The organism is Bacillus sp. P14.5 (assembly GCF_003316765.1).
In the GTDB taxonomy this organism is placed as follows: Bacteria; Bacillota; Bacilli; order Bacillales; family Bacillaceae_B; genus Rossellomorea.
The window spans coordinates 230,685-288,355 of sequence record NZ_NIJF01000095.1 but is presented as its reverse complement, the minus strand read 5'-3'; the positions used below and the strand labels follow the sequence as shown (position 1 = coordinate 288,355).

Sequence of the window (57,671 nt, the reverse complement as noted above, 5' to 3'; positions counted from 1 at the left end):
TTAAAATCGACAATACCCGCTTCCAGTAATAAACTACAACCGCCATGATGGCACCCAACTGGATAAAAATGCTGAATGTCTTTTCCTTTTCCCCGGTGAAATCCAGGAAATGTCCGGCCAGGATCAAGTGACCAGTAGATGAAACAGGCAAAAATTCCGTGAGTCCTTCTATGATCCCCAATATTACAGCAATAATGATTTCATTCAAATTTTCCATCTCCTACATCATTCTCCATGCACACCGATAAGCCGGCATAAATGATTCTGCTTACAAATCTATTAAAATAGGTTATTATATATTGCTGTTTTTCAGTAGGCTGTCACTTCTTCCCAGCTCAATAAATTTCTATGACTTCAACTAAACCTTAATGTCGCTTCAGTTTAAAGTATATCCACCTTCATATTAACACTTATCGGTTTCCAGATACCGTTTGAACAGTACTATCTAAGTTATATTACTTCGAAGTATTTATACTGTAAAGATAATTTTTCCTCCTGCCTTTATCAATCAGAAGAATTAATCACTCTTCAGAACTATTTAATATATTTAGGGTAATCAATGGCTTTGTAATATAGCTGATAATCCATTAAAAATATAAGAAAAAACCAGCAGGCTGTGAAAAAGCAGCTGCCGGTTTTTTCTTGGGGGGTTGTCATCCAAATTGAGTTTTTAAGCCAATTCCCACCTGACTCTTTAACGTTTCCCACTGACCAAATAAGGAAATTCTTTCTGTCTTACATGAATTTCAAATAAATCAGCCATTAAAATTCATATTTATGACTATCAGATACAAGAGAAGCACCCCTGTTTAAATCGTATTAGTCGTTAGTTCATCTTTATCATCCAAAAGTTTTTTGTACTGCATATACATGGCCACTCTCCAAGGTACAATCATACCAAAGGCAAGAATCCAAAACATGCCACTAAGCTGCCCGTAATCTATACTGCTGCTTAAAACAAGTTTCGCTGCAATCCTGACCAGCAGCAAACCAATTAAAATGAACGCAAAGGCTTTTGAACGTTTAAGATAAATATCATTATCACGAACTTCAAAACGTGATGTTTTGACGAGGAATATAGAAAAGATCATACCGACAACCAACGCTTCTACCATTTCGGCCAGGGTGACCCTGAACATCGGAATAATAAACATTAGTGCACCTGTACTCATAAAAATGGGAGGCAGAATAATCTTTCTGGCTGTCACCGGCTTTTTTTGTGCCTTCATTCTTATAAAGATCACAAAAAACCCCATACCAATCGCAATAATGGATGAAGCAATCGTCATGGACATATTCATCATCCTTCTTTAAAATTTACATGTGTCGACACTAATTATAGACTATTACAATAAAAGCGCAAGTAGGCATTTAACAGGCTCAAACAAAGCATATCACTGCTTGACTTTAGAGCAGCATTAGCCCCTCTATTCGAATACTTCCCCAAGACACACCGTTAGCCGGACATTGAAAGCCTATTAGCAAAGAATGGACTGGCCCTCTCAAGCAAATCAAACCAAATAACAACTTGCGAGCACTGCTGCACCCTTGTGCCCGTATATTAAACTTTGTCCTTCCTTGATTCAATAAACTCCAGGTTTTGAAAATTAAAATCCCCCCATCCATTCAAGATGCGGGGTACTTCCTTTAATTTATTGCTCTATTGATTGCCTCAACTACACGGCTCTCATCAAAAGGCTTTACAATGAAATCTTTGGCTCCGGCTTCTATTGCTTCAACAACCAGCTTCTGCTGGCCCATGGCCGAGCACATGATAATCTTGGCATCGGGATATTCTCCCACAATTTGTCTTACAGCTTCTATGCCGCTCATTTCTGGCATCGTGATATCCATTGTTACGATATCTGGTCGAAGCTCCCGAAACTTATCGACTGCCTGCATTCCGGTTTCAGCCTCGCCAATAATACGATGCTCACTGTTTCTCAGCATATTCCCGAGCGTCATGCGCATAAACTTTGCATCGTCCACTATTAGTACTGTTGCCACAGGTGTTCCTCCTTGTTCCAGCAATGGATGTGGAATTACTGTTAAGTAGTTAAGTTATCTGATTATTATCATCTTCAAATATAGCACTCTTTATCTGGTAATTTCAATCCCGTAATTCAATCTTTACAAATAAGGCCAGCTGTCCTTTAAACCGGCCTTGCCTTGATTAGAAGCCGGTGAAACCTCCAGTGATTTTACTAAAAAAGATGATAATTGCAGTAAGCAAGTCAAAGAACAGCATAATCCCCACAAGTATCATAATATATCCGCCGATTTTCATGATTTTAGCATTATTTTTCTAATCCATTGCATTCTCCCCACGAAGAAGGACAACACCAGAAATGGAATTGAGAAGCCCAGAGCATAGGCAATCATGTATATCATTCCTGATCCTGGATTAGTTCCGATAAGTGATAAGACGGCACCCAGTATAGGACCGGTACATGGAGTCCAGCCGGCTGCAAAAGCCATTCCAATCAAGACAGAACCTATATATCCTGCAGGACGATTCTTAAATTCGAATTTTCGGTCTTTCATTAGAAATTGCGGTTGGAAAACTCCGATGACCATCAACCCAAAAATCACAATGAAAATAGCACCTGCCTGGCGGATGATATCTTCATATTGAAATAGGAAACTTCCCAGATAGGTAGAACTGAATCCAAGCACAACAAAAATTGATGAAAATCCTATAAGAAACAGAACGGTGTGTATCAGACTTCTTTTTTGCAGTTTAACATTTTCATTCTTTAAATCACTCACAGACATCCCGGTTATATAGGAAAGGAATGCCGGGTAGAGCGGCAGACAGCACGGCGAAATGAAGCTAAGAAAACCAGCGCCGAAAGCTAAAAATATATTAATATCACCCATGTGACCCCAACTCCTAAAAGTTTCTTTATTTTTATTGTATCAGACATCAATGCTGCATAGGCATTTTCCTCCTGTGAACAATTTGTGTACATAGCAGGATGCCTGATATGAAGCGCTTTAAATTACCTCTTCCTTTACAATAACTTACTTTTTTCATAAATTATGTGAATAATTCTTTCAAAAAAAGTATCTTTTCGCTATACTATTATGTATTAGTAACATTTATTAGTATTAGCAGAACATTTACTAGACTCTACCAAGAAAGGACTTAAGGTCATGTCTAAACAAGAGCTACTAGATCGGATTGAAAAAAAACGCGCCCAGTTAATAGATATTGCAGCTGTTAATGGCCTTAATTCACCTCTCGCCATAAAGTACAGTCAAGAACTAGACTCACTGCTAAATCATTATAATCGAAAATTTATTAAAGCCTCTTCTATATCAAAATCGCTGGCTGCCAAACATGCAGCTCATTAAAAAATCAGTCCTTAAATCAACAATCTTTTGCAATATTTAAGCATGGTAATCGGGTACAAGCGTACCTAACTATACTAATCAACCCAAAAAGGCAAAAGCGAAATCATCGCTTTTGCCTTTTGTGTCCTCAAATTATTTAAAGTCCATATCGCCTTCAGTTCTAACTTCATTCCTGTCCTGGTTAAATTCTTCTTTTTCCCCGTTATCACTTTCCTCCTGTTCAATGTTGGCTGTTTTTGTCTTTGAAACTACCCAAGATCCATTCTCCTTCACTAAAACGTAAGTGACTTCTAAGTTACCTCTCAACTGGCTGCTGATATTCTGGACGACTCTATATTCTTCTTCAGAACTCTCATGTACGCTGTATTCTTGTTCATACTTGAGCCAAATCGGCGCTTCAGTTGCCACCACGGATAAGTCTCCATCAGAGTTCTTAATATAGATATCTGCCAAACTTTTTGCTTGTCCTTCTGTCATTATCATAGAAAATTGTTGAATGATTTCATCTTTTGATTCATATTCCTCAAGTTCGGGACCTTTTTCGATTACTTCCATAAAAGTTTCCTCATACTTCTTAAGAACTTCCTCAGCTTTTTCTTTGGTCATTTCCGGACCATCTTCTGTATTTCCATTTGTTGAATCATCTGATGAAGCGGTTTCATAAGTTTCCTGCTGAGTATCTTTCACTGCCTGAGCTTCTGAGGGGTCTGCCTCTGTACTTTCCTCCGCTGTTCCGCATCCTGCAAGCAATAACCCGGCTATTCCGATCCCATAAAATACTTTTTTCATCCTTCCGATTCTCCTTTCCAAATTTTATCTTATAGTAGCCTATACACTGCAGTGTCTTTTTCTAAACAAAAAAGAAAGATAACCGCATAATTTAAACGGTCATCTTTCTTAATCACGAATTCACAGCATCTTCAATTCCTTCAACGAGGCCATTTTGCAATAGATACATTTTATGATACAAACCTTTTTGTGTTAATAGCTCCTGATGATTTCCTCTCTCCACGATTTCTCCTTGGTGGAGGACAAGGATACAATCTGCATCTTGGATGGTAGACAGCCGATGGGCAATGGCGATGGTTGTACGTCCTTTTCTCATTTTTGCCAGTGCCTGCTGGATTGCATCTTCCGTTTCGGTATCAATATTGGCAGTCGCTTCATCCAGCACCAGGATTTTGGGGTTGGTGGCAATGGTCCTGGCAAAAGCGATCAACTGCCTCTGCCCGCTGGAGAGTGTTGACCCTCGCTCAACCACCTTGTGAGAATAGGAATCAGGCAGCTTTTCAATAAATGTATGAGCCTGAACAAACTCTGCTGCTGCTTCTACTTCGTCGTCAGACATATCACTTGCATGCAGTTTAATATTATCTTTCACTGTACCATAAAAAAGAAATGGATCCTGTAAAACGAGGCCGATTCGATTTCTAAGTTCATCCATTGGATATTCCTTTATGGACTGGCCATCAATCAGGATATCGCCTCTTTCATATTCATAAAATCTCATCAACAAATTGATGATTGAGCTTTTTCCGCTGCCAGTATGTCCGACCAGCGCGACCGTTTCACCAGGCTTGGCGGTGAAAGAAATATTTTTCAAGACATCTTTCTGCCCATCATATGAAAAGGTGATGTCCCTGAACTCTATCTCTGCATCTGCTATCTTCCATGTAGACCCTTTGGCTTGAGCAGGTGACTCTTCTGATTCATCGAGGAGGGTAAATACACGCGAAGAAGCTACGATAGCCTGCTGAAACATTGACAGCCTCATCATAATATTATTTACAGGTTCAAAGAAACGGTCCAGGTAGTTGATAAACGCATATAATACCCCTATCTCGATAGGATTGCTAAAGGAAGAGATCCCGAAGTAACTCAGCACCAGTATCAAAGCAGAGATATAGACTAAATCAATTGCCGGACGAAGCAGAAGACCATCAATCTTGATGTTTCGCATACCGGCTTTATAGTGTTTCTCATTTATATCACCGAATTCATCTCTCAGCCTTCTTTCCTGCCTGAATACCTGAATGATTGCCATGCCCTGCAAGGACTCGCTCAACTTCGCGTTTAGCTGGCTCAATCTCTCCCTTAAATCGTGGTAAAAGATAGAACTGTATTTTCTATAAGTCTTAATGATCATGAATAATACTGGCAAAATAATTAAACAGAACACGGCTAATTTTACATTTAAGATGAACATGGCCGTGAATATCCCGACAAACAGAAAACTTCCTTGAATGAAGCTTACCAGAACACTGACAAACATATCTTTAATTGCTTCGGTATCGTTCGTCACTCTGGACACGATGCCTCCTGCCGGGGTCTTATCAAAATATCTCATGCCTAGATCCTGCACCTTTGAGAATACATCGACCCTCAGCTGTTGAATGATCTTTAAAGCAATTTCCTGAAACTTTAATAATTGGAAATATGAAATAAGTACATTGGCGATCTGAATGCCAATATAACCCGCTGCCAGCCATACCAGTGGTTCATATGGAAAATTCCGCGGTGTCAGATAGTCATCGATAAACACTTTGACAAGGTATGGGCCGAGCACATCACCAATAGTGGTTAAAGCCAATAGAAAAAATGCAATGAATATTGATTTTTTATGCGGTGCAGTGTACCTTAGTAATCTTTTTAAAACCTGGCGCTGATCCTTTGCTGACATGGTTGTTGTTTTATCCATAAGATTATCCTCCATGCTCTACTAATTCTTCTAATTGCTGACGTAAATACATTTCCCTGTACCAGCCTTCATTCTTCATCAATTCTTCATGTGTACCCTTTTCTGTAATTCTTCCATTATCCAGGACAATTATTAAATTTGCGTGTTGAATGGCACTCAGCCGGTGTGCGGTGATAATAGTCGTCTTTCCTTCACGATTCTCCTTGAGCGCCTTAAGAATGGACTCTTCCGTCTTGGCATCAACCGCAGACAAAGAATCGTCGAGTATAAGGACTTCCGGCTCCATCAAAAGAGCACGCGCTATGGAGATCCTTTGTTTCTGCCCGCCAGACAAGGAAACGCCGCGCTCACCAACCACTGTTCCATACCCATCTGTAAATCCTTTGATATCCTCATGGATTTGGGCCAAAGAAGCTGCATCTTCAATGGTCTTTGCATCAGCCTTTGGATTAGTAAAAGCTATGTTTTCGGCTATTGTTGCAGAAAACAGAAAGTGATCCTGAGGAACATAACCAAGTGAGTTTCTAAGCATCTCTAATTTATAGTCCTTTATAGAACGTCCTCCAAAACGAACTTCTCCATCATAACCTTCGAATTCCCTGATGAGAATCTTAAGCAGAGTTGTCTTTCCAGCACCTGTTTTACCGACGATCCCCAAAGTTTCTCCTCGTCTTAAAGCGAAGTGAATATCTTCCAAGACAGCCTCTTCTTCTCCAGAATAAATAAATTGGCTGATATCAAATTCAATATCCCCTTCAGGTTTAACATCCAATGCATAAGGACTGTCATCGATTTCCACTTTTTCTGCCAGCAGGCCGGACACCCGGTCATAAGAAGCACGACCTCTTTCTACGATATTAAACAGCCATCCGAACGCAAGCATCGGCCATATCAACAGACCTAAATAGGTTGTGAATGAAACAAGTTCTCCTATCGTCATTTCGCCTGCCACAACATATCTTGAACCAAAAGCAACAGACAAGAAAAAGGAGATTCCGACTATAATAGATATCGTTGGGTCAAACAATGAATCAACCTTGGCTACGGAAATATTCTTTTGCACCACATCTTCCGATTGATCCCTGAACGACTCGATATCCTCTTTTTCCTGTCCGAAGGTCTTAATGACTTTTATACCAGAAACGCTTTCCTGTGTTTTATCATTAAGATTGGAAAATGCCTCTTGAGCCTTATGAAATCTCTTATGTAATAATGTGCCGTAATAGTTGGTCAATATCGCCATAAAGGGCATTGGAATCAAGGCAATCAGTGTCAATTTCCAGCTGATTGTGGCTGCCATGGCAATGATGACAAACCCGCCTGTTGCCAGCGAATCCACAAACGTCAGTACTCCCTGGCCTGCTGTCATTTGAATTGCCTGTAAATCGTTTGTGGCATGTGCCATCAAATCTCCCACACGCCTTTTTTGATAAAAGGACGGCGTCATCTTAGTAAAATGATGATAAAGCTTGTTTCGAAGCAATTTGGACAACTTAACCGCTGAGCCAAAAATCATCATTCTCCATACAAATCTCAACCCGTACATACTTATGGCGGCCAATGCCAATACGCCTGCCCACTGCAGCAAATCACCAGGAGTAAGGTCATTTTGTTTGATACTGTCGACCACTATGCCAATCACCTTTGGCGGTACCAGTTGAAGTGCTGCAACAAGCAAAAGGACGCTTATGCCTGTTAAATAAGATTTCTTTTCTTGTTTAAAAAACCACATCAAATCAAGAAAGACTTTCATGATGCAACCCCCGAATCCAGAATTATTTTGCGACTCTTAATTTTAGCAAATTTTTAAATAATATAAAATAAAATAAATTCTTATTTTGCCAGTTATTATCGTATTTTACTTTAGAGGACGTTCGCTGCATCCATTTATTAAAGCTTTAATAGTAAGGGATTTCCGCTCCAGGCGCACGACTCCGTGGGACGTGCGGTGAGCCTCCTCGGCTTTGCCTGTATAAAAAGTGAAAGCCCCCTGGTCAGCTCCGCCAGCAAATAACCCGAGGGGCTGGGTGCTGGAACTAGACGCCCGCTATTCCCGCAGGAGCTCGTACGCCTTCCACTCCAATCCTCTTACTTAAAAGGTGAGGAGATGGATTATTTAAAAGCAGCAATCTTTCAGAAAAGAGCCATTATGTAAGTAATGCGATATCGGTATTTAATAATAGGCATGTCAGCCTTCTAAGGGAAGAAATTCCGTTTATTTTAGAAATCGCAACCAAAAATGCGAAAATAAGCGGAAAAACTTCCCTTATTGGCTTAAAGGATGCAATAATGGTTAGTTTTGCTGAGCTTAAGCGAAAAATTTCCGCTAAAATACCCCCAATAATGTGCTGTTCCACAGCTTAACCGGAAATATTCCGCTTATTTCGGGTACAACTGGTTTTATACTTACGGGTTGTTCATGTCTATATCCTTAACAGGACATATCTCTCCTGGAATGAAGTAATAGGGAAACAAACGTCAACCTATCATGAAATGTGATTATTTAAATGCAGATTTATGTTCTTCGGAACATGCGGTATAGTCAGGGGTTTTCAAGAACATAAAAAAACGTGCCAATAAGCACGTTTTTTAACTGCCGCTATCATGGATATGGATTGATGGTTCTTGTTCAGGTTCCAATAAAATGGTAGCTGCTGTTCCCTCTGGTGTCTTCACATAAATATAAACAGGTTCATGAGGGAAGAAGTCTTGAATCTCAGGAGTGAAGGCTTGGACAAGACCCACAATCTCTCCGTATTTGGTCATGTCGGTATTCACATTGATGACCATCTTTTGCATATCGGTGTCTATATAAGTACCCTTTGACACTAATTGAATGGTCCGATCCTTGAAGAACGAATTCATATCTTCCTCCAAGCCTTTAAAGCGATTAGAGACCACCCGGTCATGTTCTTCTGCCTCATCAGATGGGAAGAGGTACTCCTGTTTTTCTGTGTCTCTCCATTTCTTGATCGACTTATCATTAGCATCCAGGTATGAATAACTGAAGTAAGAGCCAGGAAGAACACTGTTTTTCTTCTCAAGTTGATATAGAGAAATAACAACCGGAACATTGGCCAGGTTTTCATTTTGTCTTATGCGGCTAATGATTGTTTCCGCCATTTTCTTGCCTTCACTAACCATTTTTCCACTAGGTTTATCCAGGCCGCTGATTTCTTTGGTGTCAAAGTGTTTCAATCCCATATTATCATCAACGGTAATATAATCCACGGAGTTCATAGCAAGACCGATGGAGATCCCTTTCAAGTTTCCTTCTTTATCCACATAATTTTGTTCATGAACGTATCCCAGGTACATGGGACTTTCTTTTTTATCTCCATTACTTCTTCCCAATTCATGTCTTCAGTTACTTCTATAGGAGGATTCAATCCCAGTTCATCATTGGACTCCCGGCGTATCCAGCTTCTGATTTCCTCCAGATACTGACCTTCCTGATAAATATACTCATCAGCAGGAAAGTATTCTTCTGAAATACTCATAAGGCCGGTTTCAATTTCATTCATATCCACACGATTATTTATCTGATAAGTAATGAGTTCACGGTTTTTACTAAAAGCTGAAGACTTAACGTTATATCTTAAATATTCATTGGTTTCATTTTCAGAAGTGCTCTGCTGTGTGACCAGGTTTGTATTTTCATTTTCCGACTCTCCAGGCATCCCTGGAATAGTACAGCCTGTAAGAATCATCAGTATACTCGCACTTGTTGCTATTAAACGTTTTTTCATTTAGGTCTCCCTCCGACCACTATTTTAACATAAAAAGATTACAGGTGCAGACCATTCACTAATTATTTCACCTTTAAATAATAGTGAAATAATTAGTATAGTAAATCAAGTAAGAAGCTCAGAAATTTACTTACAAGCCAAGTATATTCGTACCATTTAACTTGTTCTGTAGTATGTTAACACTTCCTAAATCGAAGGGACCTTATCTTGCTTTACTCTCTATGTAACCTGCTTGCTATTCACTAGAGTTGCGGCTGCTGAAAAATAAGGATTTAAGACCCTGCCGCTCAACTCGGCTGTGAGGACATCTGTACTCCACGCCTTCGCATTTTAAAAAGTGGAATACCCCCAGGGAGAACCTCTCAGGTAGATGAAACTATATTCTTACCCACTGCATTAAGCAACAAAAAAGATCACTTTTCCTGCTACTGAAGGATAAGTGATCTTCTTTATTTTAACGATGAATGATTGAGCAGTTAGGCAGACATTCTTTTCCTTACGCTCTAATCAACGGTTTGATAAACTAAGAACACTTGTCAAGACCAGCAGTTACTTGCCTTGCTGCTTGTTCATTGCGTTCATCATTTGATTGATTTTCTTTTGGGAAGGTTTTTGTCCCATTTGCATCATCATCATTCTTAGCATTTGTTCATTAATTGGTGGATTTTTCTTTAGGTAGCTCATCATATATTTACGAGCGATGAAAAATCCTAGCGCTACCCCAGCTAAAGCAGCCAGAACACCGACTAGAATAAATTGCCAAAACATAGTTCTACTTCCTCCTTCATGTTGTCCTTATAAAAGTGTACTAAACCAAGAAAGATTATACAATATTTTAATTTAAATTTCTTTATCCAAAAGAGTGATTTCAATAAGATTGAGACTAAACGGTTCCTATTATTGAGTTAAAACCATAGTATGTACCTGGATTAGCCGGAAAACTGTAGATGTCATCCTGCTTTTTAAACGTACTTTCTCATTTTAATAGGCTTTAGCCAGCCGAACTGTCCCCTTTCGAGATCAATCGCCAGCAGCCGCCCATCAAGCTTTCTCAACAACTCAAATACATAGGCCTCCCAGTCACTATGACCTTGCAGTTCAACCTCGACGAATTGATCAAGCACTCTAATTCTTGCATTGTTTTTTCCGCAGGAAGATTCTATATAGTATTTATTATCATTCTGGATATTTTCTTTTTTCACGGATAGTGCCTGGGATAAAGACCGTGTAAAAGGCAAAAATGGAATGGGCCTTGTAATATAATGAATTTGTTTCATTAATATCTTTTCCAGTTTACCCGTAGCAACACTGCTTTCGAGAAACAAATTATAAAACGAGCGTTCTCTGCCATAAAAATAATCAGCAATCTCATCTTCTATCCAATAGAGCCGGTAGGATTTCATCTTTCTTCCTCCCCATAGCTTGTCCTTTAAAATAGTATAAAGAACTATCAGAATTAAGATTGTAGAAAGCTGTTGAGAATTTGCACTAGTTTTGTCGAAAGTGTTTCCAATTTACCGAACTACATTAAAAAATTAGGACTACTACATACCAAAAGCTGCTGTTAACCAGCAGCTTTTGGAGGTGAAGAAATTTAATTATCTTTCAAGCAATGCTTTCACACGGGAAACGACATTCTCCACTGTAAAGCCATACTCTTCCATGATTCTTTCTCCAGGTGCTGAAGCCCCGAAGCCATTGATTGCCAGGATATCACCTTCATCACCAGTGTAACGGTCCCATCCAAGAGGAGAGGCTACTTCCAGTGCAAGACGCTTCTTAACCGCCTTTGGAATGATGGAATCTTTATATTCTTTGGATTGCTCTTCGAAACGATCCCATGAAGGCATGCTGATAACCGAAACAGCAATACCATCTTTCGCCAGGTTACTTTGAGCCTCTACTGCAAGACTTACTTCTGAACCTGAAGCCAGTAAAAGTGCATCCGGCTGTTCTTTGCCTGCAGGTGAAACAACATAGGCACCTTTTTCAACACCAGATTGCGCTTTGGCGTCAGTCCCTTTTAAAGTAGGAAGGTTTTGTCTTGTCAGCACAAGGGCTGTCGGCTTATTTTTTGATGTCAACGCTGTGCGCCAAGCTGCAGCTGTCTCATTTCCGTCAGCTGGTCGAATGACGGAGAGGTTAGGCATAGCCCGCAGAGAAGCAAGTTGCTCAATTGGCTCATGCGTAGGTCCATCCTCACCTACAGCTATACTATCATGAGTGAACACATATGTTACCGGAAGCCCCATTAAGGCAGCAAGTCGAATTGCCGGTCTTAAGTAGTCAGAGAATACAAAGAATGTTCCCCCGAAGACTTTTACTCCCCCGTGCAGTGCCATACCGTTCATTGCAGCACCCATGCCGAATTCACGTACACCAAACCAGATATTTCGTCCATCATAGGATTCAGGAGTGAAATCCTTTTGGTTTTTGATCATCGTTTTATTAGATCCAGCAAGGTCTGCCGAACCGCCGATTAATGCAGGCACATTCTTCGCAATGCTATTCATTACTTCTCCTGAAGAAGCACGGCTGGCAAGGCTGCTTCCTTCTTCATAAACAGGAACCTCTTTGTCCCAGCCTTCAGGAAGCTCGCCATTCATTGCAGATAGTAATTGGGCGGCAAGTTCAGGATATTGGGCTTTATATTGAGAAAATAACTCATTCCATTCCTTCTCTTTATTCTCTCCGGCATTAACCATTTGTTCTTTGAAACGATCATGGACTTCAGAAGGCACATGGAAATCTTGATCGAAAGTCCATTTGTATGCGTCTTTAGTCAACTTCATTTCGTCTTCCCCAAGCGGGGCGCCGTGAACATCGGATTTACCAGATTTATTTGGTGCTCCGTAACCGATGACAGTCTTCACTTCTATAAGAGTAGGATGATTCTCATCACTCTTTGCCTCTTCCAGCGCTTTTGCTACTGCCTCTATATCATTGCCATCCTCTACACGCACATATTGCCAGCCATATGCTTTAAAACGGCCTTCGACATCTTCAGAGAACGACCTGTCCAATTCGCCATCAAGAGAAATATCGTTAGAATCATACATAACAATCAGACGTCCTAGTTTGAGGTGGGCTGCCAGTGATGCTGCTTCTGAAGATATTCCTTCCATAAGATCCCCGTCACCGCAAATGCTGTATGTATAATGGTCAACAATATTAAAATTGTCACGGTTATAAACAGATGCCAAATGGCGTTCTGCCATTGCCATACCTACTGACATTGCCAACCCTTGTCCAAGGGGACCGGTTGTTGCTTCAACACCAGGTGTGTGACCATATTCAGGATGTCCAGGAGTCTTGCTTCCCCACTGTCTGAACTGCTTCAGATCTTCCATCGAAACATCATAACCAGACAAGTGCAGCAAACTATATAACAACATAGAGCCATGACCTGCTGAAAGAACAAATCTGTCTCTATTATGCCAATCAGGATTTTTAGGGTTATGGTTCATGAATTTGGACCATAGCGCATAAGCCATAGGTGCAGCCCCCATCGGCATACCTGGGTGACCTGAATTTGCCTTTTCAATGGCATCAATTGAAAGAGTCCTTATAGTATTTACGGCTAATTGATCAGTTTTATCAAACATTAATCAACATCCTTCCTTTTTTCGTGTATTACTTGTTAATATTAATATTCTTATCCCGTTTATACAAACGATTTGTTTGTCAACAGAATTTGTACCACTTTAAAGAAAGCGCTTACTTCGTTGAGGTGAAAGCCTTTTCTTGCTGCGGAAATAATTTTCTCGATTTACTAATTAATCGGAATTTTTTCTTTGAAATCTTTTCTTCATAAGTTTTTATTTCAATCCCGGCCTGCACTTAAAACCATTAATGTCCACTTCTTTAGAATGCGCCATATTAGTATCCTCATACCCTGATTAAGACACATTTAGTACAAAATAAAAAACATGCAAAAATGCATGCTTTAATTAAGCTTCTTATTATTTTGAATATCTTTTACCTTTTGAGGGGTAACTTCATTTCCTTCCGGGTCGAACATTCTAGTATTCTCTATAGTCGAACGCATTGATAGTCTGAATGTCTCCAGATACTCTTTCCTTAACTTTGTTTGTTCTTTTGCTTCTGCTGCCGATAAACCATTACCCTTGGCTTTCTTGGCCAGAGTGTTGATTCTTGCCATTTTATCTTTTGAAAGCATAACCTGGTTCTCCTCCCTAGTGAATGTCGATTATTTTAAAAGCGCCTTAAGGCTTATAACTAATCAGAAAAGGCCGATTGAATATCGACATATTACTAGAAATAGAGAAAAAACACAAGTGTCAGGCCTCTTCAGGAGGATGGACATACTCCTGGTATCTCCGGTGAACCGTGGCTTTGGAAATATTATAACCAAAACCTCTCAGAGTGGCAGCTATCTCTGCAAAGGTCAACTTATTATTTCTAAGTCTTACAATCTCTTCGACAGGGACCTCTATCCGTTCACGCCCCTCTCCGTTTCCCCTGTTCTTTAAGTTCCGATGGGGTTCATACCCTTTCTCGACCGCTCTTTTCATTCCGCGCTTTATCTTCAGGTTATGAAGCTTCCTCTGGTGCTCTTCCACCATGCTGACGATTTGGAGGACCATAGAATCTGATTCAGAAAGATGAAGTTCCCCACTGTGTGAAATACTGTAGATTTTCACTCCTTCCTTCACTATGCAATGGATGAGGGCAATTTTCGCATTTCCTCTCCCTATCCTTGTTTCGTCCTGTATAAGTACAGCATCAATTTCTCCAGCCTTTAAGAGATCAAGCAATTCCAGTACGCCCTCTCTGTCCAATTCATAACCGCTGGCTTGATCCTTTATGATATGAGTGACTTCAAAATTGAATTTTGCAGCGAGCTTAAGAAGTTCCTCTTCCTGCCGCTGCAGCGATGATTCCTGTGTATCCTTCTTTGTACTGACTCTGCAATAAATTGCTGCTTTCATAAGTCAAACTCCTATTCTGTACCGCCTGCAAGTTCATAATCTCCATTCTCAAGTTGAATTGACTCTCCTCCTGGAATGATCAGTGACTCTCCTGGTTTAATTATGTCCGTTGCCAGATTGTTTTTATGGCTGACCCATTCTACCATCGCCTGAGTAGACATATCATGTTCTTCTGATAACTCCTGGGCAATCGTCCAAAGTGAATCTCCTTCTTTGACTGTTACTTCCTGATAGGTTTCTCCCACCCCAACTTTAATGAGGGCAATGGAACTCATCACAAAAGCCAATCCCATAAGAAGGATAACATAAGAATAATTTCTCCAAATAGATATAAGCATGACATTACCTCCGTACGAATGTGTGTTCGTTTTCCGTTAATATGATTATAATACGAACATTCGTTTGGTGTCAACAATTATTCGAACTTATGTTTGTATCACCTTCTTTAACATGCTATAATGGGAACAAAAGATCGGTTTTGAGGTGGAAAAATGACAAAATTATCAAAAAGGCAGCAGGATATCCTCCAATATATTAAAGAAGAAGTCAAATCTAAAGGATATCCGCCATCCGTAAGAGAGATTGGAGAAGCCGTAGGACTTGCCTCCAGCTCTACTGTTCATGGTCACCTGGCAAGGCTGGAAAGCAAGGGCCTGATCAGGAGAGATCCAACTAAGCCAAGGGCAATCGAGGTACTGAATCTTGAAGAAGACAGCATTCCCAGACAAACTGCTGTCAATGTTCCATTAATCGGTAAAGTAACTGCAGGACAACCTATTACAGCCATTGAAAATGTAGAAGAATTCTTCCCGCTCCCTCAGCATCTTGCACCAGCAGATGAACAGGTGTTCATGCTGGAAATCATGGGTGACAGTATGATAGAAGCAGGGATACTGGATGGAGATTACGTTATTGTCCGCCAGCAGCAGACCGCAAATAATGGGGATATTGTTGTTGCGATGACAGAAGAAGATGAAGCAACGGTTAAACGCTTCTTTAAAGAACAGGATTTTGTCCGCCTGCAGCCAGAAAACTCCTCGATGGACCCTATTATACTTCGCCATGTTTCAATTCTTGGTAAAGTTATCGGAGTTTACCGCCAGATTCATTAATACAGAGAAAACCAGGCCGGGCTCCGGCCTGGTTTTCTTATATTTCTTAAGATTAATAGTTTATAGCAGCTCTTCTGGGTGCTGCACTGTTGAGATAGGATCTCCTCCCCCACCAAACTGCATCTTTCATTCTTACTCTTTTAATTTCATTAGAGGTTTTGTTTTGTGAACCTCTTTATCAAGCGGACTCCCTATACTGTCCCAAAGCTGGAAAGGGAATGTTTTATTCACCTTCAAGTTCTATTATCTTGCTTATCAGGTCATCAAGACTTCCAAAGCATTTTTCTACTTCAGGCAAATGATAGAAAGTACTCGTGAGTGCCCTATCATTCACTTCTTCATTAGGCGAATAAAGCATTATCTTCTTCTCCAGACCAATGGCGATTCCCATTTCTATATGACTTCCTTTTCCTGCAGGCAGGATGACTATAATGAAGTCAGATGCGATGACGGCCCTTTTTTCTTCCCTTCCAATCCTCTCGAGATCTCCCTGTGAAGAAGCGCGGTCGTTTTGAGTCCAATCATAGGTATGTATATATCCAATCCGTTTTAACTCTTCGTTCACGTATCTTACTGATTCGATATTTTTAAAACTGGAAGCTGTATAAAATTTCATTACGTGACACCTCTCAAATTATGCCTCTCATTTTTAAAACCTTACCGTTCATCTCTGGTCCCGATTCCTGCATCCCGATTTCCCTGTAAAATTTGAGCGCAGCGACATTCGTTGGCGACACTCTTAATTGATATTCACTAACATTATACCGGGCGAAAAATCGGAGACTGTATTCATGAACATTTTTCCCGAGTCCTTTATGTCTGTAACCATGAGTTAAATAGTAAAGGTGAACATATCCGATGGACCGTAAATCCTGCTCCCTAATTGATAATTCAATCTGACCTATTGTTTCATTGCCTTTTTCCACCATTAAAAATCCACCCGGAAAAATCTTTATAAACCTTTGCAGCCACTCCATGTACTCATTTTCATTAAAGTGCCCCTCTTCCCCGAAGCTTACTGCAAAAGAATATTTCCGAGATTCCAGCACTCTTTTTCGATTTTCAAATCAATTGTTCTATAGGTCAGCACACTATTCCCCCTTTTATTATTATTTCAAATATTTAAAAATAGAGCAATTTAATAGAAGGGCGAATCTGGATTCTTTCTTTACCTTTGAAAAAGGCTTAGAGATAGTTGCATCTCTAAGCCTTTTCAACTTTAAAATATACTTTGAAGTTATTTGAGTTTGCTGTTTGATTCGGTCTGCGATTTACCACTCGTTACACTTTTATGTTCAACTATTACTTCTCGAGAATAAGTTCTGCCACACACTCAACATGAACGGTATGAGGAAACAAATCAACAGGCTGAACGACTTCTAAACTGTATCCAAATTGCTCCAGTTCTTTAATATCTAACGCAAAAGTGGAAGGGTTGCATGAAACATAGATAATCCTTTCCGGCTGAGAACGTCCAATTCTTCTCATGACTTTACCGCCTGCGCCTGATCTCGGAGGGTCAAGCAGCAGTAATTCAGGTCTGCCGAAGCTCTCCAGGATTTCGTCGATTCCCTTTCTTGCGTCCTTTGCCAGGAAAGTGGTGTTGGTAATTCCATTATCTTCAGCATTCCGTTTAGCTGATTGTATTGAGCTTTCCACAATCTCAATTCCTGCCAGTTCTCCGACTCTGCTTGCAAATGGCAGAGAGAACGTACCTACACCACAGAAAAGGTCGATCATTTTTTCCGTTTTCTTTGGTTTTCCCATCTCGACAGCCAAGTCTACGAGTTTCTGGGCCTGCACAGGATTCGTTTGGAAAAACGTGTCGAACCAAAGGCGGAACCGGTAGCCATCCATTTCGTCATAGATAAAGTCGCGTCCAGCCAAAGTATGACTTTTTTCTGATTGAGTACGATCTGCCCAATCTCTGTTTTCAAGCCATAACAAGCTTTTCACTTTGGGGAATTTTTCTCCTACCCGTTTAACCAGATCAGAAACGGCACCTTCCAGGCTGCCCTCAGGTGATTCTGTGGCAAAGAGGCCGAGCATGATTTCTCCAGTGGCAAATGACTGCCTTACCATCAGATGGCGAAGCAGGCCTTCATGGCTGTCTTTATCATATCCTTTCAAACCATGCTCACTTACCCAGTCCGCTACTTCCATTGCCGCTGAGACCATTTCTTCGCTTGCGATCAAGCATGTTTCGAGCGAAATGACCTTACGGAAGTTTCCTTGTTCATGCAATCCAAGAGAACCGTCCGGTGAAAATGTAAATTCCATTTTGTTTCGATACTGCCATGGATTATCCATTCCGATTGTATCCAGAACAAGAGCTGGATCATACCCTTGAGAAGCAACCTCTTCTTTAACGTGAGCGGTTTTATGTCTTAACTGGCCTTCATAACTCCAATGCTGCCAAACACAGCCCCCGCAGCGTTCAAAATGAGGACATGGGGGATTCGTCCTATCAGCGTTCGATTCAATGATTTCTTCAGGAATTGCCTTTCTTCTCCTTTTTAGGGGCTCATCGACTTTCACTTTAACCTTTTCGCCGGGAAGAGTACGGGGGATCGTAAGTTTCAGCTTCCCGATATGGCCCTTCTCATTCTCGCGCCAAACAACAGCCTGGCCCGCTCCCCTATCATCCAATCGATGAATTTGTGTTTCTATCATTTCACCTTTAGTTATTTTCACTTGGAATTCCTCCTTCATACCACAACATTATTATAATCTATAAAGAATCTCTTTAAGATAAATTTACATTTCTATTAGAAGACATACTTATCTAGTATAAAGGACGAGGAGTGAATATGGAATCCTTTCCTCCATAAATGAAGAAATTAACATGAGAAAACAGCGGTCTGTCCCGTTCTGACCTGCCTTCCGGCTGCAGTATTCATTTTAAAATATGCCGGTCCACAGACATTTCAAACTAAAAAGCTCTCCTGATAGGTATGTCTCAAAAAAAAGAGAGCCAGATTTCCTCTGACTCAATCCCTTTCTCTTCTTCCCTGAAAATGCGCTGTTGCAGCCAAGGAAGCTAATAATGCAAGTTCAAATAAATTTGTGATGGCCCCGCTCTCAATTGGAAGCTGTACCGCACTCCCCACTGCCATCACAAGCGATCCGGCGAAAAACCATATCCATTTCTGCTTTCGCCATATGATAATGGAGGCAGCCAGCAAAACAACCGATACGATGAGCACCATTATTGGCGGTCCTCCTGAGGAAGCTGTATTGCTATATGTAAGAACTCCATATTCCCAGGCAGCCTCTAGTTCCATCCCAAGGACTTCTGCGAAGAGTTCAATCAAAACCAGCGCTGCAGTCAGAAGATACGCAGCCCAGCGAAACCATTTGGTTTTTGCCCAACTGATATTCGCCTGTTCCAGTGTCTTCCACGAAAAAAGAACAAGTAAAGGTGTGAAGAAGGCATGGAACCAATATCGGAGGGCATTCAAAAATTGAAGTAATGCCCCCTCCCCAATGTATCTTCCTGCTGCTATAATGCTGTTATCATAGACAAGCCCTAAAATGACAGGCACCAGAAAAGCAGCACTGTACACATGATAATTCTTAAATATCTTAATTGTCCAGATTGCTAACACAATGTATGCTGCAGCAAATAAGCCAAACAGAATCGTATCCATATCATTCTCCTTTCTTATTTTTTCTACCCAATAAGAGAGGATAAAAACTGGTTAGAGAAAAAATGGCAAGTCCGGATTTTGGGATTTACCTGAAATCAGCAATTAATTAGAAAACAGCCTTAAGTAAAAACAGTATCAAACTTTCTGCTACCCTCTTTACTGTTGGAAATCATTAATCCAGTGGTAAATCACCTTTTAATATAGAATACATAAATAAGTCATCAAATTTTCCGCAAGTATATTCATAATGTCTAAGCAGTCCTTCTCTTTGAAACCCCTTTGCTTCTAACAGTTTCTGAGAAGACTTATTATCAGGTTCAACCAGAGCTTCTATTCTTTCCAATTTAAAATGCACAAAACTATAGATAATGACTGCGCTTAATGCTTCACTTGCGATTCCTGCTCCCCAGTAGTTCCTGCTTAATTCAAAACCCACTTCTGCTCTATGGTGTTTGCTCACCAAATTATGTATTCCGCAGCTGCCGACCATCTTGCCGCTTTCCTTTATTGTTATTCCCCACCGAATCCCGTAATCTTCCCTGAATATAGCACTGTACCAATTCAACTCTCCCAGGGCATCTTCGATTGATTGAAATGGTGAAAGGCCCATATGTTTTACTACCTCAGAATCAGATAAGTATTCCAGCATATCTGCAGCATCTGATGGTACTGCTTCTCTTAGAATTAGTCGATTCGTTTCAATTAATGGAAACGTTTTTTTCATAAATTAACCTGCTTCCTCTGCATTCAGATTTAACTTTTGTTTTCCTTTTGTTAATATGTAAAATTAAAACTCGACATAAAAAGGGTGTGCCTCTTCATCCAGGCATAATTGTATCCTTTGTTTGAAATTTAAAAAAGTTACCATCTCATATACATCTTCTATAGGAAAGAATCCTGCTTCAAGAGCCTCAGGGGTTGCGGTAAGCTCGCCCCCAACCGGTTTTCCAAGGAATAGTGTAATACAGATGGATCCTCCTGCGTTTTGGAACACGCCGCAAATTTTAGTGACTTCGATGAGCCGCATTCTTCTTTAGTTTCTCGTACCGCTGCATCCTTTATAGATTCTCCTTCTTCGACCTGGCCTCCGGGCATTTCCCATCCCCGTTTTGGACCCTTTATTAAAGGCTGTTACCGCAAGATTGTTGCTTTCGGAAAAATCCCAAGAGCCGGATTTTTCCCTGGATACGGAGGATCTCCTCTTTGACCGGGGGGGAGCTCTTTTCTTTCTTGCTTAACAGGTATGTCAGGGGAATTATGGTGTTATTTTCCGAAGACATAATAAATAGCAACAAAGTTTACGAAAAGAGCCTAATTAAAAGGACATTAACAATGACAGCTGCTGCAGAAACGATATGCTTCGGAGGTATCATTTTTCCACTCCTTTGTTTGAGTAGAAAGCTATTTTTTTTGTATGGTAATTATGATCATTGAACGAATGATTTCTGTTCCAGGCGTGCGACTCAATTTCCCCTGCGTAAAAGGGTGAGGAAGGGAAAACAGCATTTAAAAAGCTGAAGACGCTTTACCTATCTTCAGCTTTTGACTTTTCAATTAGGCAGTAGAAAACATCATGTCCCACAGTCGTACGTATTCGCCACCAATCCTCTATCTTAAAAGGAAAGTGATAGAATGCTATTTAACCATAATCTTTTAGACTTTTTCTTTTGACCTGTGGGCAGCAATGCCAAAAAAAGTTCTTTAATAAATTCCTTCTGCATCCTTTGGAAGTTTACGGACTCTTTCCATATAGTTTGTCATATTGCGATCATCCTGTTCTGGATAAATATATGAAAGGCTGTCAGCAACTTCCCTGGCTAATTCACGGAATAAGGAACAGGCGGTGAAAATTGCCTGCCAAAAGTTATCATAGTTCCCATCAGAATAGGTGTCCTGGTACATCTCCCAATAAGAAGCCGGAAGATGATTTTTAAAATACTTACCTAATTTTCCCGAGGACAGGCCAAAATCAGTTTTGGTTCCTATCCACCATGAGACTGCTTCATCAAGATGCGGCCGTATAATGCATTCGAACATGTATTTTGCATAGGGAAGCTCATCACGCCATATTCCTTTGACCACATTCTGCTGACACCACCAAAAGTTATTGCATGAGCTGAAGAATTGAGCTTCTGACGGTTTCTTTACATGATAGTCTTTATCCGTTGGTTCCTGAATGGGAGGTAAGATTTTGTCTTTATCCATCAAAGGTACAGTCAACTTATCACTAAGATACCTCGCCATCATCCCTTCTATTGCTTGGAGCTGCAAATCGATACGATTACCGTCCTCAAACAACATCAGATATCCATAAGAGTTGGCAGTATCCTTTTGAATACCCGCCACTCTGTCATTTCTATCCGGCTCCTGAATCATAAGAAGCTCACCGAATGACTTAAGCCAGTCTTTCCTTTCTATTAGAGGTGATGTTTCTTTAACGACATATACGATGTCATAATCTTGAAAGAGATCTTTTGGGACATTAGGATTCGTTCTCGAGCCATTCATATAGACAGCGCGGATGTTCTCATCTTTCCTGGCAGTCTCCAGTATGATATCCATCATTTCATTCTCAGTTCTCATATACCCACTCCGTTTCATTTACCCATTTATAAGGCAGCTTTTTGGAAGCTCTATAAGAGCACACCAAAGTGTTAACAATCACCCTATTCCTATGAATGGTCTAATTTAATGGAATGCTAATCTTATTTTCTATATATTTCGTAAAATTATACCCTTCAATCATCAACTTTGCCGGATAACCGGGATCATCTGACGCATCATCGTATATTTCCATTTCGTGGCTTGTCTCAAAGAAACGAGGCTGCTCTATTTCTTCATCAAAAGGGTAGTGATATTCTTCAGGGTCGAATTCCTTGCCATTTTTATCTATCAATATACCATCTACCCCAAAACCATAACCCCGATATGAACTATCAGACATCACCTGAATGCGAAGCCTTTCATGCTCTCTGCCTTCAAAATAAGGGTCAGTAATATAGACTTTGGTAGTGTTTCCTTCCGTTTCCACACCGTCGATGGTAAGCTCGTTTCCTCGATAATCAAAGGATTGCGGAAGTTCGCCAGCTTGATTAACCTCGATTTCTTTTTTGTCTTCAATAAAAAGATGCATCGAGCCAATAGAAAGGGTTACTTCCTCCGGATTTTTATTAAAAAGCGGCTCAAACCTTGATTGGAAGGTAGTCCATTCTCCTGAATGGGTGATAAACTCTCCCCCTCCAAAATAATCAGCCTTCGCTGAATGACCATTGGTGCTCAGCGAATCCATGGTTACATGTTCTATCCATTGTTTCTGGCCCCTTTCCTGATAGCTGTATTGCAAAAGGGTTGCCGTAGGGGCAAGCGTCAGTTTATTAACCTTGATTGGAATACCATCTATATCACTTTCCTGGTCGAGATCAAATACTGTGGACTCGTACTTTTCGACCGGGATATCAAAACTCCAATCACCCTCTAAGAATTCGGGATGGTAAGAGCTCACCTTAGAACTGCCTGGTTCCTCTTTAATCGTTTCCTGAAGCCTCATGAGCCTAAGCTGAATCGTTCCGCTATCGGAATTAATCGGAGCCAGACTGATCTTTCCTCTAAAAATATTTTCCTCTTCTTCATCAGCCCTCCCATATTCAAAGGGATGGTAAAATCTTTGGTCAGCCTGCCTATCCAGAATTTCATATTCATTTTCAACACGCATTCCTTCATCCTGATTGAGGAAGTATTGATTTTCTTTATTCATGTCCTCCACTTCATAGTAAATCATCGTCTGCACATCATCGGCTACCGCTGTCTTAACCGTCACTTTAACTCCATTGCTTTCCTGAACGAGTTCAAGCGGTTCGCCTATTCCGCTTTTATAGTATTGAATGATTTCCATTTCTTCTTTTTCAGTCCATCCCATCCAAGAATAGTAGAGACTGGTGAATCCCCCAGTAACAAAACCGGTACAGATGATAAAGGTCAGCATACCTGCGGCTGCAAGACCAAATCGGTTCCTCTTCTTCTTTTTTTGAGTTCGGATTCTCTCCGTTTCTACTGCCTTCTCTTTTACAGGCCTCATCAACTCAGGAGGAATATGTAACTGATCTGCGCTTCTTTGCAAAGAAAGAATAGTATCCTGAAAATCAGCCAGCTCTTCCTGACAGAAATGGCAAGTAGGGATGTGAACCTCTAATTCTATTTTTTCAGTCCTAACCAGATCTTTGCCTAGATAATCAACGAACTTATTTCTATAGGGTGTACAGCTTTCCGGGTGATTCATTTCATCCAATCTATTGCTTAATTGTTGAATCCCCCTGTAAAGCCGTGATTTCAATGACTCAACGGTTATCTGCAGTATACGGGCCGCCTCTTCAAACGAAAATTCTTTAAGGTATGTAATCGCAATCGCTTCTTTATCTTTCTCATCTAATTCTTTCAATTTATTGAAGGTGCCGCCAGACAGAAGTATGTCCGTTTCATCTGCTCTTGTCTTTTTTACTTCCTGGCACTCATTCATAAAAATGGAAGCAGCAAGAAATTTAAAGTTTCGGTTTTCTACATTATATTTTCTTTCATCATATATCTTCATAATCGTTTGATAAAAAATTTCTTGAATTTCGTTGTTGCTGCTCGAATAAGCACGGGCAAGCTTGTAAAACGATGCTTTTCGTGAATCGAACCAGCCCAGCACTGTCTTCATACCCTCTTCGCTGACATTTTTGACTTCTAACGTTTCTGTTTCAGCTTTCATATGATTGCCTTCCCTCCTCTGTCTCCTGATGCTATAGTACTATATATTTTCATGGTTTAATAGGTTGAATTTTCAGAAACATGAATTCAAAAAAATCAGCCGTTCCCCGCATCCTAATTTTACCATACTGTAGGCTTCTATTTAATAATTTCTCCAAAAGAAGAAGGACCTGTACCTCTTCCAATGTCACCAGCACCTTTCTCGGATATTGCTAATACCGATCAACTAATGGTATAAACATGAAGGTCACACAAAACAACATTTTGTTATAGATAAAAAAGAGGTACAGACGACCATTCGGTCTGTACCTCTTGATTTAAATTTTCGTTCCCCTTTAAAGAAGGAATTCAGAAAGGTCTGGTCCTTATTCCAGAGAGAGTTAATCTTGTTTCCCTGTGTAAATATAAATTGCATCTCTCAATAACTGTGCAATTCCATCTTGATCTTTATCATAGTATGCTTTGAAACGTTCATCTTCCACATACATATCCCCCAGTCCTGCATGGCCCTCTTTGCTATATTCCGTCCAGTAAAACATCAGCCATTGCTTATGCATTTCTGCAGCTTTTTGAGCCAGATCACCAGAAGGGTCTCCCGTTTTATAAGCTTGCGCAAGTGTTGTATGAATATCTTCAGCAAGCTTGTTCGCTTCCTCGAACTGTTCTTGGGACATATTTTGCAGCTTGGCATTTGACTGGTTTACAGTTTCTTCTCCATATTTTGTTCGTATCTCATTTCCATATTTCCTTTCATTATCCTCTACTAATTTATTCTTGAAGCCTTCAAATTTTTCTTTATCAGACATTTTTCTTCTCCCTTCCTTCATTGCTATTGTTTTGTCGACATTCTTGATGAGCTGATCAAGCTGATGGCGCTTGTCAACCAATTTCTCCCGATGGTCTGCCAGTGCACTGGTTATCTTAAATCCGGGATCATCAAGAATTTTCTTGATTTCTTCCAGCTCTACACCAAGTTCTTTGTAAAAAAGAATTTGCTGCAGACGGTCTACTTCATTTTCGCCATAAATACGATAACCTGAAGAATTGATTCTTGCCGGCTTAAGGATGCCGATTTCATCATAGTAACGCAACGTGCGAGTGCTTACGCCCGCTAATTGACCAAGCTTTTTTACCGTATATTCCATCACTTCACCTCCTGACAATTTCAACTTTACACCTTGACGCTGCGTTAAGGTAAATAGGTTTTTCCAATAAAATATTAATGATTCTATTGAAAGTGTATCCACATTAGAATGACTGTATAGTATTGGTACATAATTTAGCTATTGTTCAAAAATAAAAAAGCTAAAGATCATAAAAGATCTTCAGCCCATAGACAGAAATCTATCTGCTCAATTTACAGACTTATAATGAAATGAGAATTATTGTATTTCATTTGGAAAAGTAACAAATTGCAATGCCCCTGGTCTTTGGAAATACTCCGTCATCACAGCAGCTTCGACATATAGTATTCATCGAAATATGAGCCTTCTATGACAAGGGAATTTCTCTTCCTGCCTTCTATCTCAAATCCTCTCTTCCTATAAAGGGCTGTTCCTTCTTCATTTTCAGTAACTGCTGTGAGTTCCAGTCTGGTGATGCTGTGATTCATTGCCCACTCTTCAAGCCGCTTAAATAATAAAGTACCTGCTCCCTGTCCTCGACAGGGCTTAGAAATTCCGATGGCTATGTATGCAGAATGTTTGGTTCTGATTGTATTCCCGCCGATAGCAAATAGATACCCTGCCAATCTCCCTTCCTTCTCGGCAACGAGAACAGTTGCATTGTCTTGTTCCTGTATTCGCCCAAGTTGTTTTCTCTGCTCTTCAGCAGTTGTTTTTCTTTCTCCAGGCTCCATAAGCATAAATTTGGAACTTGCCTCTACCTCTTTAATAAGATTGATCAATTTCTCTGCATCCCCGGTTGCTGCTTCTCTGACGATCATAATGGTCTCACCTTTCAATATAAGTTCATTGTGCCGTTCCGATTTTTTTAAAGGGATGTTGTTTATCGGTTCCTGGTTATTCTCTGTTGCCCTGCCCCAGGTTGTTTGAAAAATTCATGCAGGAAGACCTTTTAGGTATCTGCGTTTCGCTACACCCTTATCCTTATTATTCCAGCGAATCAGTTATTTCACAATAAGTTTTATTCCGGAATTAATTCTCCATACAAAAAACCCGGGAATACAGTTCCCGGGCTGTCCTTGTCATTCGTCTTTATAATTATGCTGTTCTTCTATTTGCCCATGCTCACTGTGGACATAAGCCATGGTGCCTGATTTTTCCGCCCTTTGTTTCGCTTCCTTCACGGCATCGGACTTAGAATCTGTTGTGTAAACAGGATCATCATTTCCTTCTTCCTTTACCGCCCAGCCCTTTTCATCGTTAGGGACTACATGGTATCTTGCCTCATCTGTTCCTGCTCGATCTTCAAAATATTCATTTCGGTTGTTTTGATCATTGTTATTGTTGTTTGACATGATTAAAACCTCCATATTTGAATTTGTTTCTCAAATATAAATACCCTTTCCTAATGTTGAAAAACATTTAAGTGTTGGCTAAATTTTGTATGTTTACAGATGAACTCAGAGTCGGGGCCAAAGTTGTTGGATAGTGATAAAGAAAGGCTGTTTTCGCCAAGATTGTTGCGGTTTTAAAAATATGGATTTCCGCTCCAATCCTTCTCCCCCTCTTACTAATATCGCGTTTAGAAAAATTCCCTAGAGCCGGAATTTCCCCCGGACATTAGTTTTCTCTATTTAACATGGAGGGAGCAGCTTTTTTCTTTCTTGCTTACACAAATATTTTCAATGAATGATGACATCCTCTTACCAAATTAATATCAAATAGCAACAAAGTTTACGAAAGGAGCAAAAAAAAAAGCTGAAGTTTGGTAGTCTCCAGCTTTTATATATGAGCTCATTCTGTAATTTCAGCTTCTGGTTCACTGCTGTCTGTTTCAACTTCTGCTTCCAGCTCGATTTCTTCTACATGTTCCAGCACCCGTTTTGCAATGAGTTTATATCCATTTATGTTCGGGTGAAAGTAATCATCCGCTAATAATTCGAGAGTAGAATCCTGAAATAAATCAGCAGTAGGAATATAATTAACATTCTCAAATTCTTCTGTGACTGATTTGCCGGCCGCATTCCAGCTTTTCATCACCATTTCCAATTCACTGATATTTCCGAAGTATCCTTCGAAAGGATTGTAAAAACCTATTAAATAAATCTGGGCATCAGGGTTATATTCATTAACCTTATTAAAAATTTTCTTCAACCTCTCCCTGTACCCTCTTTTCTCTTCCTCAAAGGTTTCCATCTTGAGATCGATGAGATTGCTTTTTACTATCTTCATAATGTCGTTAGCACCGATGGTTATCAGGACAACATCCGCCTGTGCAATAGAATCGGCAATCTCCTTTTCTTCCAGCCTCTTTAATAATTGATCGGTACGGTTTCCTCTTTTCCCAAAGTTATCTATTTTGATATTAATTTCGTTCTCCTGAAATGTATTATTGAGGATTCCAACATACCCGCCGTTCCCCGTTTCATCTCCTACACCTTGCGTTAGTGAATCACCTATGGAAACAACCTTCATATCTTTGTTGAATAAACGGATGACTCCTTTGAGCACTCCCCTGACGTTTTCTTTGATTTCTTCAGTGATGGATGATGGCTTCTCGGCACTCTCTTCATCATCCTGGACTGCTTCAAGTTCTTCTTTAATATTATGTTTTTCTTCAGGGCTTAAATTCTCCAGTTGTTCATTTATGGAAGCAGTTTGTGTTGTTACACTGACATGTTCTCTGTTTGAATAAGGCGAGAAAAAGTAAATAAGGATTCCGGTTAAGAGCAAACCCGTAGTAATCATTAAAATTTTCAGCTTTTGCAAGTTGATTTAACACCTGCCAATAAGTTTTATTTTTCTATTCATTCCGACTAGACTTAGAGTTAATCAGAATAGTCAATATATTTTAGCGTGGGGGGCCGTTCAGTTAAAGGATCAAAATTCAGTAAATCTTTTCACAATCAGCGAGGAACCCTGTACCTTGGCTTCTTTATAACCTAAAGTCTCATCTATTAAACATTCCTCATTTACTCTTCATGCGCCTGGTCCTGCAGGTATTATTCGTCTTCTCATTCTTGTAAAAAAACCGCTCCATCGGAATTTTGCACAGCTATGAAGAGAATTTGAAGGTGAATGGAAAAGACAAAAAAAAGCGCCTGCCAGATATATAGAAGGTTGGCACGCGCTTCAAGGCTTTGTTAATTTTGGATATACCGATTAAAAATGTCTCCAAAATCTTTTTTGGTATTCGTTTGATAGTGTTCGTTTAACCATTCATAAGCAAAGGAAGTGGTTTCTTTAAACTCATTGGAAATATCGTTATCGTGGAAGCGATTGTTTTGAATAAGATCTCTTGCAACCGTCAGGCCCCTTTCCGCTGAATCGAGCTTCCGCTTTCCTTCCTCCTGGATGTGAGAGATGGCCAACAGTGATTTATACAAATCCGCAATAGCTTCTCCTTCCTTCTTATCGATATCAACTGAGACCGTTTTACTGCCTAAATTGAATTTTATCTCCAGATCAAGGTCAATCGTTCCGGCAGTTTCGATCGATACGTTGCTGATATGGTGCTGATAATATTCATAACGATACAAATTTCGTTTACTGCTGGCTGCTTTATCTCCATCCAGATGAATAAGTGCTCTGTTCGTGAAACAGTATTCATCCGTCTTGGACTTGATTAAGAAATGGATTTTTTCGCCGTCTTCATGAAGGACGTAATCATCAGAAAGGGTCTTGTCAAAGTCCTCTCTCTTGATAATTTTCCCGATATCGCTTAATCCCAATGCATCACTTGCTATTTTCTTGAACATAATATTGACCCCTTTTCCTATTATCTATTAAACTTCGATACTTTAATGCTATCAATTATTCGCTGTAATCAGCACTTTCATCTGTATTCAGTTTAACACCTTATTATGTCTGTAATAAAGCGCCGCCTCGCCTATTTACAGACGGCGCTTTTCCTCCTAACTGCTGCTCTTCTCAATTACTCAGTGGAATCGCTGGTTTTCTCTTCTTCTTTCTTATCTCGCTGCTTCTTTAATTCGAAATATTTATCCATGATTCTTCTGGAGATATCTTTATTAATATAAGGATCTGTTTTGCCGTTATGTGAGGCCGGCACAACTGTAGAGTAGGCAATTTCCGGCTGGTCGTAAGGAGCATATCCTATCAAAGTAGTGTTATAAGTCTGATACTTTTTTCCAGTTACAGGGTCACGAGGAGTAAAGGATTCCGCTGTTCCTGACTTTCCTGCAGCAACATATGGAGCATTTCCAAAATGCGACTCTGCTGTTCCATCAGATCCGTGGTATACCTGGTAGAAACCTCTTTGAACATTTTGCAGCTGATGAGATGTCACATTAACCTTATTCAAAATGATTGGTTCATTTTTCATTTCCATCGCACCCAAGGTATCAGGATCCTTCCCTGGCTTTCGTACTTCTTTCAGAACTTGCGGCTTGACTCTGTATCCGCCATTGGCAATCGTCGATACATACTGTGCCAGCTGCAATGGAGTGTAAGTGTCAAACTGACCGATGGCAAAGTCAAGGAGGTTACCTGGATCATTAAATTCACCCTTATAACCATCTACCTCCCCGGGCAAATCTATTCCAGTATTCACTCCCAGTCCAAATTGGTTGAAATGATTTCTCAGATTCACCAAATCCTTTGTTGAACCATTAATAGGAGCTTTTCGGATATAATTGGGGTTTCCTGCCATCTTCATCGCTACCTTAAACATATAAGAGTTAGAAGAGATTTCCAGCGCAAACCGGTCATTCATCGACTGGTTTTGTCCACCATTCGGATTAAACCAAGAAGTCTTAGCTTTAGTAGCTGCTATTTCAATAGGCTCATCTACTAAATATTGGCCAGGGCTGATAACACCTGCCATGTAGCCAGTAAGTACGGTGGCTCCTTTCACGGCAGAACCCACTTCGTAGAAGCTTGTATATGTTCCTAGAGCATAATCCATTACTCTATATTCACCGGTATTAGGATCTTTTCCATACCTTTTCCCTACCAGCGCCAGTACCTCCCCATTATTAGGATCCATCATTACCACGAACGCTCTGTCCAAATGCGAAGACCTTCCCTGGTGGACGTTTTTAAGGAGTTCCTCTGTAACGATTTTCTCCACTTCCTCCTGAAGCTCCATATCGATGGTGATGACAATATCTTTTCCTCGATGTCCCTCTTTCATCACCTTCGTCTCAAGCACTGCTCCGTCTTTGGTAATATTCTTCACCTTTTCTTTGCGGCCGCTCAATATATGTTCGTATTGCAGCTCGAGCTGACTCGTTCCGACCCGGTCATTCCGGCTGTAATCCTGTGATAAATAATAATCGATCATTTCGCTGGGAAGTCCTTGCCGCGATGAAGAGACACTGCCCAGGATTGAGCGGATTGTACTTTCAAAAGGGTAGACCCTTTCCCAATCTGTGGTTGTACTGATGCCTGGCAGTTCAGAAAGATTTTCACTGACTACTGCGAATTCCTTCTGACTCACTCCTTCGTTCTTGATGATTTTAGGCGTGAGAGCGTATCCTGTACTTAATTCACGGTAAATAGCAAGGTTCTCGATATCCTGATCAGTAAGAGAGGCTAAATCTTGTTTAGATATTCTATCCAGCGTCATCTTATAGATTTTGCTATTCTTTTCTTTTGTTGATAGGTCTTTGTTTCTGGCAATCTCCTTTTTTCCTCATCTGTTACCTTGTTATCCGCTGCTTCTTTATTCTTTAAAATCCAATAATCCTTTTGATCTCTGTCCCTTACAGAAGAGGTATCCATCTCAATGAGCCCTGCAAGCTTTGCTGCCACTTCCATCATATCTTCAGGATTAGGGGATTGCGGCGGGGTATAGGTAATAGCATTTCTAGCCACATTATCAACGATGACTTTTTCAGTACGGTCGTAAATCTTTCCTCTTGGCACACTATTGGTTACAACAACATCTTCGGTTCTATCGACCTCCTGTTTATAATCCTCTCCTGATACGATCTGAACTACCCCCAGTCTCAATATCAGTAAAGAGAATAAGAGAAATACAAAGAAAAACAGGAGATTCATCCGGATTGGTACATGCCTGTTTTTCTTTTTTTCTTCTGGTTCTTTTTTTCCATGCTCAACACCCTTTTGTTAGTCTTAGTAATATACAGATAATGACCATATATAGAAACTTTTATAATATTTTCTAAATATTTACACTTTGTGTATTATTATTTCAAACTTCATCCTCAACTTCAAGGCTATTAGACTATTTATATGGAAAAAAGAAGTAGTGCTCACCTCTTCTTTGGATGTTCTCTATGAACATAGTCTCTTTAAGAAGGAGAGCTCTAACTCAATAGGAAAATACCTTTTAAGGAAAACGTCGTGGTTAGCACTCAGAAAAAGAGTAGAAAATGAGGTGCAAATAATGCTTTAGCCAGCAGTGAATCTTGTTTTTGCCAAAAACTGTTTTCTCAAAGATTGTGGCTGTCTTAAAAGTAATGGATTTCCGCTCCAGACGCACGACTCCGCGCTGCAATTGGGTTCGGGGTTACGTTCCAGTGGATACGTAACCTTGGTCTCACCTGTAATCAAAAGTGGATGCACCTTGTTCAGCCCCGTCAGGCAAATGTTTTCAAGAGAAAAAAAGGCGCTCTTTACTTTTATTCTCTTGAGGTTATTTGACCCCGAGGGGCTAGTGCTGGAACTAGATGCCGCTAGTCCCGCAGGAGGTCGCACGCCTGCAGCGAAGATCCTTCTACATTAAAGGCGGAGGAGGATAAAATAGCATTCAAGAGGAACTGCCTTTCAGAAAAGAGCCTTGCCAAAAAAGGTACATCATAAAATTTGAAATTTTGATAGAATACGCATTCTGGTATATTTTATTTCGATGTATATTCGAATCTGAAATCCGGCAATTCTCCATGTGCTGAGTATTTACTTATATTTCTAAAATGTAGGTATACATTCCTGTTTGTTCTTGTATCCATTGCCAGGTATGCCTGTGGGATATTAAGCTGAAGCTATAGCCAAATTAATGTCTGGTTTGCCAAGGTCAATCTTAATTATTTACTGTTCCACCCGCAGCCATGGTTGGATGTTTCATCATTATTGAAATGAAACAAGACTTTCTGATAAAATATATCTTTCTCTGGTTGGACTTCTTAAGCTTCTACTGTTGATCAACTATTCCTTGGAGAGCATTAGTTTCACCTAAAAGTATGGAAAACTTGTAAGCCCTTACCTTAATTCCTTACATAATTTTGCTTTCTACTACCATTAATAAGAAAGGATATCAGTACATTTGCCTGTCGGGGCTGAGCAGGGCGCTTCCACTTTTGATTCGTCCAGTTCCAGCGCCCACCCCTCGGGGTCAAATAACCCTAAGAGAATAAAAGGAAAACCGCCTTTTTTCTCTTAGGAACATTTGCCTGTCGGGGCTGTGCAGGGCGCTTCCACTTTTAATGACAGGTTTGGCTTTGTTTAATAAAGGGAAAAAATCAGAAAATATTTTGCCTAAATAGAGAAGGTGAGGAAATTTTATGAAACTTGGTTTGACAAGCAAGATCATTATCGGCTTAATTGCTGGTGCCATTACAGGATTGTTATTAAATGTTTTTGCTCGAGATATATTTGAAGTAGCAGATCCCTATTTATTCACTCCATTAGGAAGAATATTCCTTAACCTGATTTCCATGTTGGTTGTCCCTATTGTGTTTGTTTCAATCGTGCTGGGAACTGCAGGATTGGGAGATCCTAAAAAGCTCGGAAGGATTGGCATAAAGACCATTTTATTTTTCCTACTGACAACCTGCATTGCAATTGTCATCGGACTGTCGCTTGCGAATATCATTGATCCAGGACTGGTTGAAGGTATAGATACTACGAATAATGAAGGTTTTGAATCAGAAGAAGCTCCACCAGTGGGAGAAACTCTCATGAACATCATTCCTAAAAATCCGCTCACTGCCATGACCGAAGGAAATATGCTGCAAATTATTGCCTTTGCCATTTTCATTGGTATCGGTTTAACGGCACTGGGAGATAAAACAAAAGGAATACTAAACTTGATTAGCCAGGCAAATGACCTGTTGATGTACTTGGTCACTATGGTTATGAAGTTTGCCCCATATGGAACATTCGGACTGATTGCCTCTGCCATTGGAAGCCAGGGATGGGGAGCCATCAAGGCGATGTGGCTCTATATGATGGTAGTTATCCTTGCCTTGGTGGTCCATGCGGCAGTCACTTATGGAGGAGCTGTATTACTTTTGGCTCGCAAAAGTCCGTTATGGTTCTTCAAAAATTTCAGCCCAGCCATGAGTGTAGCTTTCAGTACATCTAGCAGTAATGCAACCCTTCCAATTTCAATGGAGACTGCACAAAAAAGGCTGAAGGTTTCAGAACCGGTGAGTTCTTTCGTACAGCCATTGGGCGCTACCATTAACATGGACGGAACGGCAATCATGCAAGGGGTCGCTACTGTGTTCATCGCCCAGGTGTACAGTGTGGACCTTTCTATCGGAGAATTGGTTACTGTAGTCCTGACTGCCGTGCTGGCAAGCATCGGAACTGCAGGCGTGCCTGGTGTAGGCCTTATTCTGCTCGCAATGGTGCTCAGCAGCGTGAACCTTCCTGTCGAAGGCATAGGACTGATCCTGGGAATTGACAGGTTACTGGACATGGCAAGGACCTCCATCAACATATCGGGAGATGCAGCTTGTGCGCTGATTGTTTCTGAAAGTGAGAACAAGCGGGGAGCTGCGGGTGAACAAGTGAAAAGCGAGTAAAATGAAAGAAGGCTCCCGGTTTGAAGGGAGTCTTCTTTCATTTTACAAGCATTTTTTAGCATGATGTCACAGGATACATACACCATTAAGAATTTCCCTTTATTGTTTATCCTTGTTAACAAGCTCTGGTAATTCTGCTGATTCAGACTTGATGATATTATTGCGCCTCAAATACCCATCTATCAGCCATCTGTTCTTTTCCAAGATTCTATCTGCCGCTAAAATAATCAGTACAAATAAAATGGCTGGTTCTCCAGTTTCCAGCCAGCTTGTAATGACAAAAAATGATACGAATGATGCTATGAGTAAGATGGTCAGATAGGCAACTTCCTCTTTCACAAGTACTCCTCCTTATCTGAAGCTATACTACAATTCAGGGTCATTTCTCAACATGCTCCTTAAAATAATGCCCCCAATGAGGCTGGGTCCCATCTATATCCTTAAAGCCATATTCTTCAGATAACTCCCAAGTTCTGAAAACCCCGCCAGTTTTACGGTGGATGTCAGGATCCGAGGCCAAGCAGCTAATCGCCTCCCCAATATAATTAGGAGATTCCGAAGCGATGAAATGAGGATCCTTTTTTGCTCCCTCTTTCCAGTTTTCTTCTGTTACACCAAAAAGTTCGAGCATGGCTTCCGACCTTAGAAATCCCGGAGTGACAGCGATAACTGTAATACCATCATCTTTGAGATCCTCTGCCATTGCTTGAGCAATATGTATGTTTGAAATTTTAGCGAGACTATAATAGAAGTTTCCTCTTGGCTTATAATCTACACCATCTGTAATTTCAACAATTAGACCGCGGCCGTTCTCTTTAAGTAATGGAATACTATGATGAGCGGTAATTATATGTGACTCTACAGCCTGCTTCTGCATCTGAAGTCCATTTGCCAAACTGTGGTCCCCAAACCCTTTTCCCCATTCGGTCAGAGGATCTCCGCCCCATACATCGTTGATGAGGATATCCAGTCTGCCGCTTTCTTCTTTAACCCTTTCAAACAGCTCCATGACATCCGATTCAATCGTGTGGTCTGCCTTTACAGGGATTCCTAAACCGCCAGCATTTGTAACCAATTCTGCTGTCTCTTCTATTGTTTCCTTCCGTCCCATAGGCGATTGACTTTGACGAGTCGTCCTTCCTGTTACATAAACCGTGGCACCGGCCTCCCCCAACTTTACAGAAATTGCGCGTCCAGCTCCTCTTGTCCCGCCTGCGACTACCGCAACCTTTCCTGCTAAAGATTTCATAAAAAAAGCTCCCTCCTATCTAAAATCGTTAAAAGCCTTCTAAGAAATTATCCTAGGAAAGAAAGAAGGCGGTTACTCTATTAGCAAGCAGCCGCCTCTTTCCAATGCTATATCACTTTACTTATGACTTCCCTGCACCAAGCCTCGTTTTCTTGTATTCCTGTTTGACCGCAAAGCTGTTTGTTCAATCTGAAGAATTCAGGTAAAATACTGCTGACGGTTTTCATGATGTCCGCTGGATTCCGAGTGGATTCCCAGCTCTCCAATAATGCCAGCTGCCAATCCTTCAACAGGCTCCTTTCACCTTCCAGCTTAGACCAGATACCATAAGAACTATCAATTCTTTGCCCACTTTCCATATACCAGCCTTGGGCTATAAGCCATCTTAATCTATCTAGATTGGCTGATGCATAATACCTTTCTTTTCTCATGGATGCCCGGTACGTTTCATGGATAAAGGCAAAGATCTTCCCTCTCCAGGCTTCGACTTCTTCCGCAGAAGGGGAGTACTCTAATTGAGACGAATCCCGCAAAACCTTTTCCACAATCCCTTCAGGGTCATAAAGTGCTTTCAAACCTGCCAGCCAAAGTGATGGGATCAATTCACCCGGCTCTTTATAAAAGGTATCCACTTTCACGAAACAATCAAAATGAGTAACGATTACAGGATTATCCGGGTGTCCTTCAAAAAATAAAACATTACCCCACTTTCTCGGACGTTCGTATTTATCCCGAATAAAATCGCTTTTTGAATCTGGTGAAACTATGATATGTAAATCTATATCCGAATACCGGTCGTTATTTCCCTTAGCCAGCGAACCTCCTAAATAAATTCCTTTAACCTCAGGATCATTGGATAAATCCTTCAGGACAGTTTGAAGAAGCTCTTCTCGTTTTTTCGGTAAATCCTGGTCTCTCTGTTCGTGTTTACTTACAAATCCCACACATGCATAACACTCCTCAGAATAGTTTTAAGAGTATAGATTCGACAATTTGGCCTTCTATTCCTTTAAAAGAATAATGGTCCTAGTGGCCAATTTAGTTTTATTGTTTAGGTATACTTAGGATTTCCCAATCTTCGCCTATGATCATTTTACCAACATAGAGTATTTGGCCGACATGATAACTAATATGGGGTGCTTCTATATGAACAGCACATAATACACTTAATGGTTTGTTTCTCAATAAAACGGTTCGCAGCAAATCTTCTGGCTGCAGGTTTTCAATAGTATTAAAAGGCTATTTTCGCATACATTGTTGCTTTCGGAAAAATCCCAAAACCGGATTTTCCCCCATTTCTCTCTAAAAAATCCACCCATCTTGAACTCATATTCCCACTTATATGCCGCATAATGATTGCTATATCATTCGATTTAGTGCTGTGTTTTTTATGCAATTCAGCATCTGACAATTGTTCAATTGCCTTTTCAGCCCGGTTCTTCATTTGTTGAAATTGCAGCTTTACTATATTCAGATATTCCTTTTCTAAAGTGGTCAAAATTGTTCCTCCTTATCCTCAAACAAAACTTATGCAGAAAAGCTATTATTCTTTATACTATTAAATAGCTTTATTACCGAAGGCATTCTGATTCCCCCACCTAAGTAAACCAGTACCCCGACTAGGATGGATATAATTGAAATGATAACAGACTCATAAAAGAGACTGTATGAGCTCGGAATCCATAATTCAATCAAAGTATTCACTCCCCAAACAGCCAAACCCATACCTACAACTAATAAAGCCACACCCTTTAATGAGTTTACCAAGGGAGCAATTTTAAAGCCGATACTTCTCTTAATCATATAAAGATTAAGCAGGGTAGATGCCGTAAACCCCAGGTAAGTTGCTATAATTGGACCAGCTACGTCCAAATAATTTACTAACGTTAAGTTCAAAAAAATCTTTACCATCACACCCAGAATGATCCCAGTAATCAATTTCTTTTGTTGGTTTAACCCTTGCATGATAGCAGCTGTCAGGGTAAACAGAGCCAGTACGACTGCTGCCGGTGCGTACCACTGCAGGACATACCCGCCGAGCTCCGGGCTGTTTCCAGTTCCAAAAATCATCGTATAAACCGGCTTGCCAAGTATACTTAAGCCTATACCTGCGGGCAGAGTAAAAAACAGCATGACCTGAATGGATTGAGAAATTTGAGCGTTAACTTCTTTGATTTCCCCCCTGGTATAAGCTGAAGTAATCTCTGGAATAAGAGACATTCCAAACGCGGTTGCTAATGATAAAGGAACCATTACAAGAATTAACGCCATTCTTATCACTGAATTGACCGTTTCTGCCTCTTCCAGCGTGTAACCTGCTGACACAAATAGTTCGTTTATGGTAAAGGTATCGATATTCTGATAGATTGGTATGGCCAGACCGGTTATCACAAACGGAATAGCGTAACCTGCCAATTCTTTGAAGATCGGCACAAAGTGCAAGTCTTCGTTATTTGGACTCTCATCCCGCTGCCTCTTGATGATTCTTCTTCTTTTAATGAAACTGAAGAGCAAGACGCAAAATGCAGCTATGCCTCCTGCAAATGCTGCAAAAACAGCTGCACCCACAGCATGAGTTACTGTACCATTCAAAATGCGGATAATCGTGTATGATCCAACGATGATAAAGGCGATCCTGACTACCTGCTCAATCACTGTACTTATTGCGGATGGTCCCATTGACTGGCTTCCCTGAAAATATCCTCTGAAAATACTCATAGCCGGAATAATCAACAAAGCAAAGCTGACCAGCCGTATCACAGACTGAACATCCTCTGCAGTATTTCCCGCTGTATCATTCGAAGCGATAACCACTTCAGCTAAGAAAGGTGCGAGGGCATACAATATAACAAAAGATAGGCCTCCACTCAAAATCATTAAATACATACCATATTTTAATAATGTTAATCCCGCTCTGTAGTTGCCTAATTCATTGTATTTAGACACAAACTTAGAAACAGCCAAAGGAAGGCCAATCGTGGAAATACTTAAAAGTATGGTGTATGGACCGTAAGCATAACCGTAGAGAGCAAAGCCCTGTGTTCCAACAAGAGCAGTAAATGGAATGATATATATAAAACCCAGAACTTTGGATATCAGGGTCGCCGCTGTTAAAAAGAATGTCCCCCTGATGAATTTATTTTGCACTTTTACACCTCAATTGACTGCATATAATAGAAATGTTCATTCCTATAGGTGAGAGGATGATTGTACGCTTCTGCCAGCAGATTTCTCAGGAAGTTAAGCTCAAGCCTAGCTATAAGATTTTCCTCAAAACTTCCATCACAAATTCTGTTTTATCTTCAGCATATTGATGCTTATCCTGGTTGTTTTGTTGTGTTAATTGTATTTTCAGCCTCTCATAGTTTTTCCTGTCCTGTTCATTGCTTCTCAGGTGATCACAGAATTTGAGCTGCTCGATCAGGTATTGACTACCCTTCTGATACATATGTATTTGATGGGTTCTGGGTTCGCCCTTGTTAAAATAGTGCCTGCCAGGCAGAATATTTGTACCTTTATAAGAATAGCCAAGCACCTCAATAAGCTGAGCAAACTTCTCTCCATCACTAAAATTTTCTATTTCAACAGCAATATCAATGACCGGTTTTGCTTTCAAGCCTTTAACAGAAGTGCTTCCAATATGGTGGACTTTCAGGCCGCTACCCAGCACACCCTGTATTCGTCTCCTTTCCCGTTCAAATTCGCTCACCCACTTCTCACTCCATGGCACTAAAAATACTTCGCCTCTTGGAAGTCCAAGCATGTTTCCTTCACCTCCTCAACTTTTTATGTAGTCAGCCCCCTTGGCAGTACTTTATTAAAACCGATCAATCTCGGTTATGATTCTTTTTAAAACATCGATGGACTCTAATGTTTTCTCATTGTATTCCAGGATATGATTAGACTCAGGTATTAACTTTGCTGTGACATTAGGGTTCTGTTTTGCTTTTTCAAATCTCTCGGAAGTATAGTAAGGATCGTTATCACCGATGAATAGCAAGCCTTTATTTTTGCTTTCCATCAAGGATTTAAGAACATCTTCTCTATGAATTAAAGGCGTCAACCAAATTGCCTTGGCGTTGGTGAATTCATCTCTTTTTAAAACTCCGCCCATCGGGATGGTCCCTAATGACTTCCCCGCAATATAAATATTTTCATAGCTGTTTTCCCTAAAAACATGATCGATAATTAAATTCACATCAAAAGAGATGGCCTCACATATTTCATGCATGGAGAAATCGTCATAAGCCTTGTCATTATACCGGTAATTAATCTGTAAAACATCGAATGACTTATTAAGAAATACACTTGTTGAAAAATGCAGAAGAGGTGATTGAACAGTATAGCCGGCCCCCGGTAAAATGATGGCGATATTGTTACACTCTTCACTTTTGCTTACAATGGAATAAGGGACCTCCATCCCTTTATATCCTTCAACCGAATTTGTTACTGCATTAAACATACCCTCTCCGCCTTTACTATGTGTTAAATATCTCTTTTCCAAATTCATTTCTTAATTCTGATTAAACAGAAGCTACGGCTATTCTTCTTTAACCATGTGGATTAGGCGAGTACCAAATCAAGCTGCCCCGATAAAGGTAACCGGACTGAAGCGTACTACTTCAGTTAAAAGCCTTTATAGAGACTTCGAAAACGAATTGGTACCCTTTCCCTAACAAAGCTGCCCGTTGTTTTCTTAGATTGTCAGAACTCTGAAGCTGGTCTCAAGAGCAACCAAAGAAAGATTTAAATCAAAGGAAACATCAACCGCATTCCATATACCGAATCCTGTAAAAACAGCCATGACGATAACGCTCTCTCTCAGCAGGTTTTTGTTCTTCAGGTAAAGAAAGAGAGTTAAAAAAGCGACGATTGCCAAGTAGATCAATGAAACAAGGAGCTCCCAAAACTGAGCTTTTGCAGAATTCACCGCATCCATGAAGCTTAATAAATCATCTTCATTTACAGCTGTCTCTTTAAAAAACGATGTTTCCCCTTTATAACCGATTTCCCATGTGAATCCTTCTTTCTCTTTCAAGGTAAGATAGCTATAATCAAAAGCTTCTCCTCCACCAATCACCCCTAGGTATTCATCATTGTCTTCTTTGCTTTGAGAACAAGCGGCCAGTATTAATGGAAAAGAAAGTAATACAATCCATAACAATTTTTTCATCCCGCATACCTTCTTCTTAAACCTAAATTTTAAATTATCAGCTAAATCTGGCAGAGTAAGTTTCCTAATTTTAACATGTATGTAATCTTTATTGTATTAATTTTTCAAGCGATTTTTCAGAATTAAATTTTTTTCTTCCCATCCCAGGAATATCCTAAAAACCCCACCGTTTTGGAACTTCTATACTCTAAACTTCTATCATCTTTCTTTCAATATTTTTTAAATCTCATCAATAAAAAACAGCCCTAAACATAGTGTTTAGGACTGCCTTTTTCGAATTTTAGTATCTTACTGCATCGTTAGAGTTGATTCTGCCGTGCTCAAAGTAAGTTCCTGTTCCACTGATTGGATCTGCCGTTTGTTCTATGGCAGCACGGATTTGCGAGTTGCTGCGTCCCTGTCCGGCCAGTAATCCTGCAAGCCCCGCAACGTGAGGGGATGCCATGGAAGTTCCAGACATATAAGAGTATCCATTGTTAGGGACAGTTGAAGCGATATCCACACCAGGTGCCGTAACATCTACCCAAGAGCCATAGTTAGAGAATGAAGCCCTGCGGTCACGCGAATCAACAGCACCTACAGCAATGACGTTTGAATATGAAGCAGGTTCGAATGTCGTGGAAACTCCATCATTACCCGCTGCAGCGATAACAACAGATCCCTTATTCCAAGCATAATTTACAGCATTTTCTAGAGTCGTTGTATTACAGTCGCAGCCTAGTGACAGGTTGATGACTTCCGCTCCTTGATCGGCAGCATACCGGATACCATCGGCAATATCATTCAGAGATCCGCTTCCATTTGCATCAAGGACACGAACAGCAAGAATTTTAGTGTTCGGTGCCATCCCTGCTACCCCTCTGGAGTTATTAGTTATGGCTGCCGCAGTACCAGCAACGTGAGTTCCATGGCCATTTAAATCCATAGGGTAATAGTCATTGTCAACGAAATCGTATCCACGGATTGTTTTGCTGGCCAGATCGGGATGGTTGTAGTCAACCCCTGAATCGAGGATTGCGATTTCCTGAGAGCTGCTTCCTCTAGTTACATCCCACGCTAAATTCGTATAAGTGTTTTGCGGACCATATTGATAGCCTTGATAGTAAGTATCATTAGGAGTCCAAGTCGAGGCAAAGTTATAGTTTGGCTCCGCGTATTCAACGTTAGGATTTTTGCTCAGTGCTTTTACAACCGCTTCAACATTTCCAACCTTCAAAACCTTATAATCCGATTTAACAGCATCAGAATCAGTTACTTCTGAAGCTCCCAGTTTTTTCAATTCGCTTCCTTCCTTGGATTTACTGACGCTGTCTTTAAATTTGACGATTACTTCGCCTTTGGCATAACTGCCTTTTTCAAGATTGACTTTAACTGCTGAATTTTTGGGAGCATTCTCTAGAGGGTTTGAATCCTTTGCAAATGCACTTCCTCCGAAGCTTGGAAATATGGCAAGTGATGCAGCAAGGGATAAGGCGGCAATTTTTTTGATTTTCATAAACATTCCTCCGTTTTGTTTTTTTTCGAGAAAATCTTTACACTTCATTCTTAGTGCAAGCTTTCGACAGTTTCCCTCCTTTCTTATAGATGCCAAGAGTCATAGAATATCTGCGCTGACAGTATGTAATGACTCTTGATAATAGGATTCTAGCAGATTTCTCTCGTTAACTGAATATATAAGAAATTCTGAAAATGGTTAATATTAGGAGCCCAGAAGCATAAATTTCATAAAAAGGTTGTCTAATCATGAAATATTTCCATAGTGAATCACAAAATCCATCATTCGATGTAGCCAAAAAGACCTTCATTTTCTCAACCTCCCGTGTAAATTTCCCTCCCTTTCTTTTCTTTTTTAACTGAATTTCTAAGGCTTAGGTATTTTAAGATGACAGTTTTTTTAAAATCGCTTTAAGTAAAATGCATTAATTAATGCTTTGTCAGGCAGCTGCAGGGATCAAGTTCCGCTTAATCAACTTTTAAAGACCTCCTCCACAAAAAAATCCAGCTGTAATAGTATCCCGGGAGCTTCCATGAAGTCTTCCGCAAAGCTCTTGAGAAGGTATAGCTTGCTTGGTATGAGCTGCTCAGTTCCACCATAGTAATCATAACCCCTCATTTTCATCTCTTATGGCCTATACCTGTAGAAACCTACTGCACAAAGACAAAACCACCAGTATGAACCGGTGGTTTGCTCTGCGGCTAAAGCCTCTCTTTGAATCCTCGACCTAAAAAAAACTGACTGTTCCTCTCTTCAGCACCAAATTCTTTCACTAGTCATAAAGATTTTCTTTATACCTTCCGATTATTCTGAATTATAAAATGGTCTTTAAAATTTAGTTAGTTGTAAAAATTGTTTAGAAATAAGTGGAGAAATTCCGCTTATTCAGGTGATTTCTCTAAAAAAAGTAAATTTAAGCGGAATAATTCCCCTGATTTGCTTAGTTGATACAAAATTATCTGCTTTTTCTTTACTTAAGCGGAAAAACTCCGCTTATATAACCCAAATCGAAATCTATTTCACAGCATAACCGGAAACTTTCCGCTTATTTCAACAATAACCTGTGACTCAATGAAGGATTGTTCTGGTCCTTCACAGAGCAAACCATTCTAAGAATGAAGTCGTCCGGAACCCAACTTTATCCTGATATTAAGGGAGGTTTCATCTTTACTTCACGTTAAACTCTCTGGAACCTCCGGCATAGCCAGGAGTTTTCAACGACAATTTAAAAACCCCTGACGCAATATGCGTCAGGGGTAGAACTATTTTAATCAATACATCTGCAGGTACTGCTCGCGCTCCCAAGGATGAACTTGAGTACGGAACATATCCCATTCGATTTCTTTTGCTTCAATGAAGTGTTCAACGATATGGTCGCCTAGAGCTTTCACCATAACCTCATCTTTCTTCAAAGCATCAAGAGCATTGGAAAGGTTTGCTGGAAGATCTTCTATTCCTGCTTCTTCGCGCTCTTCTTTATTCATAACATAGATATTGCGGTCAACTGGTTTTGGAGCCTTCATTTCGTTCTTGATCCCATCTAAACCTGCTGCAAGCAATACAGACATTGCAAGGTAAGGGTTAGCTGCCGGGTCCACACTTCTTACTTCTACACGAGTACTCATACCGCGTGAAGCAGGAATACGGATTAACGGACTGCGGTTTTGAGCAGACCATGCCACGTAGCAAGGAGCTTCGTAACCAGGAACCAGACGTTTGTAAGAGTTGACTGTCGGGTTTGTGATCGCTGTAAAACCAGTCGCATGCTTGATTGTTCCAGCAAGGAATTGGCGTGCAGTTTCACTTAATTGAAGTTCTCCGCTTTCATCAAAGAACGAGTTTTTGCCTTCTTTGAATAGAGACATATTACAGTGCATACCAGAACCGTTTACACCAAACAGCGGCTTTGGCATGAATGTTGCGTGAAGACCGTGCTTACGCGCAATAGTTTTTACAACAAGCTTGAACGTCTGGATATCATCACACGCTTTAAGCGCTGATGCATATTTGAAATCGATTTCGTGCTGCCCTGGTGCAACTTCATGGTGGGAAGCTTCGATTTCAAAGCCCATTTCTTCCAGTTCAAGTACGATATCTCTGCGGCAGTTTTCACCAAGGTCTGTTGGAGCAAGGTCAAAATATCCGCCGTTATCATTCAATTCCAAAGTCGGCTGTCCTTCTACATCAAGCTTGAAGAGGAAAAATTCCGGTTCAGGTCCAAGATTGAAGTCTGAGAATCCAAGCTCTTCCATCTCTTTAAGAACTCTTTTCAGGTTGCTTCGTGGATCTCCTCCAAATGGAGTTCCGTCCGGATTGTAGATGTCACAGATAAGACGTGCCACTTTACCTTTTTCAGCAGTCCAAGGGAAGACAACCCACGTATCAAAGTCAGGATATAATTTCATGTCTGATTCTTCAATTCTTACAAAACCTTCAATAGAAGAACCATCAAACATCATTTCGTTATCAAGAGCTTTTCCTAATTGGCTCACCGGGATTTCAACGTTTTTGATTGTTCCCAGGATATCGGTGAATTGTAAACGAATGAACTTTACATTCTCCTTGTCAGCCATTTGTAAAATGTCTTCACGAGTAAACTTTCCCATCTTTACTAATTCCTCCTCAAGAATATCAATATCAATTTTTAATGGAAAAAGCGGGATAGATCACCTTGGCGAAGTGAGGATTTATTGAAACGCCCTGCATGAAGCAGTTCATTTCTCAATAATTTTCTCAATTCATTGTCGGTAAGATCCGGCTTAACTTTTTCCGTTTGCTGCTTGCCGGCTTCTGTTTCTTTATGTTCTTCCTGCACAGCAAAAATTTTCTTAATACCAGCCATGTTGATTCCTTGATCCAATAAATCCTTAATTTCAAGCAATTTATCGATATCATTCAAGGAGAAGAGCCTGCGCTTCCCTTCTGTTCTTGCAGGGAAAATTAATTCATTCTCTTCATAGTAGCGAACCTGGCGAGCAGTCAAATCAGTCAGCTGCATCACAATTCCCATCGGAAACAGCGGCATGCTTCTTCTAATTTCACTTCCACTCATCCCGATTCACCTCCCTCTTGCTTTCCTGATATCATTATATGTTATGTAAGGAAAATTGTCAAAGGAATGTTAGCTTTTCTTACATGTAATTTCAATAAAAAAGGACAGCTCATAATTAAGCTATCCTTTTAAAAGGTAATTATCCTTTTTCTATAGTGATTAAACCTTTTTCTATCAACTTATTTATACTCGTCAAAATTGCAATCTTTACGTGAGAGTATGTCAGCCCCCCTTGAACATAAGCAGTATACGGCGGGCGGAGTGGGCCATCGGCAGAAAGTTCTATGCTCGCTCCCTGAATGAATGTTCCTGCTGCCATAATAACATCATCTTCATATCCGGGCATATAATCAGGGTGCGGCGTAAAATGTGAATTAACCGGAGAAGCAAACTGGATGGCCTGACAGAAAGCCACCATCTTCTCCCTGTCATCAAATTGCACAGATTGAATCAAATCGGTGCGGTCAGCGTTCCAATAGGGATCAGTATTCATTCCAAGGTCCTTAAGGATGGCCGCTGTAAAAACAGCTCCCTTTAACGCTTGAGCAACTACATGAGGGGCGGAAAAGAAACCCTGATACATTTCCTGCAAAGAATATAACGAAGCTCCCGCTTCCGCTCCAATTCCAGGAGACGTCATTCTATAGGAACAGGCTTCTACCAGTTCTTTCTTCCCTGCGATATAACCTCCTGTTTTCGCGAGGCCTCCGCCAGGATTCTTAATTAGCGATCCCGCTATAAGATCAGCTCCAACGTGGCAGGGCTCGATATCTTCAACGAATTCGCCATAGCAGTTATCGACGAACACCACAACCTCCGGCTTGATTTCCTTGACAAAATCAATCATAGATTTGATTTGCCCTAAGTTAAATGAAGGGCGGTTGGCATACCCCTTAGAACGCTGGATCCCAATCATCTTGGTATTAGGTTTTATAGCCTTGGACACTGAATCAAAATCCACTGAACCATCTTCTTTGAGAGGGATAGAGTCATATCCGATTCCGAATTCCTTTAACGACCCTGTGCCCTTGCCTCTAATCCCGACAATTTCTTCTAAGGTATCATACGGCTTTCCTGTTATATATAACAACTCATCACCCGGCCGGAGAACTCCGAACAAGGAAATCGAAATGGCATGAGTACCAGAAATGATTTGCGGTCTCACCAATGCCGCTTCCCCGCCAAACACATCCGCATAAATTTGCTCAAGTGTATCTCTTCCAATATCATCATATCCATAACCCGTAGTCGGGATGAAATGCGAGTCGCTTACACGATGTTTTTGAAAAGAAGCCAGGACCCTGAATTGATTTTCTTCAGCAAGGCGGTCAATTCTTTGATGAACATTTCCAATTGTCAATTCGGCTTTTTCTGCCAAGGATTGTAATTCTTTTCCGTAAGTTAAATATTGATACATTTGTTTCTCCTTCTGAGGTGCTGATCTCTATTTTCCAAAATAGGTTTAGGACTTTTGATATTTCTTGATACTTCCCGTAACTGGGTGATCCGTTAACGAATACCCCTTCGCTTCGTATTCATGGGTATCCTCATTGAATTCAAGCTTCCTTATAATTGTTTCGTTCTTCAACTGAGACAGCAGTTTCCCTTCATCAGAAGGAAGATGCACATGATAGGCTTCCATCTGACCAATGACGATGTCTTCAATTTTATCCTTCAGGGCTGCTCTGTCTTCTTCATTTAATGCGCTGATCATGATTTTATCACCGCTGCTGTCCGGTACAAAATCAGGATGCACCTGATCTCGTTTATTGTAGATTGTTAATTGAGGGATATGATCCATACCCAATTCCCTTAAAAGGGATTGGACGGTTTTTTCATGATTGTTGTAATCCGGGTTGGAACTATCGACGACATGAAGCAGCAAGTCCGCTTCCTTAACTTCTTCCAAAGTGGACCTAAAAGCAGCAACAAGCGCTGTAGGAAGATCTTGAATGAACCCTACCGTATCCGTAACCAACGAGCTGTATCCACTGGGCAGAATCAACTTTCTCGTTAAGGGATCGAGCGTTGCAAACAATTGGTTCTCTTCATAGGATTCCGCAATCGATATCCTATTGAAGAGAGTAGATTTCCCAGCGTTCGTGTAACCCATTAGCGCCATCTGGAATGTTTTATTCTTTTTCCGTCTTTCTCTGTAGCGCTCCCGATGGTCGACAACTACTTGCAGAGATTTTTTTATATCATCTATTCTGCGGCGGATATGGCGGCGGTCACTCTCAAGCTTGGTCTCACCTGGACCCCTGGTGCCTATTCCGCCTGCAAGACGCGACATCGCGGTTCCTTTACCAACCAAACGGGGCAGCATGTATTGAAGCTGAGCCAATTCAACCTGCAGCTTACCTTCTTTAGAACGGGCTCTCTGGGCAAAAATATCGAGAATCAACTGCGTCCTGTCGATGACCCTTGCTTCAAGCTGTTCGGACAGGTTACGAATCTGGCTCGGTGATAATTCATCGTTAAATATGATAAGATCTGGTTCAAATTGTTCTTCCAGTGCAACCAGTTCTTCCACTTTTCCTTTTCCTATGTAGGTTTTCGGGTGGACACGCTCCCTCTTTTGAGTAAGGGCAGCAGAAACAACCGCTTGCGCCGTTTCCGTCAACGATTCCAGTTCTTCCATAGAGTACTGAAACCTTTGATCATCTTCTTCAATCTGGCATCCGACTAATAACGCTTTTTCGATCATTTTTTCTTCCAAACAGAATCCTTCTTTCCTATTAGATTTGCTATTTTTCATCATATCAAAAACAAATTGTAAACACTATGTTTAACCTTTCTAAATATGTGATAAAAAAAGGTTGCAAAACTAAAATTGCGTGGTAAAATCAATATGTTTGAATCAAGACTGAAGTCAATCATCATGCAGAGTTTCTTTAACAGATCAACGCATTTACGGAAGCGAGTCAGCTCTCTGCGTTCATGTGTTAAAGGAATTCCGGAATCGACAGCAAAGGAGGAACAGTTATGACTTGGGAAGTTCTAAGTATTGTCGGCACAGTCGCATTTGCCGTTTCCGGAGCAATCATTGCCATGGAAGAAGAATATGATATTCTCGGTGTATATATTTTAGGTATCGTTACTGCATTCGGGGGAGGAGCTATTCGGAACTTACTGATAGGTGTTCCTGTTTCCGCTCTTTGGGAGCAGGGCTTCCTTTTTCAAATCGCACTCCTATCTATTACCGCCGTATTTTTATTCCCGAACAATCTGCTCCGCCACTGGAGACGCTGGGGAAACTTTTTTGACGCGATTGGATTATCCGCTTTCGCAATCCAGGGAGCACTGTACGCATCAGAAATGAATCACCCGCTCAGCGCGATTATCGTGGCTGCAGTTCTGACAGGAAGCGGAGGCGGAATTATCCGTGACCTTCTCGCAGGCAGAAAGCCGCTGGTTCTCAAATCAGAAATTTATGCCGTATGGGCCGTACTTTGCGGTGCAGCCATTGGTTTGAAACTCGTAACTGAACCTTGGGAATTATACACTCTCTTCATTATGACTACTTCTCTAAGAGTATTATCATATTCCTACAAATGGAGACTCCCAAACAAGAATATTAAAGCATTTCAATGATAAATGACTAAAAGAGGCTGGGACAAAAGTAGAAAACTAATTGATGCAATTAGAAATCATCGAAAATAAAACCGCATGTGATCAAGGTTATATACTTGATCTCATGCGGTTTATTTTTGTTATTAGGCTCTTACCTTAAAGATGTTATTTTTTAGATTAGGTTATCCGCCAGTTCCTGATCGTAGGCGGATTGGAGCGGAAGGTGTGCGACCTCCTGCGGGACTAGCGGGACAGGTGAGACCCCGCAGGCAAAGCCGAGGAGGCTCAGCGCCCGCCCCGCGGAGTCGTGCACCTGGAGCGGAAATCCTTTCTTTATACTCAGACACATTCTTTTGAAAAGAGCTTTTTATAAGGTTTTGTCCCAGCCACTTTCTTGTCGTGAGTTATTGAATTCCAAGATAGTTCCGTCACTCATCGACAAAACTTATCAACCGTTTTATGCGCCGTCTTTCGGGTTTTTCCATCAGCATATATACTAAAACAACTTTCAACCAAGACGATCGATACCTTCACAAACTTTTTTCAAAAGAAACTCCAAATCTTCCTCTTTAATGTTAAGAGGAGGAGAAATCGCCAATACATTATTGTAGCCTGCGACAGTTGCCCCATTTTTACCTATTAGAACTTTATTCTCTCTGCAGTAACTTACTACACTATTTACCTTTTCGGCCTCCAATGGTTCTTTAGTCTCTTTATCCGCGACCAATTCAATACCAATCAACAAGCCTTTGCCGCGCACGTCACCCACATATTTATGAGGATGAAGCTCATTCTTCAATGTATTGATTGCTTTTTCACCCAATTCAGAAGATCGTTCAAACAACATTTCTTTCTCTAAGATTTCTATATTCTTCAACGCGAGGGCACACGCAGCCGGATTTCCACCGAATGTATTAATATGCCTGAAATACTCATACTCCCCATTCCCTTTAAAAGATTCATATATTTCTCGCTTGACTGCTGTAGCCGCCAGCGGCAGATACCCGCTTGTAATGCCCTTGGCCATCGTGACAATATCCGGTTTTATTCCATAATTCATAAATCCGAACGGTTTTCCTGTCCGGCCAAATCCGCAGATCACTTCATCAACGATCAATAGGGCTCCATGCTTTTCACAGACTTCTTTTATAGCTTTCATATAACCTTCTTGAGGAAGCAGCACACCGCCTCCGGTGATAATCGGTTCCATGATTACCCCTGCAATCGTTTCACTCAATTCCCAGGTCATTACTCTATCCACAGCTTTCACTCCCGGAAGCTGTTGAGACGGTGTATCCGCAGCCGCTTCATCTCGGTAAGCATCAGGGGGCTGAACATGGATAAACCCCGGTGCCAAAGGCTCATAGTTGTATTTTCTTTGCGCCTGGCCAGTTGCTGCGAGTGTTCCCATTGTATTTCCGTGGTAACCCCTGTAACGTGAAATGAATTTGTAACGGTTCCCTTCCCCTTTTTGCTGATAATATTGACGGGCGATTTTAAAAGCTGTTTCGTTCGCCTCTGATCCACTGTTAGAGAAAAAGATGACGTAATCTCCTCCAAGCAGCTCATTCAGTTTCTCAGCCAACCGCACCGCCGGGGGATGACTTTGAGTCAATGGGTAGTAAGCCATTTGCTTTAACTGCCGGTAAGCGGCATCGGCCAGTTCCTCCCGGCCGTAACCCGCATTAACACACCATAATCCAGCCATCCCATCCAGATATTTTTCACCATTATGATCCGTTACCCAAGAACCGTCCGATTCCACAATCACCATGGTTCTCTCAGGATCATACGGCTTCATAGAATGCCATAAATACTGTTCATCCTGTGATAAAAGATTTTTATTCGGTTGTCCTGCTTCCACCAAGAAGCCCCCCTTCTTTAGAACTTTCTTTGTATTTATATGAAGAGGCTCCTCCTTATAGAAACGGTATTCTTTTAAAAAGCAAACCTGGAGTGTATTCATTTTTTTGCATATACGCCACTGCCAGCCAGGGTGCAATCCGGAAGTCACTAATTGGTGAAGACATCCTACCCTTGGTGTCCAAGTTCTTGTCTTTAGTGATTTTAGATGCATCTTCTTGATGACGTCGTGTACCCAAGAGGCTGTTTCGGATACATCTTCTCCGCCTCCCCCATGACTTCGTGTACCCAAGAGACTGTTTTGGATACATCTTCTCTTCCTTCCCCACGACTTCGTGTACCCAAGAGGCTAGCTTGGATACATCTTCTCCTCCTTAACCACGAGTTCATGTACCCAAGAGGCTGTTTTGGATACATCTCCTCCGCCTTCTCCACGACTTCGTGTACCCAAGAGACTGCTTTGAGTACATCTTCTCTCATCCCTGCAGCATACCCCAGCCCACTCAAAGCAGTAAATTAATTGTATAGTTACACCAAAGAATCTCCTCGCTGACTGAAGTACTTTCGCAATCAAGTATGCACACACAAAAAACAACTCGGACTCCATAAAGTCCAAGTTGTTTTCGCAGTAACACTATTCGAATGTCCCCTTCACTAACGCCTTTCCACCTTCAACCATGACCTTCCCTCTTGCAAGGACTGTATCGATCGTCAAAGTCTCTTTATCTACCAGCACAACATCCGCATCTTTTCCTTCTGCAAGAGAACCCTTTCCAGTTAACTTAAGTATCTTTGCAGGATTCGAAGTGATGACTTTTATCGCTGTCTCAAGCGGCACCCCTTCTTCTAGCACCGCTTTCCGGACAGCATTGAACAAACTTGAAACATGAGCGACCTTCAATCCTATGAATTCTCCATCCTGGTCGAACTCGGGAAGGCTCCCCTGCCCATCGGAAGTGAAGGTGATATTTTCTGCAGGAACACCCGCTTCCAGCATACGCTTCAGGCCTTTTCCACACTCCACTTCGCCGTCTTCCAGAAATTGCGGGATGGTACTGGTAGTAAAATCTACATATCCTCCTTTTAACCCAAATTCTATTCCTTCTTCAAACAAATAAGGGTTTCGGTTGATATGGGTTGGATAAAACTGTTTTATTGGAATGTCCGTATTTTCAATGACATCATAAATCAACTTTAAACAATCCCGACTGTCTCCCAAGTGGACATTCACCACCCCGGACTTGCCCGAAAGAATACCGCCTATACGGGACTGCGAGGCAATCCTGGCGAACTCTTCAGCTGTCGGCTGTGATGAACGGTGATCTGCAATCGCTATTTCACCAGTTCCGATAATTTTATCCACCAGGAGAATGTCATCTTCAATTTTTCCTGTTAAAGTTCTAACAGGCACCTGGTAAGATCCTGTCTGGACAAAACAAGTTATCCCTTCTTCATCAAGACCTCGCGCTTTAGCCACAAGACTCGCCATTGTTCTGGTTATTCCGTCAGTGCCAATGACCCCTATCATGGTTGTAATACCAGAAAGAGTTGCATCAGTCAGCTTAATTTCAGGAGTGCGGGTTTTATAGCCGCCTTCTCCCCCTCCGCCGAGGATATGAACATGAGAATCGACGAAGCCGGGAAATACAACTTTTCCATCCGCCTCAATAACTTTTATTTTCCCCGACAGAAAACCTTCTGGTATATCGATGAAATCTTCAATAAACCCAATCTTCTCATCAGCAATCAATATATCTTTCTTTCCTAAATAATCTGGAGCATATACTTCTCCATTCCGTATTAAAACCAACATGATGTAAGCTCCTTTCATTAAAACACGTTCTATTAAAGCAGGATTTTCCATCCCCTGCTATATTTAATATCCAATTAACGCAGCGGTTATAACAAAGATGGAAGAAAGCACGAAAAGCACTCCCATGAATTTAAGGATGAATTTAGCCCACACTCCCCAATCCACACGGGCGGCTCCCAATGTACCCATCAACGCAGCCGAGGTCGGTACGAAAATATTCGTCAATCCGTCACCGAGCTGGAAGGCAAGGACAGAAACCTGGCGTGTCACTCCAGCGATATCCGCAAGTGGAGCCATCAAAGGCATTGTAAGAGCCGCCTGTCCTGAGCCGGACACCACGAAAAAGTTGAAGATGGATTGAAAAACATACATGCTCCATGCGGAAATAGCTTCCGGGAAATCACCGACAACCTGGCCGGCACCATACAAAACTGTATTCAGTACAGAAGGAGCGTCAGGGCTGTCTCCTCCAAGGATGATGACAATCCCTTTCGCCATACCAACCACAAGCGCAGCGGGAAGCAAATCTTTCGCTCCTTCTATGAACCCTTCCGCCATATCATTCCAGGTCATTCCATTCAATTTGAATAAAACACCGGTAATACCCGCAACTAATCCAATAGTGAAAAATTGACTTGCAATTTCCGGAATATAATACGCATGCTCAATGACTCCCCAGATGATCCAACCGATACCGATTGCGACAGTTGCAATAACCAGCATGTGGCCCACTTTAAATGAGGAATTCAGATCCCGGACCCTGCCTTCTTTCCTGAAATAATGATCGGTTTCATACGTTACACTTCGCTTTGGATCTTTTTTGATGCTTTGAGCGTATTTCCAAGTATAAATAATCCCAAACAATGTGAACACTGCCCACATCACTATACGGAACGGCGCCCCCGACAGGACCGGCACATCTGATACTCCCTGTGCTATCGCCACTCCAAAGGGGTTCATCCATGAAGTTGCAAACCCTATCTGTGTTGCTACATAGGTGATCATGATTCCCGTGATGGCGTCATAGCCTATCGCAACCATAATTGGAACCAGGATCATGGCAAATGCAATCGCTTCCTCTCCCATTCCGAAAACGGCTCCCCCTAGCGAAAACAAGAAAAACATGATCGGGATGATCAATGCTTCCTTCCCTTTCGTCCGGTCGATAACCTTTAATATTCCTTCTTCAATCGCCCTGGTCCTCATAATAATGCCGAACGCTCCGCCAATAATAAGAATAAAGGCAATTACTCCTACTGCGGACCCCCATTTGTCACCGGAAACCAAGCCCTCAAAAACATAATTTAAAAAACCCGCTCCGCCTCCGGATTCAAATAAGCTGGTTCCTTCCCTGACAAGATTTCCTTCCTCATCCTTCACATAACTGAAAGAATCTGAATCAAGGACAGTTTTTGTTTGTTCTTCGCCATCTTGCATATACGTTACATCCTGGGTTTCAAATTGCCCTTTAGGCACCATGTAGGTTAGCAAGGCTGCTAAAATAACTACAAAAAATACAATAATGAATGTATGCGGCACCTTCCAAGCTCTCTGTTCTTTTTCCATCTTATTTCTCCCCTTTATATCCGCTTGTAAACCGAGCTTCATCACCCTCTCCAACCGAGGACAAATTTTCACTCGCTTAATAAGCGTAAATTATTCTCATTTAAATAGATGCAAGAATCATGCCAAATCAAATAATCAGAAAATACTAATAAAATATGATAGAATACAAGAAAGTGGTTAACCACTTACAACCCAAAAAATATTTTTTCAACCAATTTATGAGGTGTTATCATATGCGCAAACTAGTTGTCATAGCGGGAACAAGAGAAACAGAGAAGGCGCTGCTGAACCAGTTGACTTCTATTTTTGGAAAGCTGATACAATTTGAAGGATATGCAATCGATGACGGTCTTCCAAAAAAATTCAAAAATGAGCTCATTCTATATTCTTTCTCATTAATAGAAGATGAAGTAGAAAATCATATCGATTTCTCCACTTGCACAATCATCATCGCTACCAGGACGGTCAATTACGAGTTTATTGACAGGATATTTGAGTTATCCCCGGGTCAAAAAGTCCTTTATGTGAATGATTTTATGCGTACTGCGGATGAAGCCATTGCCACCTTAAAAGGACTCGGCATTAACCATGTTGAATATGTCCCCTACTCAAGAGAGAGCACCAGCCTGCCCCCTGGCATTAACGTTGCTGTTTCACCTGGTGAAAGTCATTTAATTCCTGATGCGGTACCAAGGAAAATTGATATTGGCGTCAGGCTGATTGACCTGAACACCATTATGAAAATCATCTCTCATTACCGCTTATCAGATGAATTAAGCATTGATATTACCAACCGTTATACAAAAAAATTATTGATCTGAGCCAGAAACTTTCTCATGTTCATATGCAGGCCAGAACCTTAAATAAATTCCTGAACAAGGTGGTGGATGGAGTCAATGATGGAATCCTGGCTTTCCAGGAAAATGGTGAAATCACGGTATTCAACGAAGTGCTGGAAAGAATGCTGGGAATATCGGCAAGCTACGCCAAAGGGAAAAAGCTTTCACAAGTCTTCAAGAACATCGAATTGACCAGATTTCTCCATTCTGAGTAAATGGAGGCCCAGGTTTTACTGACTTTGAGACAGCGTGACCTCATGGTATTCCGTTTCCGCATGAACGATGAAGCCGTCACAGTCGCTACCTTCAAGGATTTTGATGAGACACTGGAGATGGAAAAAGCACGAAAGCAGGAATTACAAAAGAAGGGTTACATTGCAAAATATTCGTTTTCAAGTATCCTAGGCTCTTCACCTATCATTCAAGAAACAAAAAGAATTGCAGCAAAACTGGCTAAAACCGGTCTGCCTATCTTGATACATGGCGAAACAGGGACTGGAAAAGAATTGTTTTCTTCCGCCATACACAATGCATCTTCCAGAAAGCATGATCCCTTTCTGGCGATTAACTGTGGAGCACTTCCCGATGATCTGCTGGAAAGTGAATTATTCGGCTATGAGGAAGGAGCCTTCACCGGAGCAGTAAAAGGCGGAAAGAAAGGTGTTTTTGAACAAGCAGACGGGGGAACCCTCTTTTTAGATGAAATTGGGGATATAAACTTAAAGCTGCAAGCAAGACTCCTGAGGGTACTCGAAGAAATGGAAGTAAGAAGAATTGGGGGAAATAAGAATATATCAGTGGATGTCAGGATCATTTCCGCTACAAATAAAAACCTTGAAGAGTTAGTCGAGGCGGGAACATTCCGGGAAGACCTTTATCATCGATTAAAAGTGTTGAACCTCAGTCTTCCCAGCCTTAGAGAACGGCAAGGAGATATTAAAATCCTGACTGATACATTCATTCTTCAGGAGAATGGCTCTAACAAAAAAATATCTTCTGAAGTTTTAAGCATCTTGGAGAATGTAAAATGGAAAGGCAATATCCGGGAATTAAAAAACACAATCATGTATATGCTTGCCGTATCAGAGGAGAGCATCCTGACAACCCGTGATCTTCCAAAATCAGGATCTTTCAAGAGAAGTGAAGCTTCCAGCAAGGAAATATACAGCCACGTTTCACCTTTAAGAAAAAAGAGTATGTTGTTATTCTTCAAGCAATAGAGGAACTTTTTGATCAAAACGAAAATGCGAGCAGACAGAAGTTGAAAGAATTGCTCAGCGGAAGTCCCCATCCTCTTTCACTTCAACAGATCCGAACAAGAATGAAGGAACTTGAAGACCTGGGGTGTTTAAATATTTATAAAGGGCGAAAAGGGACGGAAATCACAGAGAAAGGCAGGAAAATGATTAATAGGTTGAAAGTTTAGTAATCTTACCCTTCTTCTAAGGGGGAATTGGAGCGGAAGGTGTGCGATCTCCTGCGGGACTAGCGGGTGTTTAGTTCCAGATCCAAGCCGCTTGTGCGCTGAACCTGTACGTAAATTCCATAATTACATTAACTGCTAAGGTGAAATCCCCAAAAAACACAGCGAGCCAGGACCTTGCTCCTGGATTCGCTGTCAATGTTCTACTCTTCTGTGGATGGAAATATCAAATCATTGCTCCTTATGGTCATCAACTCATTTCGTTCATAAGAATTCTGCATAAGCAATCGCATGGCTTGAGACCTAATCGACTTCTCAATCACATTCCTGACATACCTTCCATTTGAGAAAGCCGCCGGACTGATCGCTGTCTTTGCCTGTAAAAGGTGATCCCTGATTTTCCGCTCCGCATCTGTGCTCAGTTCATACTCTTTTTCATTGAGCATCCTTCTGCCAATTTCCATTAATTGTTCTATTGTATAGTCCTGAAACTGAAATACCAGGGGAAATCGTGAATGGAGGCCGGGATTCAGCGTCAGGAATTGATCCATCTCCCTGGAATATCCTGCAAGGATAAGTATAAATTCATGCTGTTTGTCTTCCATATGTTTCACGAGGGTATCAATGGCTTCCTTCCCAAAATCCTTCTCCCCTCCGCGGCCTAATGAGTAGGCTTCATCCACGAACAGGATCCCGCCCATCGCTTTTTTAACCAAGTCTCTTGTCTTTTGGGCTGTGTGACCGATATATTCTCCTACGAGATCAGCCCTCTCCGCCTCAATCAAATGTCCTTTCGACAGAACATTCATCTTATGAAATAATTTTCCGATCAGCCTTGCAACAGTTGTCTTCCCTGTCCCTGGATTTCCTTTAAACATCATATGCAATGCCTGCTTGCCTGCTTTTAGTCCCGCTTCTTCTCTTTTTTTATTCACATAGATCCACGCATAGATCTCTTTCACCATTTTTTTCATATCTTCCATACCGACTAATGAAGCCAGTTCAGTTTCAATTTCCTTAAGGGCGGCATGCTCTTGAGGAAAGAGCTTAACGGGTTCCTCGGTCTTTCTCATTTCCCGCACCGGATTGCGTTTATGTGAATTCAAAACAATACTTATCTGTCCATTATTTTTCATTCTCATCGGCTGTTCCATATCTTCACCTCACCATTCTATACAGTATACGCCTGGAGGTTTTTAACGGTGACAAATGCCCAGTTAAAACGGTTAGAAAACTCTCTTATCATCCTATTCAATAAGGACGAAATTCATTATTAAATTTTGCTTTGGGATATGTTTTGAAAAAACGAATCATCTAAAGTTAACATAATATTATTATTATAAACATATATTTTGTAGTACCCTTAAATTCTCATAAATGATAAGAAGATACCATGGTTCCGAAACACCTACTACATCCAAAATTCAGAGTGTAAATATAGTAGAAATCAACCTTCAACTTACTTGCCCTCTGGTCCTGTTTTTAATCCAATCACCCTAAAG

Annotated in this window: 57 protein-coding genes and 2 pseudogenes (2 of these 59 cut by a window edge); 8 read left to right on the top strand and 51 right to left on the bottom strand. The window is 40.9% G+C overall.

The window, feature by feature from the left end:
- The 4 genes and pseudogenes from B9Z54_RS19440 to B9Z54_RS19425 form a co-directional block, all read right to left on the bottom strand.
- Positions 1 to 208, bottom strand: partial view of an undecaprenyl-diphosphate phosphatase gene (locus B9Z54_RS19440; RefSeq protein ID WP_113930027.1) — the start only. It extends 575 nt beyond the left edge of the window; 208 of the gene's 783 nt are visible here — the first part of the coding sequence; it begins with the start codon at positions 206 to 208; the stop codon falls past the left edge of the window.
- Positions 209 to 809: 601 nt separating this feature from the next.
- A complete protein-coding gene (locus B9Z54_RS19435) occupies positions 810 to 1,295 on the bottom strand; it encodes a CcdC family protein (RefSeq protein WP_113930026.1) in 486 nt (161 codons plus the stop codon).
- A gap of 352 nt (positions 1,296 to 1,647) precedes the next feature.
- Complete coding sequence (locus tag B9Z54_RS19430) at positions 1,648 to 2,007, bottom strand: response regulator (protein WP_113930025.1); 360 nt, start codon at positions 2,005 to 2,007, stop codon at positions 1,648 to 1,650.
- 166 nt (positions 2,008 to 2,173) lie between these two features.
- Positions 2,174 to 2,880: pseudogene (locus tag B9Z54_RS19425) on the bottom strand (cytochrome c biogenesis CcdA family protein).
- Between the two features lie 276 nt (positions 2,881 to 3,156).
- Here B9Z54_RS19425 and B9Z54_RS19420 point away from each other — a divergent pair.
- The gene (locus B9Z54_RS19420) at positions 3,157 to 3,357 is read left to right on the top strand and encodes an aspartyl-phosphate phosphatase Spo0E family protein (RefSeq protein WP_113930024.1); all 201 of its coding nucleotides are present in this window, start codon (positions 3,157 to 3,159) and stop codon (positions 3,355 to 3,357) included.
- A 132-nt stretch (positions 3,358 to 3,489) separates the two neighbouring features.
- Here the strand turns inward: B9Z54_RS19420 and B9Z54_RS19415 are convergent, their stop codons facing one another.
- The 11 genes from B9Z54_RS19415 to yneA all read right to left on the bottom strand — a co-directional run bounded on the left by B9Z54_RS19415 (position 3,490) and on the right by yneA (position 15,094).
- Entirely contained in the window at positions 3,490 to 4,146 is a 657-nt protein-coding gene (locus tag B9Z54_RS19415; RefSeq protein WP_113930023.1) for a hypothetical protein, read from the bottom strand.
- Positions 4,147 to 4,258: 112 nt separating this feature from the next.
- Entirely contained in the window at positions 4,259 to 6,055 is a 1,797-nt protein-coding gene (locus B9Z54_RS19410) for an ABC transporter ATP-binding protein (RefSeq protein WP_113930022.1), read from the bottom strand.
- Positions 6,056 to 6,059: 4 nt separating this feature from the next.
- Complete coding sequence (locus tag B9Z54_RS19405; protein WP_113930021.1) at positions 6,060 to 7,808, bottom strand: ABC transporter transmembrane domain-containing protein; 1,749 nt, start codon at positions 7,806 to 7,808, stop codon at positions 6,060 to 6,062.
- Between the two features lie 836 nt (positions 7,809 to 8,644).
- Positions 8,645 to 9,373 carry a CamS family sex pheromone protein gene (locus B9Z54_RS19400; protein ID WP_113930020.1) on the bottom strand — a complete coding sequence of 243 codons (729 nt, stop codon included), beginning with the start codon at positions 9,371 to 9,373 and terminating at the stop codon, positions 8,645 to 8,647.
- On the bottom strand, positions 9,319 to 9,804 hold the full coding sequence (locus tag B9Z54_RS26255; RefSeq protein ID WP_113930019.1) for a CamS family sex pheromone protein: 486 nt from the start codon (positions 9,802 to 9,804) through the stop codon (positions 9,319 to 9,321). The genes B9Z54_RS19400 and B9Z54_RS26255 overlap by 55 nt, the downstream gene beginning before the upstream one ends.
- A gap of 549 nt (positions 9,805 to 10,353) precedes the next feature.
- The gene (locus tag B9Z54_RS19390) at positions 10,354 to 10,572 is read right to left on the bottom strand and encodes a YneF family protein (protein WP_113930018.1); all 219 of its coding nucleotides are present in this window, start codon (positions 10,570 to 10,572) and stop codon (positions 10,354 to 10,356) included.
- Positions 10,573 to 10,766: 194 nt separating this feature from the next.
- Entirely contained in the window at positions 10,767 to 11,207 is a 441-nt protein-coding gene (gene sirA / locus B9Z54_RS19385) for a sporulation inhibitor of replication protein SirA (RefSeq protein ID WP_113930017.1), read from the bottom strand.
- Positions 11,208 to 11,402: 195 nt separating this feature from the next.
- Positions 11,403 to 13,409: a transketolase gene (gene tkt, locus B9Z54_RS19380; RefSeq protein WP_113930016.1), complete on the bottom strand. Its 2,007-nt coding sequence runs from the start codon at positions 13,407 to 13,409 to the stop codon at positions 11,403 to 11,405.
- A gap of 341 nt (positions 13,410 to 13,750) precedes the next feature.
- Positions 13,751 to 13,984, bottom strand: coding sequence for a DUF896 domain-containing protein (locus B9Z54_RS19375; RefSeq protein ID WP_113930015.1), 234 nt, complete (start codon positions 13,982 to 13,984; stop codon positions 13,751 to 13,753).
- 121 nt (positions 13,985 to 14,105) lie between these two features.
- On the bottom strand, positions 14,106 to 14,756 hold the full coding sequence (locus B9Z54_RS19370) for a YneB family resolvase-like protein (RefSeq protein ID WP_113930014.1): 651 nt from the start codon (positions 14,754 to 14,756) through the stop codon (positions 14,106 to 14,108).
- Between the two features lie 11 nt (positions 14,757 to 14,767).
- Positions 14,768 to 15,094: a cell division suppressor protein YneA gene (gene yneA / locus B9Z54_RS19365; RefSeq protein ID WP_113930013.1), complete on the bottom strand. Its 327-nt coding sequence runs from the start codon at positions 15,092 to 15,094 to the stop codon at positions 14,768 to 14,770.
- Between the two features lie 153 nt (positions 15,095 to 15,247).
- On the opposite strand from yneA, the gene lexA reads away from it, so the two are divergent.
- Complete coding sequence (gene lexA / locus B9Z54_RS19360) at positions 15,248 to 15,868, top strand: transcriptional repressor LexA (protein ID WP_113930012.1); 621 nt, start codon at positions 15,248 to 15,250, stop codon at positions 15,866 to 15,868.
- 223 nt (positions 15,869 to 16,091) lie between these two features.
- Here the strand turns inward: lexA and B9Z54_RS19355 are convergent, their stop codons facing one another.
- The 15 genes and pseudogenes from B9Z54_RS19355 to B9Z54_RS25880 all read right to left on the bottom strand — a co-directional run bounded on the left by B9Z54_RS19355 (position 16,092) and on the right by B9Z54_RS25880 (position 31,412).
- Complete coding sequence (locus B9Z54_RS19355) at positions 16,092 to 16,484, bottom strand: group-specific protein (protein ID WP_113930011.1); 393 nt, start codon at positions 16,482 to 16,484, stop codon at positions 16,092 to 16,094.
- 13 nt (positions 16,485 to 16,497) lie between these two features.
- Positions 16,498 to 16,917 (bottom strand): GNAT family N-acetyltransferase, encoded by a 420-nt coding sequence (locus B9Z54_RS19350; RefSeq protein ID WP_240190013.1) that lies wholly within the window; start codon positions 16,915 to 16,917, stop codon positions 16,498 to 16,500.
- A 253-nt stretch (positions 16,918 to 17,170) separates the two neighbouring features.
- On the bottom strand, positions 17,171 to 18,541 hold the full coding sequence (gene rlmD / locus B9Z54_RS19345; protein WP_481747809.1) for a 23S rRNA (uracil(1939)-C(5))-methyltransferase RlmD: 1,371 nt from the start codon (positions 18,539 to 18,541) through the stop codon (positions 17,171 to 17,173).
- A 317-nt stretch (positions 18,542 to 18,858) separates the two neighbouring features.
- The gene (locus B9Z54_RS19340) at positions 18,859 to 19,518 is read right to left on the bottom strand and encodes a hypothetical protein (RefSeq protein WP_113930009.1); all 660 of its coding nucleotides are present in this window, start codon (positions 19,516 to 19,518) and stop codon (positions 18,859 to 18,861) included.
- A 172-nt stretch (positions 19,519 to 19,690) separates the two neighbouring features.
- Positions 19,691 to 20,242 (bottom strand): GNAT family N-acetyltransferase, encoded by a 552-nt coding sequence (locus B9Z54_RS19335; RefSeq protein ID WP_113930008.1) that lies wholly within the window; start codon positions 20,240 to 20,242, stop codon positions 19,691 to 19,693.
- Positions 20,243 to 20,305: 63 nt separating this feature from the next.
- A pseudogene (locus B9Z54_RS19330) lies at positions 20,306 to 20,643 on the bottom strand (NUDIX hydrolase); the annotation flags it as partial.
- 576 nt (positions 20,644 to 21,219) lie between these two features.
- Complete coding sequence (locus B9Z54_RS19320; RefSeq protein ID WP_113930006.1) at positions 21,220 to 22,101, bottom strand: aminoglycoside 6-adenylyltransferase; 882 nt, start codon at positions 22,099 to 22,101, stop codon at positions 21,220 to 21,222.
- Positions 22,102 to 22,201: 100 nt separating this feature from the next.
- A complete protein-coding gene (locus B9Z54_RS19315) occupies positions 22,202 to 24,265 on the bottom strand; it encodes a DUF4179 domain-containing protein (protein ID WP_113930005.1) in 2,064 nt (687 codons plus the stop codon).
- A gap of 379 nt (positions 24,266 to 24,644) precedes the next feature.
- Entirely contained in the window at positions 24,645 to 25,409 is a 765-nt protein-coding gene (locus tag B9Z54_RS19310; protein WP_113930004.1) for a MerR family transcriptional regulator, read from the bottom strand.
- A 302-nt stretch (positions 25,410 to 25,711) separates the two neighbouring features.
- Entirely contained in the window at positions 25,712 to 26,209 is a 498-nt protein-coding gene (locus tag B9Z54_RS19305; RefSeq protein ID WP_113930003.1) for a GNAT family N-acetyltransferase, read from the bottom strand.
- Between the two features lie 261 nt (positions 26,210 to 26,470).
- On the bottom strand, positions 26,471 to 26,743 hold the full coding sequence (locus B9Z54_RS19300; protein WP_113930002.1) for a DUF2188 domain-containing protein: 273 nt from the start codon (positions 26,741 to 26,743) through the stop codon (positions 26,471 to 26,473).
- 439 nt (positions 26,744 to 27,182) lie between these two features.
- Positions 27,183 to 28,157, bottom strand: a complete 975-nt coding sequence (locus B9Z54_RS19295) for an SGNH/GDSL hydrolase family protein (RefSeq protein ID WP_240190012.1) — start codon at positions 28,155 to 28,157, stop codon at positions 27,183 to 27,185.
- Between the two features lie 374 nt (positions 28,158 to 28,531).
- Positions 28,532 to 29,146 (bottom strand): PH domain-containing protein, encoded by a 615-nt coding sequence (locus B9Z54_RS19290; RefSeq protein WP_113930001.1) that lies wholly within the window; start codon positions 29,144 to 29,146, stop codon positions 28,532 to 28,534.
- A 176-nt stretch (positions 29,147 to 29,322) separates the two neighbouring features.
- Positions 29,323 to 30,978 carry a peptidoglycan D,D-transpeptidase FtsI family protein gene (locus B9Z54_RS19285; RefSeq protein WP_240190011.1) on the bottom strand — a complete coding sequence of 552 codons (1,656 nt, stop codon included), beginning with the start codon at positions 30,976 to 30,978 and terminating at the stop codon, positions 29,323 to 29,325.
- A complete protein-coding gene (locus B9Z54_RS25880) occupies positions 30,975 to 31,412 on the bottom strand; it encodes a hypothetical protein (RefSeq protein ID WP_240190010.1) in 438 nt (145 codons plus the stop codon). Before B9Z54_RS25880 ends, B9Z54_RS19285 begins: the two co-directional genes overlap by 4 nt.
- Before the next feature lie 1,463 nt (positions 31,413 to 32,875).
- Here B9Z54_RS25880 and B9Z54_RS19275 point away from each other — a divergent pair.
- Positions 32,876 to 34,123, top strand: coding sequence for a dicarboxylate/amino acid:cation symporter (locus B9Z54_RS19275; RefSeq protein WP_113929999.1), 1,248 nt, complete (start codon positions 32,876 to 32,878; stop codon positions 34,121 to 34,123).
- 99 nt (positions 34,124 to 34,222) lie between these two features.
- On the opposite strand, the gene B9Z54_RS19270 is transcribed toward B9Z54_RS19275, so the two are convergent.
- From B9Z54_RS19270 to hflX, 15 genes are all read right to left on the bottom strand, one after another.
- Positions 34,223 to 34,462, bottom strand: coding sequence for a short-chain dehydrogenase (locus B9Z54_RS19270; RefSeq protein ID WP_187444316.1), 240 nt, complete (start codon positions 34,460 to 34,462; stop codon positions 34,223 to 34,225).
- A 40-nt stretch (positions 34,463 to 34,502) separates the two neighbouring features.
- On the bottom strand, positions 34,503 to 35,372 hold the full coding sequence (locus B9Z54_RS19265) for an SDR family oxidoreductase (RefSeq protein WP_113929998.1): 870 nt from the start codon (positions 35,370 to 35,372) through the stop codon (positions 34,503 to 34,505).
- A gap of 107 nt (positions 35,373 to 35,479) precedes the next feature.
- Positions 35,480 to 36,316 carry a nucleotidyltransferase domain-containing protein gene (locus B9Z54_RS19260; protein WP_113929997.1) on the bottom strand — a complete coding sequence of 279 codons (837 nt, stop codon included), beginning with the start codon at positions 36,314 to 36,316 and terminating at the stop codon, positions 35,480 to 35,482.
- A gap of 100 nt (positions 36,317 to 36,416) precedes the next feature.
- The gene (locus B9Z54_RS26735; protein ID WP_481747806.1) at positions 36,417 to 36,557 is read right to left on the bottom strand and encodes a DUF1572 family protein; all 141 of its coding nucleotides are present in this window, start codon (positions 36,555 to 36,557) and stop codon (positions 36,417 to 36,419) included.
- A 46-nt stretch (positions 36,558 to 36,603) separates the two neighbouring features.
- Positions 36,604 to 36,870 carry a DUF1572 family protein gene (locus B9Z54_RS19250; RefSeq protein ID WP_113929995.1) on the bottom strand — a complete coding sequence of 89 codons (267 nt, stop codon included), beginning with the start codon at positions 36,868 to 36,870 and terminating at the stop codon, positions 36,604 to 36,606.
- A 29-nt stretch (positions 36,871 to 36,899) separates the two neighbouring features.
- Positions 36,900 to 38,519: a putative polysaccharide biosynthesis protein gene (locus B9Z54_RS19245; protein WP_113929994.1), complete on the bottom strand. Its 1,620-nt coding sequence runs from the start codon at positions 38,517 to 38,519 to the stop codon at positions 36,900 to 36,902.
- A gap of 109 nt (positions 38,520 to 38,628) precedes the next feature.
- The gene (locus tag B9Z54_RS19240) at positions 38,629 to 39,135 is read right to left on the bottom strand and encodes a GrpB family protein (protein ID WP_113929993.1); all 507 of its coding nucleotides are present in this window, start codon (positions 39,133 to 39,135) and stop codon (positions 38,629 to 38,631) included.
- Between the two features lie 54 nt (positions 39,136 to 39,189).
- Entirely contained in the window at positions 39,190 to 39,882 is a 693-nt protein-coding gene (locus tag B9Z54_RS19235; RefSeq protein ID WP_240190009.1) for an alpha/beta family hydrolase, read from the bottom strand.
- Positions 39,883 to 40,068: 186 nt separating this feature from the next.
- Positions 40,069 to 40,545 (bottom strand): hypothetical protein, encoded by a 477-nt coding sequence (locus tag B9Z54_RS19230; protein WP_113929991.1) that lies wholly within the window; start codon positions 40,543 to 40,545, stop codon positions 40,069 to 40,071.
- A gap of 280 nt (positions 40,546 to 40,825) precedes the next feature.
- A complete protein-coding gene (locus B9Z54_RS19225) occupies positions 40,826 to 42,040 on the bottom strand; it encodes a S8 family peptidase (RefSeq protein ID WP_113930136.1) in 1,215 nt (404 codons plus the stop codon).
- A 471-nt stretch (positions 42,041 to 42,511) separates the two neighbouring features.
- A complete protein-coding gene (locus B9Z54_RS25005) occupies positions 42,512 to 42,658 on the bottom strand; it encodes a hypothetical protein (RefSeq protein WP_162785292.1) in 147 nt (48 codons plus the stop codon).
- Positions 42,659 to 43,311: 653 nt separating this feature from the next.
- Entirely contained in the window at positions 43,312 to 44,646 is a 1,335-nt protein-coding gene (gene glnA, locus B9Z54_RS19220; protein ID WP_113929990.1) for a type I glutamate--ammonia ligase, read from the bottom strand.
- Positions 44,647 to 44,684: 38 nt separating this feature from the next.
- Positions 44,685 to 45,092 (bottom strand): MerR family transcriptional regulator, encoded by a 408-nt coding sequence (locus B9Z54_RS19215; RefSeq protein WP_113929989.1) that lies wholly within the window; start codon positions 45,090 to 45,092, stop codon positions 44,685 to 44,687.
- A gap of 139 nt (positions 45,093 to 45,231) precedes the next feature.
- Entirely contained in the window at positions 45,232 to 46,509 is a 1,278-nt protein-coding gene (locus tag B9Z54_RS19210; protein ID WP_113929988.1) for a methionine gamma-lyase family protein, read from the bottom strand.
- Positions 46,510 to 46,554: 45 nt separating this feature from the next.
- Positions 46,555 to 47,799 (bottom strand): GTPase HflX, encoded by a 1,245-nt coding sequence (gene hflX, locus B9Z54_RS19205; RefSeq protein ID WP_113930135.1) that lies wholly within the window; start codon positions 47,797 to 47,799, stop codon positions 46,555 to 46,557.
- A 278-nt stretch (positions 47,800 to 48,077) separates the two neighbouring features.
- Between hflX and B9Z54_RS19200 the strand changes: the two genes are divergently transcribed.
- The gene (locus B9Z54_RS19200) at positions 48,078 to 48,686 is read left to right on the top strand and encodes a trimeric intracellular cation channel family protein (protein ID WP_113929987.1); all 609 of its coding nucleotides are present in this window, start codon (positions 48,078 to 48,080) and stop codon (positions 48,684 to 48,686) included.
- Positions 48,687 to 49,173: 487 nt separating this feature from the next.
- Here B9Z54_RS19200 and B9Z54_RS19195 read toward each other — a convergent pair whose 3' ends face one another.
- The 4 genes from B9Z54_RS19195 to yfcC form a co-directional block, all read right to left on the bottom strand.
- The gene (locus B9Z54_RS19195; RefSeq protein WP_113930134.1) at positions 49,174 to 50,532 is read right to left on the bottom strand and encodes an aspartate aminotransferase family protein; all 1,359 of its coding nucleotides are present in this window, start codon (positions 50,530 to 50,532) and stop codon (positions 49,174 to 49,176) included.
- A 200-nt stretch (positions 50,533 to 50,732) separates the two neighbouring features.
- Complete coding sequence (locus B9Z54_RS25000; protein WP_162785285.1) at positions 50,733 to 50,873, bottom strand: hypothetical protein; 141 nt, start codon at positions 50,871 to 50,873, stop codon at positions 50,733 to 50,735.
- Positions 50,874 to 51,162: 289 nt separating this feature from the next.
- Complete coding sequence (iadA, locus tag B9Z54_RS19185; RefSeq protein ID WP_113930133.1) at positions 51,163 to 52,341, bottom strand: beta-aspartyl-peptidase; 1,179 nt, start codon at positions 52,339 to 52,341, stop codon at positions 51,163 to 51,165.
- Positions 52,342 to 52,404: 63 nt separating this feature from the next.
- Positions 52,405 to 53,907: a putative basic amino acid antiporter YfcC gene (gene yfcC / locus B9Z54_RS19180; protein WP_113930132.1), complete on the bottom strand. Its 1,503-nt coding sequence runs from the start codon at positions 53,905 to 53,907 to the stop codon at positions 52,405 to 52,407.
- Positions 53,908 to 54,140: 233 nt separating this feature from the next.
- On the opposite strand from yfcC, the gene B9Z54_RS19175 reads away from it, so the two are divergent.
- Genes B9Z54_RS19175 through B9Z54_RS26730 form a run of 4 tightly spaced genes read left to right on the top strand, consistent with a single transcriptional unit; the run spans position 54,141 to position 56,172 of the window.
- Complete coding sequence (locus tag B9Z54_RS19175; protein ID WP_113929985.1) at positions 54,141 to 54,728, top strand: hypothetical protein; 588 nt, start codon at positions 54,141 to 54,143, stop codon at positions 54,726 to 54,728.
- A 23-nt stretch (positions 54,729 to 54,751) separates the two neighbouring features.
- Positions 54,752 to 54,961, top strand: a complete 210-nt coding sequence (locus B9Z54_RS19170) for a PAS domain S-box protein (protein ID WP_113929984.1) — start codon at positions 54,752 to 54,754, stop codon at positions 54,959 to 54,961.
- A gap of 42 nt (positions 54,962 to 55,003) precedes the next feature.
- Complete coding sequence (locus B9Z54_RS19165) at positions 55,004 to 55,966, top strand: sigma-54 interaction domain-containing protein (protein WP_162785291.1); 963 nt, start codon at positions 55,004 to 55,006, stop codon at positions 55,964 to 55,966.
- 41 nt (positions 55,967 to 56,007) lie between these two features.
- A complete protein-coding gene (locus B9Z54_RS26730) occupies positions 56,008 to 56,172 on the top strand; it encodes a hypothetical protein (RefSeq protein ID WP_481747805.1) in 165 nt (54 codons plus the stop codon).
- Between the two features lie 200 nt (positions 56,173 to 56,372).
- On the opposite strand, the gene spoVK is transcribed toward B9Z54_RS26730, so the two are convergent.
- Both spoVK and B9Z54_RS19150 read right to left on the bottom strand, forming a co-directional pair.
- Positions 56,373 to 57,323 carry a stage V sporulation protein K gene (spoVK, locus tag B9Z54_RS19155; protein ID WP_113929981.1) on the bottom strand — a complete coding sequence of 317 codons (951 nt, stop codon included), beginning with the start codon at positions 57,321 to 57,323 and terminating at the stop codon, positions 56,373 to 56,375.
- Between the two features lie 337 nt (positions 57,324 to 57,660).
- Positions 57,661 to 57,671, bottom strand: partial view of a GNAT family N-acetyltransferase gene (locus B9Z54_RS19150; protein ID WP_113929980.1) — the final stretch only. 904 nt of this gene lie beyond the right edge of the window; only the last 11 of its 915 coding nucleotides appear in the window; its start codon lies off the right edge, out of view — the gene reads right to left on this strand; its stop codon occupies positions 57,661 to 57,663.

What these genes read in the sequence shown, in the direction of transcription:
- B9Z54_RS19435 (WP_113930026.1), bottom strand. Translation starts at nt 1,295, where the DNA reads ATGTCCATGACGATTGCTTCATCCATTATTGCGATTGGTATGGGGTTT.
- B9Z54_RS19420 (WP_113930024.1), top strand. Translation starts at nt 3,157, where the DNA reads ATGTCTAAACAAGAGCTACTAGATCGGATTGAAAAAAAACGCGCCCAG.
- B9Z54_RS19415 (WP_113930023.1), bottom strand. Translation starts at nt 4,146, where the DNA reads ATGAAAAAAGTATTTTATGGGATCGGAATAGCCGGGTTATTGCTTGCA.
- B9Z54_RS19410 (WP_113930022.1), bottom strand. Translation starts at nt 6,055, where the DNA reads ATGGATAAAACAACAACCATGTCAGCAAAGGATCAGCGCCAGGTTTTA.
- B9Z54_RS19405 (WP_113930021.1), bottom strand. Translation starts at nt 7,808, where the DNA reads ATGAAAGTCTTTCTTGATTTGATGTGGTTTTTTAAACAAGAAAAGAAA.
- B9Z54_RS19400 (WP_113930020.1), bottom strand. Translation starts at nt 9,373, where the DNA reads ATGTACCTGGGATACGTTCATGAACAAAATTATGTGGATAAAGAAGGA.
- B9Z54_RS26255 (WP_113930019.1), bottom strand. Translation starts at nt 9,804, where the DNA reads ATGAAAAAACGTTTAATAGCAACAAGTGCGAGTATACTGATGATTCTT.
- B9Z54_RS19390 (WP_113930018.1), bottom strand. Translation starts at nt 10,572, where the DNA reads ATGTTTTGGCAATTTATTCTAGTCGGTGTTCTGGCTGCTTTAGCTGGG.
- sirA (WP_113930017.1), bottom strand. Translation starts at nt 11,207, where the DNA reads ATGAAATCCTACCGGCTCTATTGGATAGAAGATGAGATTGCTGATTAT.
- tkt (WP_113930016.1), bottom strand. Translation starts at nt 13,409, where the DNA reads ATGTTTGATAAAACTGATCAATTAGCCGTAAATACTATAAGGACTCTT.
- B9Z54_RS19375 (WP_113930015.1), bottom strand. Translation starts at nt 13,984, where the DNA reads ATGCTTTCAAAAGATAAAATGGCAAGAATCAACACTCTGGCCAAGAAA.
- B9Z54_RS19370 (WP_113930014.1), bottom strand. Translation starts at nt 14,756, where the DNA reads ATGAAAGCAGCAATTTATTGCAGAGTCAGTACAAAGAAGGATACACAG.
- yneA (WP_113930013.1), bottom strand. Translation starts at nt 15,094, where the DNA reads ATGCTTATATCTATTTGGAGAAATTATTCTTATGTTATCCTTCTTATG.
- lexA (WP_113930012.1), top strand. Translation starts at nt 15,248, where the DNA reads ATGACAAAATTATCAAAAAGGCAGCAGGATATCCTCCAATATATTAAA.
- B9Z54_RS19355 (WP_113930011.1), bottom strand. Translation starts at nt 16,484, where the DNA reads ATGAAATTTTATACAGCTTCCAGTTTTAAAAATATCGAATCAGTAAGA.
- rlmD (WP_481747809.1), bottom strand. Translation starts at nt 18,541, where the DNA reads ATGATAGAAACACAAATTCATCGATTGGATGATAGGGGAGCGGGCCAG.
- B9Z54_RS19340 (WP_113930009.1), bottom strand. Translation starts at nt 19,518, where the DNA reads ATGGATACGATTCTGTTTGGCTTATTTGCTGCAGCATACATTGTGTTA.
- B9Z54_RS19335 (WP_113930008.1), bottom strand. Translation starts at nt 20,242, where the DNA reads ATGAAAAAAACGTTTCCATTAATTGAAACGAATCGACTAATTCTAAGA.
- B9Z54_RS19320 (WP_113930006.1), bottom strand. Translation starts at nt 22,101, where the DNA reads ATGAGAACTGAGAATGAAATGATGGATATCATACTGGAGACTGCCAGG.
- B9Z54_RS19315 (WP_113930005.1), bottom strand. Translation starts at nt 24,265, where the DNA reads ATGAAAGCTGAAACAGAAACGTTAGAAGTCAAAAATGTCAGCGAAGAG.
- B9Z54_RS19310 (WP_113930004.1), bottom strand. Translation starts at nt 25,409, where the DNA reads ATGGAATATACGGTAAAAAAGCTTGGTCAATTAGCGGGCGTAAGCACT.
- B9Z54_RS19305 (WP_113930003.1), bottom strand. Translation starts at nt 26,209, where the DNA reads ATGATCGTCAGAGAAGCAGCAACCGGGGATGCAGAGAAATTGATCAAT.
- B9Z54_RS19300 (WP_113930002.1), bottom strand. Translation starts at nt 26,743, where the DNA reads ATGTCAAACAACAATAACAATGATCAAAACAACCGAAATGAATATTTT.
- B9Z54_RS19290 (WP_113930001.1), bottom strand. Translation starts at nt 29,146, where the DNA reads ATGTTCAAGAAAATAGCAAGTGATGCATTGGGATTAAGCGATATCGGG.
- B9Z54_RS19285 (WP_240190011.1), bottom strand. Translation starts at nt 30,978, where the DNA reads ATGACGCTGGATAGAATATCTAAACAAGATTTAGCCTCTCTTACTGAT.
- B9Z54_RS25880 (WP_240190010.1), bottom strand. Translation starts at nt 31,412, where the DNA reads ATGAATCTCCTGTTTTTCTTTGTATTTCTCTTATTCTCTTTACTGATA.
- B9Z54_RS19275 (WP_113929999.1), top strand. Translation starts at nt 32,876, where the DNA reads ATGAAACTTGGTTTGACAAGCAAGATCATTATCGGCTTAATTGCTGGT.
- B9Z54_RS19265 (WP_113929998.1), bottom strand. Translation starts at nt 35,372, where the DNA reads ATGAAATCTTTAGCAGGAAAGGTTGCGGTAGTCGCAGGCGGGACAAGA.
- B9Z54_RS19240 (WP_113929993.1), bottom strand. Translation starts at nt 39,135, where the DNA reads ATGCTTGGACTTCCAAGAGGCGAAGTATTTTTAGTGCCATGGAGTGAG.
- B9Z54_RS19235 (WP_240190009.1), bottom strand. Translation starts at nt 39,882, where the DNA reads ATGAATTTGGAAAAGAGATATTTAACACATAGTAAAGGCGGAGAGGGT.
- B9Z54_RS19230 (WP_113929991.1), bottom strand. Translation starts at nt 40,545, where the DNA reads ATGAAAAAATTGTTATGGATTGTATTACTTTCTTTTCCATTAATACTG.
- B9Z54_RS19225 (WP_113930136.1), bottom strand. Translation starts at nt 42,040, where the DNA reads ATGAAAATCAAAAAAATTGCCGCCTTATCCCTTGCTGCATCACTTGCC.
- B9Z54_RS25005 (WP_162785292.1), bottom strand. Translation starts at nt 42,658, where the DNA reads ATGAGGGGTTATGATTACTATGGTGGAACTGAGCAGCTCATACCAAGC.
- glnA (WP_113929990.1), bottom strand. Translation starts at nt 44,646, where the DNA reads ATGGGAAAGTTTACTCGTGAAGACATTTTACAAATGGCTGACAAGGAG.
- B9Z54_RS19215 (WP_113929989.1), bottom strand. Translation starts at nt 45,092, where the DNA reads ATGAGTGGAAGTGAAATTAGAAGAAGCATGCCGCTGTTTCCGATGGGA.
- B9Z54_RS19210 (WP_113929988.1), bottom strand. Translation starts at nt 46,509, where the DNA reads ATGTATCAATATTTAACTTACGGAAAAGAATTACAATCCTTGGCAGAA.
- hflX (WP_113930135.1), bottom strand. Translation starts at nt 47,799, where the DNA reads ATGATCGAAAAAGCGTTATTAGTCGGATGCCAGATTGAAGAAGATGAT.
- B9Z54_RS19200 (WP_113929987.1), top strand. Translation starts at nt 48,078, where the DNA reads ATGACTTGGGAAGTTCTAAGTATTGTCGGCACAGTCGCATTTGCCGTT.
- iadA (WP_113930133.1), bottom strand. Translation starts at nt 52,341, where the DNA reads ATGTTGGTTTTAATACGGAATGGAGAAGTATATGCTCCAGATTATTTA.
- yfcC (WP_113930132.1), bottom strand. Translation starts at nt 53,907, where the DNA reads ATGGAAAAAGAACAGAGAGCTTGGAAGGTGCCGCATACATTCATTATT.
- B9Z54_RS19175 (WP_113929985.1), top strand. Translation starts at nt 54,141, where the DNA reads ATGCGCAAACTAGTTGTCATAGCGGGAACAAGAGAAACAGAGAAGGCG.
- B9Z54_RS19170 (WP_113929984.1), top strand. Translation starts at nt 54,752, where the DNA reads ATGCAGGCCAGAACCTTAAATAAATTCCTGAACAAGGTGGTGGATGGA.
- B9Z54_RS19165 (WP_162785291.1), top strand. Translation starts at nt 55,004, where the DNA reads ATGGTATTCCGTTTCCGCATGAACGATGAAGCCGTCACAGTCGCTACC.
- spoVK (WP_113929981.1), bottom strand. Translation starts at nt 57,323, where the DNA reads ATGGAACAGCCGATGAGAATGAAAAATAATGGACAGATAAGTATTGTT.